Origin of the sequence: Citrobacter sp. S46_ASV_140, assembly GCF_018919545.1 — a bacterium.
GTDB classification, from domain to species: Bacteria; Pseudomonadota; Gammaproteobacteria; order Enterobacterales; family Enterobacteriaceae; genus Citrobacter; species Citrobacter braakii.
On record NZ_JAHLRC010000032.1, the window covers coordinates 1 to 41134 of the forward strand.

Below are 41134 nucleotides of genomic sequence, written 5' to 3' on the forward strand. Positions count from 1 at the left end.
CCAATAAATGGTCGGGCTGCGATAAACTGTGCGCACCTACACCCATCGCATTTTTATCAACGATAACAATATTAATATGTTCATTCTGTTTACGTTGTGCATGCTGAGCACAAATCCTTTCCAGAATACTAAGCCCCCGAGGCCCCATTCCTATAATAGCAACGGTTGTCTTTCTCATTCTTTGCTCCAACTTTGAGAGTATTTAACTTTGCTGTGTTGAACATAGCTAATCCCTGCTGCGATAAATAACGCACAAGCGCCAGATAATATTGAAATAGTCATCCCGTTTTTATTGTTCTGAAACGCACTCACGATTAATGGCCCGGCAATTTGCCCAATGCCATATGTTAACGTCACCAGACCCAGAAGATTAATTTTCTGTGGTGCAGAAATCTTTTTCGCGAGTGGCATAACGAGAGAACTGGTTCCCATGAAAGTTGCACCAAAGCCAATACAACTCAAGGTCAATAAAAGCGGGGAATGGATAAACGAGGCCATCACAACGCAGCTCGCCTGCACAATTAAGTTAACACTCAGGCAGGACAATATGCTCCACTTGCGTGCAGCCCATAACCAACCATAGCATCCTGGGATAACGGCAAGGCCAACAATAGACCAGATATGGTTGGCCAGAAATTCATTACCCACTCCCCGGGCCATTAAAGGGAGATAAGTAGCTACAATGATATAACCGAAGCCTGCCAGTCCATATAACAATGCTAAATTCCACCACTGGATGTTCGGCTCGGATGACGAAGCTTTTTTCTGAGGAGGTAGAACGTGTTTATTTGCAGGCAGCAAGATAATCAGCGCGATGAAGAGTACAGCTGAAATGATTGACGCGCCGATCCATAGTAGCTTTGCATTTAATGCATATGCGATACCGGCTATAACATATTCATTGCCTATAAAAATACCCACCCCGACGCCGGCAAACAAAGAAGCAATGACAAACGGATTATGGGTATGCTGTAGCATAAGCATCGACCCGAATATCATCATGCCTGCGCTGGCAACACCGGCGATAAATCGAATAACAATTACTATATCAGGGTGCGTGACTACTGCCATCGCAAAAATAAGCAGGCCGGTGACTAATGCAGCACAAATTAACATCGTTTTGATATTCTTCAGGCCACCAAAAATACCAAACGAGAACAGGAGGCTGCCAACCAGGTATCCGGCGTAATTCGCGCTTGCGATTAACGATAATTGCGAAAAATTAAAAATGCCTTCATGCAACATGACCGGCAGCATCGGAGTATATAAAAACCGACCAATTCCCATCCCCAGCGTTAAAACAATCATACCGAAGACAGCCGTGCTCAACTGGCGATGGCCAATAACATTGTGATCAAGATCCATTTTTCAGGCTCAATATGTCAATCAGATTTGATTGTTATGTTACATAAAGAAATGATAATAAAAAGTTAATAAAAATGACGAAAACCTTCACTTTGAGTGACAGACACGATGAACAGTACCTCATTAAATTTGTTTAAAACCGTCGCGGAAACCGGCTCTATCACCGCAGCAGCCCGTAATCTGCACTGCGTTTCTTCAAACGTCACGACGCGGCTCAAGCAACTGGAGTCCAGCCTGGATGTTTCGTTGTTTGTTCGCGAGAAGAATCGTCTTCACATCACCCCTGAAGGTGAACTGCTTCTGCGTTACGCTAACAAAATCCTCGCGCTTTTAGACGAAGCCGAGTTGTCTATGCAGGGAACGAAAGTGGCTGGCCCTCTGCGCATTGGCGCAATGGAAACCACTGCCGCCGTCCGACTTCCTGCTTTGCTGGCAAACTTCCACCGTGAAATGCCCTCCGTAGAATTAAACTTAAAAACGTCACCGACAGATGTGTTAGTTCGTCAGATCCAGAATAGTGAACTTGAAATTGCCTTCGTCGCTGACCACAAGGCGTTGCACGTAGACAATTCAAGGCTACAAACGCAGGTGCTGTGTCAGGAAACCCTGGTTCTGGTTACGGCCGCAGAGCATGGTGATGTCGTGACGGGAGCCGATCTGGAGGTGACAAGGCCGCTCGTCTTTGTGAAAGGATGTAATTATCGTTCCCGGCTTGGGCAATGGTTACGGCTACAAAATGTCGATTATGACGACCCGCTGGAGTTTGGTTCTTTTCAGGCAATACTTGGTTGCGTAAGTGCCGGAATGGGCATTGCATTATTGCCTGAGAGCGTCGTCAAACAGTATGAAACGAGCTTCCCCATACGGTGCCACTCTATTACTCCTCACATTGGTAATGTCAATACTATGATGATATGGCTTAAAAATCGTGAGGTTAGCCGGGTATTGAATTGCTTTGTTTCCTTTGTTTCATCCCACTGAGGTATTCCACAACCATATTGTGCCGTTAGGGCTTTTGGGCTGGTAAATACTCTATATGGATCTATTATCGATGCAGGCTTTCAGTTTCAGGATTGACTAATGCAATTTAATAGAGTTGCTGAAGATTTCTTTCCTGGGATTGGTCAAGAAATTTGACCACTGTTTTGTAGTAAGAACGGCATCTGCTCTCTGATTCGTTCGTTGCCAGTCTGCCATTGGCACAGGGCTGCTGTTGCAGCCCTGACAACCTTAGACTTCAATCGATTCAGAGATCTCTAACGCATCATCGACTTCAATGCCCAGATAACGGACTGTGCTTTCCAGTTTCCTATGGCCCAACAGAAGTTGGATCACCCGAAGATTCTTGGTTTTCTTGTAGATCAGGTAAGGTTTTGTTCTTCTCATGGAGTGTGTGCTGTAAAGCGAAGCTTCGAGACCAAGCTTTTCTACCCACCCATGAAAAATTCGGCTGTATTGCCGGGTTGATATGTGCCGGTTAGTTCCGATCCGAGACCGAAACAAGAAGTCTTTACTGTGCAAATTGCCAAGCTTTATCAATGCAGCAACAGCTTCTCTTGTCCCTTTGGTTATCTCAAATTGCACAGGGCTACCGGTTTTCTGTTGCAGCACCGTAGCTCTGCTTGAAACCGAGCTACCATATGCAACATCAGATACTTTGAGGTTCACCAGATCACAGCCTCGTAGCTTACTGTCTAAGGCCATGTTGAACAGAGCTAAATCACGCGTTTTACCTTCCAGTTCAAGCCGGATTCGGATCCCCCAGATATGAGATATCTGAAGTGGTCTTTTTTGGCCTATGATACGGTCTTTGTTCCACGGTGACATGTTCATACTCAAATCTCCTGCAATGTTGGAGATTTGAGTATGGTTGTCCCTTATGAGCGAGGAGTGGACGTTGCAGCTTCAAACTGGCGACCAATACAGATTAAAATCAACGAATTTCATACTGTAGTAATATTAATAATTCATAGCTTCGAAACAATACATTGTTAACAATTGTTAAAGTTTTTGATATAATTAAATACGAAGACAAGAAAATATTATATTTAATTAATTATTAGAGTAATCAAATGAAAATAGAAAGTATAAAAATAATGGATGTTGGTGGAATTTCAAATCTTGCATTGCAAAATTTAAACCAACAGATAAATATAATTTGTGGAGAGAATGGTGTTGGAAAAACAAATGTGCTTGACTCTATAGCATCTTGTTTTAGTGAATTTGACAAAAATATCATTAGCAAAAAAGCCGGAAGTGAAAATGGTTTCATTGAAATTAATATCACTCAGAATGTTGAACCTAAGACTTTCTCTTTCAATGTTGAAATAAAAAAATTCGAACCAAGTGTAAGCGATCAATACATTGCTAATAATTCATACGACCAAAACAAGAATAACCTTTTATATCTTAGAACCAATAGAGATATTAATTACAAAAAAGTTAGCTCAATAAAATCCGATCCTGAAGTTGAGCATCGTGCTCGTTATAGCACTTCAGGCATTGACAATGAGGATATCAAAGACTGGTTTTTGAACAGAATATTACATAGCAAGCATGAAAATCACTTATCAAATATTCAGTTAGAAAATCTCGAACTTTCAAAAAGATGCTTTAGTGTATTAAACTCAACTTACTCATTTAATCGCCTTGATACAAAAAATGAGATTTTTCTGATGACACCCACTGGAGAGATATATCTTGAATATCTGTCATCAGGTTTTAAGTCAACAATCTTTATTCTTTTAGGGTTGATTAAGGAAATTGATTATCGTTTTGAGAAAGATAAAATATCAGCTGAATGTTATGAAGGGATAATTTTAATTGATGAAATTGAACTTCATCTTCATCCAGAATGGCAAGGGAAAATCTGTGGTATTTTGAAAATTATCTTTCCTAAAGCTCAGTTTTTTATTACAACACATAGTCCTCATGTAGTTCAGACTGCTGCGTATGGTGAGGTTATCGCTCTTGAAAGAAGTGTTGATGGAGTCGTTAGTCAAAGATCTCTTCCAAGCTCAAAATATGGTTATCAAGGGTGGACTATTGAAGAGATACTTGAAGATATAATGGGTATGCCAGATTTAAGGACTATAAAATATAATCAGATTAAGAGAAGATTTGATATTGCACTTGATGAGGAAGATAAAAAAGAGGCGCTATCGGCTTTTCAAGAGCTGGACAAAATGCTACATCCTCAATATCCACTTCGTCCCGTTTTCAAAATGCAATTAGATAAAATCCGGGATGATGAAAATGATTAAGCTGAAACGCGCATTGAAGCCTGAATATCTAACTGATGATAAAGTAAAAGAATTAACTGAAGAGTTTAAAAAAGATAAATCAAAAGTTATTTGGAAAACAAAATCAATTGGGGATGCTCTATTAAAGAGCAGCTCGTATAAATGTGCATATTGTGAATGTGAATTGCAAAAAGAAGATTCTTATATGCAAGTTGAGCATTTCAAAGATAAAGACAAATACCCGGATGATGTAGTAAAATGGGAGAATTTGCTTCCATCTTGTGGTCGATGTAACCGTAAAAAATGGACTTTAGATGTCAGTTTACATCCAATTGTAAACCCTTATGATGATGATCCTAAACTCCATTTAAAGCAGCAAGCATTTAGACTATATGGTAAAGACCTTAAGGGGGAAAATACCATTGAAAAACTTTACCTTAATGATGATGAACGTGTTGTATATTCAAGGTTTGTAGCATCAAATGAAATAAGCAGGCAATTATCTGAGTTGGGAAAAATATCTTCTAATTTAGATCAATTAAGAAATGGCATGACTAAGTTATTACAAGCCTGCCAATCTAATCGCCCCTACTCAGCTTTTACTGCATACACTTTGCATTCAGATAAAGATTATGAAAAACTAAAGGATTTATTGCTCAAGAATAGCTTGTGGGATGCAGATCTTATTGAATTACATGATAATTCATATTATCTTCAATTAGATGCTAGATAATTGAAGATACAAGCTTGACTCCTAATACAATGCAAAACAGGAAGCTTTGCATTGTATTGGAATTACTTGTTGTTTTATATAAGTGTCTATGCGTCATATAAATAAACAGATGGAGTGTAGCATTATCTTAGAAAAATACTTCAACATTTTAACGTCCGCTTCTGGCACAAAGTGGACCCTGAGGAATGAGTTCTATCCTCGTGGTTCACTAAGTGCAGCAAGTTCTACTCGAATCCTGCTACCCATTTGTCCAACATATCAGCCCATTCCTGCATCATCACTGTACGCTCATCAAGATAAGTTGCATGGTTGTATGTGCGACGAACATTGTTGGTATCAGCGTGCGCAAGCTGAGCTTCGATAGCATCAGGTCGATAGCCCATCTCGTTTAAGCGGGTACTTCCTGTGGTTCTGGTTGCATGTGGGCTATAAGTACCGCTCCAGCCGAGGCTTTTAAGTAGTTGACGCAGCGAGTGTGATGTCATCGGGCCACGCGGGTTATCACGGCCCGGAAAGAGATGGTGTCGATGCCCGGTTAATCCCTGTAGTGTTCTGAGCATGTTGACAGCCTGGGAGGGAAGGGGAATAACGTGTTCTCTGCGAGCTTTCATTCGCGTTGACGGAATCGTCCACAGTGCGTTATCGAGATCGAATTCTGTCCATTCTGCCTCAGTTACTTCGGCTGGTCGCGCCAGCGTCCACCACATAAGCCACATGCAATAGTTAACTTGGTATGAGCCGCGACTGTTGTCAAAACAGCTTAATAGTTTCCCGATTTGCGGCGGATTCAATGCCTGTTTGTGCTGCGTTTTGTTTGCCGGAAGAGCTTTGCGCACGGGCCAGACAGGATCACTATCAGCTCTAAGTGTCGCTACTGCCAACTCGAAAACTGATGAAATGGTGCGGCGGGCTTCAGCGGCAACGGTCGGAGCGCCGCGCTTAGCCGTTTTCTGAAGAATTTTAAGAATGTGGTGCGGGGTGATTTCCCTGATAGGAAGTTTGCCGATGGCGGGGAAAACCACACGTTCAAGCATATCAAGTCGCCGCGTTTTGGTAATTTCGGCCCGGTCTTTCATCTGCAACCACTCTTTGGCGATCAGCTCAAAGGTGTTAGATGCGTCATTGACCTTGCGAATCTTATCTAACTGACGAGCCTGTGTCGGGCTAACTCCATCTGCGACTTGCTTACGCGCTTGCTCGCATTTCTCGCGAGCTTCGGCAAGTTTGACCGTCGGGTACTCACCCAGCGCAAACATGCTGGATTTACCGTTGAGTTTAAACCGATAGCGCCATGCCTTTTTGCCGTTGGGTTTTACTTCGAGGTAGAGACCATTGAAGTCATTGAGTCGATAGAGTTTTTCTTTCGGCTTAGCAGTGCGGCATTGCGTATCAGTGAGCATAGCGAGTCCTTGTCTATTTCTTAGACCGCTATTGCACTCACCTAAAATGAAGATGAAAACTGATTGTATTCATGTCTGTACTCATTTTTGACTGCGCTGTTATGAGATGAGTTGAGACATTATGAAAAGAAAAATCCACGCAAGTGCGTGGATTTTATAGGGTTTTTCGGTCTTCATGCGATTCACTGAGATCGCATGAGACAACAGAAGCGAATTAGACGTTGAACAGGAAGTTCATCACATCGCCATCTTTAACGATGTAATCTTTACCTTCTGCACGCATCTTACCGGCTTCTTTCGCGCCTTGTTCACCTTTATAGGTGATGAAATCTTCAAACGCGATGGTTTGTGCGCGGATAAAGCCTTTCTCGAAGTCAGTATGAATTTTACCCGCCGCCTGCGGAGCCGTTGCGCCAACAGGAATGGTCCATGCACGAACTTCTTTCACGCCAGCGGTGAAGTAGGTCTGCAGGTTCAGCAGTTCGTAACCAGCGCGGATTACGCGGTTCAGACCTGGCTCTTCCAGACCCATTTCAGCCATGAATTCTTCACGGTCAGCATCATCGAGTTCTGCGATGTCAGCTTCAACGGCAGCGCAAACTGCAACCACCACGGAGCCTTCAGCTGCGGCGATTTCACGCACTTTATCGAGGTATGGGTTGTTTTCAAAACCGTCTTCGTTGACGTTGGCGATATACATGGTTGGCTTCAGCGTCAGGAAGCTCAGGTATTTGATAGCCGCTTTGTCTTCATCAGTCAGCGTTTTCAACGCACGCAGCATGCCAGCGTTTTCCAGTTGTGGCAGGCATTTTTCCAGTGCAGCCAGTTCCGCTTTAGCGTCTTTATCGCCGCCTTTGGCCTTCTTCTGTACGCGATGGATAGCGCGCTCACAGGTATCCAGGTCAGACAGCGCCAGTTCGGTATTGATAACCTCAATGTCGTCAGCCGGATCCACTTTGTTATTAACGTGGATGATGTTGTCGTTTTCAAAGCAGCGAACCACGTGGCCGATAGCTTCGGTTTCACGGATGTTCGTCAGGAACTGGTTACCCAGACCTTCGCCTTTGGACGCGCCTTTTACCAGACCGGCAATATCGACGAATTCCATCGTTGTTGGCAGGATACGCTGCGGTTTGACGATTTCGGCCAACTGATCCAGACGCGGATCGGGCATCGGGACAACACCTGTGTTCGGCTCGATAGTACAGAACGGGAAGTTTGCCGCTTCAATACCCGCTTTTGTGAGCGCGTTGAACAGGGTGGATTTGCCTACGTTTGGCAAACCGACGATACCGCATTTGAATCCCATGTTTAAATCACCTTAATCTTTTGATATTCAACCTGTTATGGAAAACAGATTGTAGAAAAGTAAATAACTCTGCCTATTATACACAGCACGCGAGAAAAATGCCGCACATCGCTGCTTATTGCGCTTTAAAGGTGTGTAACCGGCTCGTTGCCTTGGTCAGACCATCTTTGAATAAAATCTCGGTACAACGTGCCGCTTCGTCAATTGCTTCATCAATTAACTTCTGTTCTGAAACAGGCGGTTTGCCTAAAACAAATCCGACAACTTTGTTTTTATCACCCGGATGACCAATTCCCACGCGTAAACGATGAAAGTTGGGGTTATTGCCCAACTTGCTGATGATGTCTTTCAGGCCATTATGTCCGCCATGACCGCCACCGAGCTTAAATTTTGCCACGCCAGGCGGCAGGTCTAATTCGTCGTGCGCGACCAAAATTTCATCGGGGTTGATACGATAAAAACTGGCCATCGCACCCACGGCCTTGCCGCTGAGATTCATAAATGTGGTCGGTACCAGCAAACGGACATCTTCCCCTTCGAGCGTTACTCTGGAGGTGTAGCCGAAGAATTTCGGCTCATCACGCAGGGGCGCGCGTAATCTCTCTGCCAGTAAATCGACATACCATGCGCCTGCGTTGTGTCGCGTTGCCGCATACTCTGCGCCGGGGTTCGCCAGGCCGACAATCAATTTAATCGTCACGTGTTTTGTCCTGAGTGTTTCCATAAACGACGTGTAGTTTACTGTCTGATGCTGCTCTTGACAAAAAACTGCGTTCTAATCGCCAAAAACTGAATAATTGCACAAATGGACTATTAGAAATTGAGTATGTTCAGTAGCTTATTTGTAAAGTTTTGTTGCGCGAGTGTTTGTAATTGTGATCGCTCCCGCACTTGCGAACGGCAGTGTTGTCTATACTTTACACATAAGGATTAGGGGTATTCCCTGTAGCAACCCAAAGTTCCGGAGGTGACACATGAAACGCAAAAACGCTTCGTTACTCGGTAACGTGCTCATGGCTTTAGGGTTGGTGGTGATGGTGGGGGGGGTTGGTTACTCTATTTTAAACCAATTGCCGCAATTTAATCTGCCACAGTTTTTCGCACATGGTGCCGTGCTCAGTATTTTTGTAGGTGGTGTTCTGTGGTTGGCGGGAGCCAGAGTGGGCGGGCACGAGCAAATCAGTGACCGTTACTGGTGGGTACGCCATTATGACAAACGCTGTCGTCGCGGTGATACCACTCATCGTCATAACTAAATCGTTTCCCGGCAGAGAGGGCTGCGGTTTGAATACAAAGTCCTGGTTGAAAAACCAGGACTCTGCTTGTTCATTATCCTTGCATAGAACGCACTTTTATATTTGCTACGGAATATAAGAAACGTTATTCGAATAACCGATAATGTAACGTTTTAACCGCGCTATCCGCGTCTTCAGCGGGCAACAGGAAACACAGGTTGTCATTTGACGCGCCGTGGCAAATCATTCGCACCGTATGCCCTTCAAGCCAGGCAAAAACGTCTTTGCAAACCCCCGCCGCCTGAGTCAGCCGATTCCCCACCAAAGTGACTAATGCCAGTCCGGTTTCCACTTCCACACGACAGTGGGAGGACAATGCGGTAAACAATGCGCTGGTCAGTATATGATCTTCACCTGAGGTAGCGTGAGTCGCGTCCAGCGCCAGCGCAATACTGTTTTCTGAGGTTGTAACCAAATCCACCGTGACCGCGTGGCGAGCTAAAATGGCGAAGGACTGCGCCAGGAAAGAACCGGACGGTTGTGTCTCCAGACTATGTAATCGCAACAGCGTCTGTTTACGGCGCACGGCAAGCGCACGATAGCGAGGTGGGTTGTCGGTGGTGTTATGCACCAGCGTACCACCGGCAGCCGTATCCTTACTTGAGCCAACAAAAACCGGAATGCTTTTGCGCATTGCCGGAAGCAGCGTAGCCGGGTGGAGGACCTTCGCACCGAAGGCGGCCATATCGCTGGCCTCGGAAAATGAGATGTGGTCAATCCGTTTGGCCCGCGGCGCAATGCGCGGATCGGTGGTGTAGATCCCTGCGACATCGGTCCAGATGTCCACGCGTGCGGCGTGAAGCGCCTCACCGAGAAGCGTCGCCGTGTAATCACTACCACCGCGTCCCAGCGTAGTGGTATGCCCTGCGGCATCCCGGCCGATAAACCCCTGGGTCACCATAATCGCTTGCTCAAGACGAGGGCGCAGGTGAGTCTCCACCAGGTGGTGCAGGGTACTGAGTTCGGGTTCGGCGCAGCCGAAACTCGAGTTGGTACGCATCACGCTGCGGGCGTCAAACCACCCGGCCTCGGCATGCCGTTCACGTAAGACTTCAGTAAACAGTAAAGAGGACATCAGCTCGCCGTGACTGACCAATTCATCGCTTAGCGCATCAGACGGTGAAACGGTCGCCGTTTGTGCAAGATGGCGGATGTTGTTGAGAAGATTATCGATTTCCGTGCTGATAACGGACGGCTGCTTCAGGCGGGAAATAATGTTGTATTGGATGGCGCGTAAGGTCTCAAGCTTATCTAATTGTTGATGCGTTTCCAGACCTTCAGAAAGCTCGACCAGTAAGTTTGTAACGCCTGCAGAAGCAGACAGTACGACTAAACGGACATCTTGATCAGCAAGGACAATGCTGGCGCTTCGGTTCATCGCATCAAAATCAGCGACGCTGGTGCCGCCAAATTTGGCAACGACGGATGGTGGATAAATGCGAGTCATAACAATCTCATATCAGGGCGCCATAAAAGTATGGCTAGAAAATTTTCATTCTCGGCATAAGGGGAAACGGTGTTCGCCTTACGAAATGTCCGCCCGCGAACATTTCTGCTGACAACCCAGGGAATACCTGTTGTCGAAAACGCGTGTCGCCTGTACGCGTTACCGGGTGCTGCGCATTAATTTTATTTACATAGCCTGCAAATAAGCGCGCCATACTAAGTGATTTATATTTAGGGATCGACTTTTTTATTCGATTTATCGACAAATAAGTGAAAAATCATGTCGTAACAAGAAAACGCGTACATTATTAATGGTAAAAACGTGTAAAAAAATAATAAAAACATGAAAATCACATGGTTTTTATAACATCGTATGCGTTGCAATTGGCTACGGTAATTGTTAATTAAATAGATATATTTCTTTAGGATTTCGTAATGAAGGGTGGCTGTTACACTTTGAATTATAAAGAAAAAACACCCGCTAAATGTGTTGAAAAATAAATGATTGAGTCTAGGGCTAAAACAACATATATTAGCCGCGCTTTTTTACAGGTAACCCTTATAACCATTTATTCAATCAGGCGTTAATCTACACCTGGTTGTAGGAGTGATATGATGACGGATAAAGTCCGTATTGATACTTTAAGTGCTAATTCATTACCACAGAGCAATGATACCTTTTTAGCAAGACAGGCTGAGTTTGAATCTAATGTCCGCAGCTATCCACGTAAACTGCCATTAGCAATTGCTAAAGCGCAGGGCGTCTGGATTACTGACGTAGAAAATAATCAATATCTTGATTGCCTGGCAGGTGCCGGAACCCTGGCGCTTGGTCATAATCATCCTGAAGTGCTGCAGAGCATTCAAAGTGTCATCACAAGCGGCTTACCGTTACATACGCTTGACCTTACCACACCGTTAAAAGATGAATTCTCATCGTATTTACTTTCTTTATTACCGGGCCAGGGCAAAGAGTATTGCCTGCAGTTCACCGGGCCGTCCGGTGCCGATGCCGTTGAAGCGGCGCTGAAGCTGGCGAAGAAAGTTACCGGCCGTTCCAGCATCATCAGCTTCTCCGGCGGCTACCACGGGATGACCCACGGCGCGCTGTCCGTGACCGGCAACCTGTCGCCGAAAGAAGCCGTCAGCAACATGATGGCGGAAGTGCAGTTTATGCCGTATCCGCATCAGTACCGTTGCCCGCTGGGTATCGGCGGCGACGCTGGCGTCAAAGCATTGACCTACTACTTCGAAAACCTGATCAACGACGTTGAGAGCGGCGTGCGTAAACCGGCTGCTGTGATCCTCGAAGCGGTGCAGGGCGAAGGCGGGGTAAACCCGGCTCCGATCGAGTGGCTGCAACGCATCCGTAAAGTAACGCAGGAGCACGGCATTCTGCTGATTATCGATGAAGTTCAGGCAGGCTTCGCGCGCACGGGTAAACTGTTCGCCTTCGAACACGCCGGTATTGAGCCGGATATCATCGTGATGTCCAAAGCGGTTGGCGGCGGTCTGCCACTGGCGGTACTGGGCATTAAAAAGCAGTTCGATGCGTGGGCCCCGGGCCACCACACTGGCACCTTCCGCGGCAACCAACTGGCGATGGCGACCGGTCTGACAACGCTGAAAATCCTCAAAGACGACAAGATTGCCGATAAAGTTGCTGCGCAGGGCGAGTGGCTGAAAGGCAAACTGACTGACCTGCAGAAACGTTACCCGGTTATCGGCCAGGTACGTGGTCTGGGCCTGATGATTGGTCTGGAAATCGTTAAGCCGAACGAAGCGCAGGATCACATGGGCTGCTACCCGGCCGATGGCGAGCTTTCCGCGCTGCTGCAGAAAAAATGTTTCGAAAACGGCCTGATTCTTGAGCGTGGCGGCCGTAACGGTTGCGTACTGCGTCTGCTGCCGTCTCTGTTGATCACCAACGCAGAGCTGGAGATTTTCCTCGATAAATTCGAAAATGCCCTGCTGGGCGCTGGCGTGAAGCCGGTTTAAACGGAGTTGGATCGAATGTCAGACGTAAATCCGATTCTGTCCGGCTCGGCACAAAGCATTGCTGCCTACCAGGACGCTATCGAGCAGAGTACGCAAGCGGTCGTTGAATGGTTGAAGCAACCTGAGATGTATCAGGGCAAAACCGTTGAGCAACTGCGCGAACGTATCAACCTGAATTTTACGTCTCAGGGCCTGGGCAACCAGGCCGCTATTGAGCGTGCGGTTGAATACTTTCTGAAAGACAGCTTGTTGGTTCACCATGCGCAGTGCGTGGCGCACCTGCACTGCCCGAGCCTGGTGATTAGCCAGGCGGCAGAAGTGCTGATCAACGCCACCAACCAGAGTATGGACTCCTGGGATCAGAGCCCGTCGGCGACCATCATTGAGATCAAACTGATCGAATGGTTGCGTGAGCAGGTGGGCTATGCGGCAGGCGACGCGGGCGTGTTCACCAGCGGCGGCACCCAGAGCAACCTGATGGGCCTGATGCTGGCGCGCGACGCCTTTTTTGCCCGCCAGGGGCATTCCATTCAGCAGAATGGTCTGACCGGCGACCTGAGCAAAATCAAAGTATTTTGCTCTGAAAGCGCGCACTTCTCTGTGCAGAAGAACATGGCGCTGATGGGGCTGGGTTACCGTTCCGTCACCCAGGTGAAGACCGATGCGTTCTCACGCATGGATCTGGCTGACCTGAAAGACAAGCTGGCCCAGGCGAAAGCCAACGGCGAACAGGTGATGGCGATTGTCGCCACTGCTGGTACTACCGATGCGGGCGCAATCGATCCGTTAGCGGACATTGCGGCGCTGGCGGCAGAACACCAGATCTGGATGCATGTGGATGCAGCATGGGGCGGGGCGTTACTGCTTTCTGAGCAGTATCGTCACTTCCTGAACGGCCTTGAACTGGCGGATTCCGTGACGCTGGACTTCCACAAACAGTTCTTCCAGACCATCAGCTGCGGCGCGTTCCTGCTGAAAGACGCGCGCCACTACGAGCTGATGCGTTACCAGGCGGCGTATCTGAACTCTGATTTCGATGAAGAGGCGGGCGTACCGAATCTGGTGTCGAAATCGCTGCAGACCACGCGCCGTTTTGACGCGCTGAAGCTGTGGATGGGGCTCGAAGCGCTGGGCAAAAAGCAGTATGCCGAAATCATTGATAACGGCGTAACGCTGGCGCGTGATGTGGCTGCGTTTGTGAAAACTCAGCCACACCTGGAACTGGTGATGGAGCCGCAGCTGGCAAGCGTGCTGTTCCGTTTCCGTCCGCACAGTGACGACATGGCGTTCGTTGGGCTGTTGAACCAGCGTATTGGCGACGTTCTGCTGGCTTCTGGTAGCGCCAACGTTGGCGTGACCGAAGCGGATGGCGTAACCTGCCTGAAGCTGACGCTGCTGAACCCCACGGTGTGTCTGGAGGATGTCAAAGTCCTGCTGGCAAGCGTGAAAGCGACAGCTGAGCAACTGTTGAACGCGTAAGCAATAAGCTGATTATAAAAATGGCTCCCACACACGGGAGCCATTTTTTTGCCTGTCATTTGTAGTCCGGCGGCGCTTCGCCTGGCTGGGCTACACGTCAGCTGATATCTGCCAGTGCGGCGTCTTTATTCGGGAAGAACGTCAGGCGTCCGGCAATCGGCTGAATGCCCGCGCGCGCCATGGTACGTAATGGCTGGAATTCCAGATTACTGATCCGCAGTTCACACCCTTCCGGGAGGCGTTTTACAAAACGCTGGAAAGCGTCCAGACCACCGGCATCCAGTACCGGGACCGCGTCCCACTTCAAGACCACAATACGTTTACCTGCAATACGCGATTCGAGATCGGTAAATAATCCCTCCGCAGCGGCAAAGAAAAGTGGGCCAATAACGCGCAGTACCAGCACATCGTCAGGTACGTCTACGTTGACCGGCGCCAGACGCGTCATGCGCGCGATACGACGCATAAACAGCAGGGAGGCGAGAACGATACCGACGCTGATGGCGATCACCATGTCGAATAGCACCGTCAGCGACATACACATAAGCATGACAATGATGTCGTCTTTTGGCGCATGACGCAGCAGATCCACCACTTTATGCGCTTCACTCATGTTCCATGCCACCATTAGCAGCAGGGCGGCCATGGCGGAAAGCGGTAACCAGGAAAGCAGCGGCGCAAGCACCAGCAGGGCGAGGATCACCAGAATCGCGTGGATGACCGCTGAAATTGGTGAGGTCGCCCCGGCGCGGACGTTTGCCGCAGAACGGGCAATTGCCGCCGTGGCGGTGATACCACCGAAGAACGGTGCCACGATGTTACCCAGGCCCTGGCCAATCAGCTCACTGTTGGCTTTATGCTTGGTGCCGGTCATCCCATCGAGCACGACGGCGCACAGTAGAGATTCAATCGCCCCGAGCATCGCCATGGAGAAGGCGGCCGGTAACAGCGCCTGTAACGAACTCCAGCTCAGGGTAAAGTTTGACTCCGGCATGTCCCAAGGTAATACCAGTTGCGGGAGCAACTGCGGGATACCGTTACCCTGCGAGCCATCAGCCAGAATGTAGTGGAACTGAGAACCGATGGTGGCGACATGGCCGCCGGTCAGGTTCACAATCCCCATTACCGCACAGCCTGCCAGCAGCGCAGGAAGGTGGCCCGGCAGTCGGATCCCCAGACGCGGCCAGAAAATCAGGATCCCCAGCGTCACCACGCCAATTGCGGCATCGCCAACGTTGAGGGTTGGCAGGGCCATAAACAGCGCGCCGACCTTTTGCAGGTAGTGCTCCGGGACATGGGCCATTTGCAGACCGAGAAAATCTTTAATCTGCATGGTACCGATGGTGATACCAATACCCGATGTAAAACCTAACGTAACGGATACCGGGATATATTCGATCAGGCGACCAAAACGGGCGAGGCCGAAAAGGATCAGGAATATCCCGGACATTAGCGTTGCGACCAGCAGGCCTGCCAGCCCAAACTGTTGCGACACCGGATACAGAATCACCACGAAGGCGGCAGTTGGTCCAGATACGCTAAAACGTGAACCCCCGGTAAGGGCGATAACAATCCCAGCCACGGCTGAGGTATACAAGCCGTACTGCGGCGCCACGCCACTGCCTATTGCCAGGGCCATCGCCAGCGGAATGGCAATGATCCCAACGGTTATCCCGGCGATCAGGTCGCGGGTAAAGCGAGAAGCGGTATATTTTTCTTTCCAACAAGCGTCGATGAGGGCGCGGAAAGGCATCACATGTGAGGAAAATAATCTGTTCACAATAATGTTTCATCCATGAGCGCATCATCTGTCAACTAAATGGCAGGTGAAGGAGGCATAAGTCATACAAATAGATGTTGCAGATAAAAAAACCCGCCGCAGCGGGTTTTTGAGCCGGGCTCGATTAATGCTCGAACATAGCAGAGATGGATTCTTCGTTGCTGATACGACGAATCGCTTCGGCCAGCATACCCGACAGGGTCAATGTACGCACGTTTGGCAGTGCTTTGATTTCGTCAGTCAGTGGAATAGTGTCACAGACAACGACTTCATCAATCACTGAATTGCGCAGGTTGTTTGCCGCATTACCTGAGAAGATCGGGTGGGTAGCGTAAGCAAATACGCGTTTTGCACCACGTTCTTTCAGTGCTTCTGCTGCTTTACACAGCGTACCGCCGGTATCGATCATATCATCAACCAGCACGCAGTCACGACCTGCAACGTCACCAATAATATGCATCACCTGAGAAACGTTCGCGCGCGGGCGTCGTTTGTCGATGATAGCCATGTCGGTATCGTTCAGCAGTTTAGCGATAGCGCGGGCACGCACGACGCCACCGATGTCCGGAGAAACCACAATCGGGTTGTCCAGATTCAGCTGCAGCATGTCTTCTAACAGGATCGGGCTACCGAATACGTTATCAACCGGTACGTCAAAGAAGCCCTGGATCTGTTCAGCATGCAGGTCAACGGTGAGGACGCGGTCAACGCCAACGCTGGACAGGAAATCAGCGACGACTTTAGCAGTAATCGGTACACGAGCGGAACGTACGCGACGATCCTGACGTGCATAGCCGAAGTAAGGAATAACGGCGGTGATACGGCCTGCGGAAGCACGGCGCAGCGCATCAACCATAACGACCAATTCCATCAGGTTGTCGTTAGTAGGGGCACAAGTGGACTGGATGATGAAAATATCACCACCGCGTACATTTTCATTAATTTGTACGCTGACTTCGCCGTCGCTAAAGCGACCTACAGCGGCGTCGCCGAGTGAAGTGTACAGGCGGTTGGCAATACGTTGTGCTAGTTCCGGGGTGGCGTTACCAGCAAAAAGCTTCATATCAGGCACGAGAAGAACCTCAGGCATGCGTCCATTGGTGGAAAGAATCTGCCGAAAACTGTGCGGGCCAGGCAGTATCCTCTCCATGCGGTGTATTAAAGAGCGCGATGCAACGTCTGGAACAGGGTGACGTTGTCACCGCAACTCAGCTTGCCCGGCTTACTCGTCATCTTTCACGTTTCATGTGTGCTGGCATATTTCGCCATCTTCCTGAAACCCGAATGATTTAGAGTAACGCTCTGTGCAATGGGGAGAGGTTGACACCTTTCGCCACAAAGCCTTTGAGCCATTCCGGGGCTTGCTCAAGCACCTGGCGAGCACGAGACTCAGTGTCAAATTCAGCAAAGACACAAGCCCCTGTACCAGTCAGGCGCGACGGCGCGTATTCTAACAGCCAGGAAAGCGCCGCATCAACCTCGCGAAAACGTTTTCTTGCGATAACCTCGCAATCATTGCTGAATTCACATTTTAGTAACGTTTTTATTGACCTTTTTGGCGTGTTGCGCGGGAGGTCGGGATCTTTAAAAATCACCGGCGTCGGAATACTGACTCCCGGGTGGGCGACCAGATACCATTTTTCCTCTGGCTCGACCGGCGTCAGAATTTCACCTACGCCTTCAGCAAAGGCCGCATGGCCGCGCACGAATACGGGAACGTCCGCCCCCAGCGTTAAGCCGAGTCCTGCCAGTTCATCAACCGAAAGTCCGCACTGCCAAAGGTGATTCAGCGCCACCAGGACGGTAGCCGCATTCGACGAACCTCCGCCAAGACCGCCGCCCATCGGCAGGCGTTTTTCGATACTGATGTCGGCGCCGCTCCCTTTGGGAAGGCGATCGCTTTCAGACGCCGCCTTCATCAGCAAGCGCGCCGCACGGACAATGAGATTGTCTTCATGTGCAACGCCTTCCACCGGCGTTAACAGGCGGATTTCGCCGTCGCCACGCAGCGCAATACCTAACGTGTCGCCATAATCAAGAAACTGGAATAGCGTTTGCAAAGTGTGATAACCGTCCGCACGCTGCCCGGTGATGTATAAAAACAGATTCAGTTTTGCCGGAGAGGGCCAGTGGGTCATCATTTCACAATCCAGTTATCCATTTTCAGCTTAATACGCTGATCGCCGTCGGACAGTTCCATGTTTGCCGGCATCGCGGGCTTAATTTTGCTGTCGTAGGCGCTATAGACCACTTTCCAGTTTTTACCGTCTTTGCTGTAGTTCACTTCACTCAGACGATACTGATCGTCGAGTTTGTAATCGCTGGCGTCTCCCGGCAGGCCAAGGATCCACTGGCGCAGGCTATTCAATGGAATAGGCATGCCGGTCAGTTTACCAATCATCTCTTCGGCGTCGTCAGCGGTGTAGTGCTTGCCTTTGTTATCGACAAGTTCGACGTTGCCCGGCTGGGCATTGAGTTCCAGTTCAGTGCTGCCCAGGGGATTGGTCAGCAGGAGACGGTAGCGATCCTGTCCGGTTTGTTGCCAGAAAAAGCGGGCATAGACTTTCTGTTGATCGGAAATATACGCAAACGCACCGCGCGTCTGATATTGGTTCAGGGCGCGTACTTCCTGCTGGTGCTGGCGCCACTGTGGAGAGTCAGGGCTTTTGCCGGGACCTTTTGGCGCGTTGAGCGTACAGGCGGTAAGAGCCAGGGCCGCCAACGGCAGCAGGCGAATCAGGCGAAAATCAGGCAGGGTCATAATGATGACAAATCCTTGAGATACGTTGCAGTTATAACTCTTAATGCTAGCGCCGCCATCATACATCGTCTACGTTCAAGTTATCTTAAATCGCTCAAATTTGTGCACTAAGCTATTACTCCAAAAGGGGGCAGTCTCTTTTATTGACCGCACGCATCCTGTATGATGCACCCAGTCTAACCTTATCAACGCTGGTACTATTCCCGCACACATGACCCTTTTAGCGCTTGGTATTAACCATAAAACGGCACCTGTATCGCTGCGAGAACGCGTAACGTTTTCGCCGGATACGCTCGATCAGGCGCTGGACAGCCTGCTTGCGCAGCCAATGGTGCAGGGCGGGGTGGTGCTGTCGACGTGTAACCGTACGGAACTGTATCTCAGCGTTGAAGAGCAGGATAACCTGCAAGAAGCGCTGGTTCGCTGGCTGTGCGATTACCATAATCTTAATGAAGAAGACTTGCGCAATAGCCTGTACTGGCACCAGGACAACGACGCCGTCAGTCATTTGATGCGTGTTGCCAGCGGTCTGGATTCGCTGGTGCTTGGTGAACCGCAGATTCTGGGGCAGGTGAAAAAAGCTTTTGCGGATTCGCAAAAAGGTCACCTGAACGCCAGTGCGCTGGAACGCATGTTCCAGAAATCATTCTCTGTCGCTAAACGTGTACGAACAGAAACAGACATCGGTGCCAGCGCCGTGTCCGTAGCTTTTGCCGCCTGTACGCTGGCGCGGCAAATATTTGAATCGCTCTCCACGGTGACCGTGCTGTTAGTGGGCGCAGGCGAAACCATTGAGCTGGTGGCGCGACACCTGCGTGAGCATCAAGTGAAGAAGATGATCATCGCCAACCGTACCCGCGAGCGGGCGCAAGTGCTGGCGGATGAAGTCGGCGCCGAAGTGATTTCGCTGAGTGATATCGACGCGCGTTTACAGGATGCCGATATTATTATCAGTTCTACCGCCAGCCCGCTGCCGATTATCGGCAAAGGAATGGTGGAGCGCGCGCTTAAAAATCGCCGTAATCAACCTATGCTGCTGGTGGATATCGCCGTACCGCGCGATGTCGAGCCGGAAGTGGGTAAGTTGTCCAACGCCTATCTTTACAGCGTTGACGACCTGCAAAGCATCATTTCGCATAACCTGGCCCAGCGCAAAGCGGCGGCCGTGGAAGCCGAAACCATTGTGGCGCAGGAAACCAGCGAATTTATGGCCTGGCTACGCGCTCAGGGCGCAAGTGAAACTATCCGCGAGTATCGCAGTCAGTCAGAACAGATCCGTGATGAACTGACTGCCAAAGCGTTGGCCGCTCTTCAACAGGGTGGTGATGCGCAAGCCATTATGCAGGATCTGGCCTGGAAACTGACCAACCGCTTGATCCATGCACCAACCAAATCACTTCAACAGGCCGCCCGTGACGGGGATAGTGAGCGCCTGAATATTCTGCGCGACAGCCTCGGGCTGGAGTAGCAGCACACCAATCTTATTTTTTACAGGGTGCATTTACGCCTATGAAGCCTTCTATCGTTGCCAAACTGGAAGCCCTGCATGAACGCCATGAAGAAGTTCAGGCGCTGCTCGGGGATGCGGGTACTATCGCAGACCAGGAACGCTTTCGTGCACTGTCGCGCGAATATGCGCAATTAAGCGATGTATCTCGCTGTTTTACGGACTGGCAACAGGTTCAGGAAGATATCGAGACGGCTCAGATGATGCTCGACGATCCTGAAATGCGTGAAATGGCGCAGGATGAACTGCGTGAAGCAAAAGATAAATGCGAGCAGCTGGAGCAACATCTGCAGGTTCTGCTGTTGCCTAAAGATCCTGATGACGAACGTAACGCCTTCCTCGAAGTGCGTGCGGGAACCGGTGGTGATGAGGCCGCGCTGTTTGCCGGCGATCTGTTCCGCATGTACAGCCGTTACGCTGAATCGCGTCGCTGGCGGGTAGAGATCATGAGCGCCAGCGAAGGCGAACATGGCGGGTTTAAAGAAGTCATTGCGAAAATTAGCGGTGAAGGCGTGTACGGTCGACTGAAATTTGAGTCCGGTGGGCATCGTGTGCAGCGCGTACCTGCGACGGAGTCACAGGGCCGTATTCACACTTCTGCCTGTACGGTCGCGGTCATGCCGGAACTGCCGGATGCCGAACTGCCGGACATCAACCCGGCCGATCTGCGTATTGATACCTTCCGCTCATCAGGCGCAGGGGGGCAGCACGTTAACACCACCGACTCCGCAATCCGTATTACCCACTTGCCGACCGGTATCGTAGTGGAATGCCAGGACGAACGTTCGCAGCATAAAAACAAAGCGAAAGCGATGTCGGTGCTGGGGGCGCGAATTCGTGCCGCCGAAGTGGCAAGACGTCAACAGGCAGAAGCCTCTGAGCGTCGCAATCTGTTGGGCAGTGGCGATCGCAGCGATCGCAACCGTACCTATAATTTCCCGCAGGGTCGCGTGACCGATCACCGCATTAACCTGACGCTCTACCGTCTGGATGAAGCGATGGAAGGCAAACTGGATATGCTCATTGAGCCAATTGTCCAGGAATACCAGGCCGACCAACTGGCGGCGTTGTCCGAGCAGGATTAATGGATTATCAGCACTGGCTGCGTGAAGCGATAAGCCAATTACAGGCAAGTGAAAGCCCGCGCCGTGACGCCGAGATTTTGCTCGAGTTTGTTACCGGTAAGGGACGCACCTTTATTTTGGCTTTCGGTGAAACGGTATTAACCGAGGCGCAGCGTCAACAGCTCGACACATTACTGGAGCGCCGTCAGCGGGGTGAGCCGGTGGCGCATTTAACCGGCGTGCGGGAGTTCTGGTCGTTGCCGCTGTTTGTGTCTCCGGCTACGCTTATCCCTCGTCCGGATACTGAGTGTCTGGTGGAACAGGCGCTGGCTCGCTTGCCGGCCTCAGCGTGCCGCATTCTCGATTTGGGAACCGGCACGGGCGCCATTGCGCTGGCACTGGCAACCGAGCGTCCGGATTGCGCAGTAACGGCGGTTGACCGCATGCCGGATGCTGTTGCGCTGGCCACTCGCAACAAACAGCATCTGGGCATCGACAATGTTTGCGTGCTGCAAAGCAACTGGTTCAGCGCTTTGCAGGGACAGCAGTTTGATATGATTGTCAGCAATCCGCCGTATATCGACGAACAGGATCCGCATCTGGCGCAAGGCGATGTACGCTTTGAACCTCTGTCGGCACTGGTGGCGGGCGATCGGGGACTGGCGGATATCGTGCATATTATTGACCAGTCTCAGCGCGTGTTAACGCCTGGCGGCTATCTGTTGCTGGAACATGGCTGGCAGCAGGGGCAGGCCGTCCGGGACGTCTTTACTCGTGCGGGTTACCAGGCGGTTGAAACCTGCCGTGATTATGGCGGCAACGAGCGAATTACGCTTGGACGCATCCCATCATGAGTACCTTCAGTGTGTTACTCAACATTCATCTCATCAGTATTGCGCTTTCCGTTGGCTTGCTGACGCTGCGTTTTTGGTGGCGTTACACCGACTCGCGTCTTGCCTGCGCACGCTGGACGCGAATTGTGCCACCGGTTGTGGATACCGTTTTATTACTCAGCGGCGTGGCGCTAATGGTTAAAGCGCACATCCTGCCATTCACTGAGCACGGGACATGGCTGACTGAAAAGCTGTTTGGGGTTATCATTTACATCGTTTTGGGTTTTATTGCGCTCGATTATCGTCGGGCGCGCAGTCAGCAGGCGCGATTAGTCGCATTTCCGCTGGCGCTGGTGGTGCTGTACATCATCATTAAACTCGCCACCACAAAAATACCGTTACTGGGGTAAGCATGAGGTCGTTAGCTGATTTCGAATTTAATAAAGCGCCATTGTGTGATGGGATGATCCTGGCGTCGGAGTCTATCCGTCTGGATTTTCCAACACAATCTGTCTACGACGAACTGGAACGTCTGGTCAGTCTGGCGCAAGAAGAAATTAGCCAGCTCCTGTCTCAGGATGAGCAACTGGAAAAACTGCTGGCACTTTTTTACGGCGAATGGGGATTTACGGATACCCACGGCGTCTATCGTCTTTCTGATGCACTCTGGCTTGACCAGGTACTGAAAAATCGGCAGGGCAGCGCCGTGTCTCTGGGGGCGATCTTATTGTGGATTGCCAACAGACTGGAACTGCCGCTGGTACCGGTGATTTTCCCGACGCAACTGATCCTTCGTATTGAGTCGCTCGATGGTGAAATGTGGCTAATCAATCCATTCAATGGCGAAACGTTAAATGAGCACACGCTGGAAGTGTGGTTGAAGGGGAACATCAGCCCGGTCGCGGAGCTGTTTAACGAAGACCTGGATGAGGCGGATAACGCGGAAGTGATCCGCAAACTGCTCGACACGCTGAAATCATCACTGATGGAAGAGCGGCAAATGGAGCTGGCGCTGCGTGCCAGTGAAGCACTATTGCAGTTTAATCCTGAAGATCCGTATGAAATTCGCGATCGTGGTTTAATATACGCGCAACTCGAGTGCGAACATGTTGCGCTGACAGATTTAAGTTATTTCGTTGAACAGTGTCCGGAAGACCCGATCAGCGAAATGATTCGTGCGCAAATTAATACTATTTCGCACAAACAAATTGTATTGCATTGATTAATCACACTTTACCTACCGTTTAAGGCGATCCTATGAAACAAAAAGTGGTTAGCATTGGCGACATCAACGTGGCAAATGACCTGCCGTTCGTGCTGTTTGGCGGAATGAACGTGCTGGAATCCCGCGATCTGGCGATGCGCATTTGTGAGCACTACGTAACCGTTACTCAAAAGCTGGGTATCCCTTACGTGTTTAAAGCCTCCTTTGATAAAGCCAACCGTTCTTCCATCCACTCTTACCGTGGACCGGGCCTTGAAGAAGGGATGAAAATCTTCCAGGAACTGAAACAGACTTTTGGCGTAAAAGTGATCACCGACGTTCACGAAGCCAGCCAGGCACAGCCTGTTGCTGATGTGGTGGATGTGATTCAGCTTCCGGCATTCCTCGCTCGTCAGACCGATCTGGTGGAAGCGATGGCGAAAACCGGTGCCGTTATCAACGTGAAGAAACCGCAGTTCATCAGCCCGGCTCAGATGGGCAACATCGTGGATAAATTCCATGAAGGTGGCAACGATAAGGTTATTCTGTGCGACCGTGGTGCGAACTTTGGTTATGACAACCTGGTTGTGGACATGCTGGGCTTCAGCGTGATGAAGAAAGTCTCCGGCAACTCACCGGTGATTTTCGACGTTACCCATGCGCTGCAGTGCCGCGATCCGTTTGGCGCAGCAAGCGGTGGTCGTCGGGCGCAGGTTACCGAACTGGCGCGTGCCGGTATGGCGGTTGGTCTGGCAGGTCTGTTTATTGAAGCGCATCCGGATCCAGCCAATGCGAAATGCGATGGCCCATCCGCGCTGCCGCTGGCGAAGCTGGAACAGTTCCTGACGCAGATTAAAGCGATTGATGACCTGGTGAAAAGCTTCGACGAGCTGGATACCGAGAACTAAGAGAGTGTGACAGGCCGGAATTTCCCTCCGGCCTGCTATTTGAAAAGGGTATAAAGGTCGCCGTCAGGCACCAGACGCGCCATCGATTGTGTTATATCGGCAGAAAAGAAAACGGCCCTCAAGAGGACCGTGCGGTACGTCTAAAATAATAATCAGGCAAATATTGTCATCAGATAGGCGATAAACAGTGCCAGATGCGCTGCACCGTTAAGCACATTGGTGCGTCCGGTGGAGAAAGAGATCTGACACAGAACCAGTGATGAAACCATCACAATCATCTCTGGCGCCCCCAGCGCAAACATCAAATCATTCCCGGTTGCCCATGCAATCAGCGTCACCACCGGTACGGTCAGCGAAATTGTGGCTAACACCGAACCGAAGAATAAATTCATTGCCCGCTGTACCTGATTGCTCAGAACCGCTTTCAGTGCGCCCAGTCCTTCAGGCGAGAGGATCAGTAACGCGACCAGGAAACCCGTAAATGCGACTGGCGCATTCAGTTCAGTCAGCAAGGTCTCAAGCGGGCTGGCGTTCATCTTGGTCACGGCGATAACAGCGATCAGATGAATGATAAGCCAGGCGGCGTGCCACAGATTGCTGTGCGCAGACGGCTTACCGTGATGCGGGTCATCGTCGTCACCCTCGTCTTCATGCTCGTAAATGAACAGACTTTGGTGCGTTTTAGTTTGAATCAGCAAAAATACGCCGTACATCGCCGCAGAAATTAACGCCACCAACAGCGCCTGCGCGGTAGTGAAATTTGCCCCCGGCAACGCCATCGGGAATACCAGTACAATAATGGCCAGTGGGAACAGGGCGATTAAATACTGCTTAATACCAAATAGGTTCATATACTGAGTGGCAAATTTACGGCCACCTAACAGTAATGAAAAACCGACCAGACCCCCGGTTACGATCATAATGATTGAATACAGCGTATCGCGCATGAGCGTAGGTGCGGCATCGCCGGTTGCCATTAATGCGGAGATTAAGCTGACTTCAAGAATAACAACGGACAAACTGAGGATCAGCGACCCGTAGGGTTCGCCAAGTCGATGCGCTAATACGTCCGCATGACGGACAACGCTGAATGCGCTGCTTAATATACCAATAAGGGCCAGCGCATTAATACCGATGACCACTGGTAGTGACTGACTGCTCCCCCAGAAGAACAGTACTACCAGCGCCAAAATCGGGAAGACGAGAGAGGTCTCCTTGTGGCGGGTTTTTACCGCCTCATGTGCTTGTGTCATTGCATTAATTCTCCATCTCTGCAGGTATTTATAATTATAAAAAGTATTAAAGAATGTAAAAAATAACAGAAAACGTGGTTTTGTAGGTGACATTTTACGAAATTTTACTACATCACCTGTTTTCCCTCTCAAAACGGCCAAAAACTAATTTCTTGTTTATAGACTGTTTAATTAACAGAAGGTTAGGTAAAGAAAATTTTTAAAAATGTCCATTATTGGCGTCTCGCCGCATTGTTAACCACACTTAAGGTTTAGCCTAAAAAGAGGAGTTCACAATGCCTTATAAATCTAAAAGCGATCTGCCTGACAGCGTGCGGCACGTTCTGCCAGCCCATGCTCAGGACATTTATAAAGAAGCTTTCAACAGCGCCTGGGAACAGTATAAAGACAAATCTGACCGACGTGACGATGCCACCCGAGAAGAGACGGCACATAAGGTGGCGTGGGCCGCGGTTAAAAATGATTACCAAAAAGGTGATGATGGTAAATGGCATAAAAAGACGTAACAGTATCAATTATAATGCCTTTATAAACTCGCTTGCATCAGGCGTTAGCGAATCGTGCTACGCCGCGCGGTTACTGGCTTGCAAGCGAGCGGTGAATTGCCTATTGTCCAGCTATTGGTTTCAAAATGAGCAGTAAAAAAGCCCGGAAGGCGTCAAAAAAGTTGTCGCAGGGAAGCAGCAGTGGCGGAGGTGTAAGGTGTTAACGCGTGATTTTTTATTGAATGCCGACTGTAAGACGGCATTTGGTGCTATTGAAGAATCACTACTCTGGTCAGCGGAACAACGTGCAGCCTCACTGGCCGCCACGCTCGCTTGTCGACCAGATGATGGACCGGTGTGGATCTTCGGTTATGGATCGTTGATGTGGAACCCGGCCTTAGAGTTTGAAGAGTCCTGTACCGGCACATTAGTCGGCTGGCACCGTGCATTTTGTCTGCGCCTGACGGCGGGGCGAGGAACGGCGTGTCAGCCGGGACGCATGCTGGCCCTGAAAGAGGGCGGACGTACCACCGGTGTGGCCTACCGCTTGCCGGACGCGACGCTGGAACAAGAGCTTTCTCTGTTGTGGAAGCGAGAAATGATCACCGGATGCTATCTGCCGACCTGGTGCCAGCTGGCGCTTGATGACGGCCGTACGGTGAACGCGCTGGTGTTTATTATGGATCCGCGCCATCCGTTGTTTGAGTCAGACACGCGCGCGCAGGTGATCGCGCCGCTTATTGCCGCGGCCAGCGGACCTTTAGGCACTAATGCCCAGTATCTGTTCTCGCTGGAACAAGAGCTGGTCAAGCTAGGGATGCAGGATGATTGTCTTAATGATCTGGTGATCACGGTCAAACGATTGTTGGGAGAGAACCTGCCGGAAGGCGTTATGCGGCCAGGGTTTGCCTGAACCCGGCGTGGAATTGTATGCCCGAAAGCAAGGCGCTTTTCGGGCATGTCACGCTTAGGCTGCAATATAACTTATTGAATGCTCAAGCGACTGACTGTGGCTGTCGATCAGCACGTTCCAGACGCCGGTATAGGGCACGGTCAACCATGCGTTATCACGATCCTGCACGCTTAAGATGTCGGACTGCGTGTCTTTGACGTGATTTTTTTCGCTCATCAGGTGGATGTGACAGCGCTCGGAACAGCGCACAACCACCGTATCGCCACCAAATAACTTTAAACTTGCCTTCACTAATGCCATTTTTCACCCCGTTCTTGAAAACAACGTACTTTCTCTCGAAAGTGCTGCGTGATGTTGTTCACATTTCACTCATTGCATAACACCAAAGGGGGAGCAACAGGATGCTGATTTTGATCAAAAAATGGCATAACGATTAAACAAAAGTGACAAAACACCTAAAAAGGGTTGAACGGGCGTGCTAACGTTCAACGAAACCGCGCCCATCAAATATTAAATCCGGAAATTATCGACACTTTCAGTGCGCTTGCCTGAAAACGGTATATCAGAAGGTCAACACTTTATCTGCAGCCAGCGTCCATTGAGCCAGTTCTACCAGCGTGCCGACGGCCACCCCATCAATTAACGGCAGCGCCGTGATCCCACGACCATCGGTGCAGGTTTTGCACAGTTTTACCGGAACATTTTGCGCTGTCAGGATCTCCAGCATTTGCTGAATATTGTAGCCCTCCGCGGGTTTCTGACCACGTAATCCTGCGGTTACGGCATCAGACATTAAAAACAGACGCAGGTCGAGACCGGCTTCCTGTTCGCGCAGGGCGATAGCCAGACGCAGGCTGTTAAATAACGATTCGCTTCCATAAGCCGCTCCGTTCGCGACGATCACTATCTTTTGCATTTTTACTCCTGTTACTGCATGTAAGCGTTAATAACCGACACGTATGTTACACCTATTTCTCAATGCCAGGATAATGCCGAAAAAAGGGGGAGGGGCTGAAAATCAACGCTGAACACGTTATGGTTTAAGATAAGTATGCCACTGTGGCTAATTGATGTAAGAAACCACTAACGATTTGAGCCGTATTATCTGTTCTTCTCTTGCTATATTCGCACTCTTGCCGCTGGCAGGCGGTACTGCTAACGCGCAGTCGTCCTTTGTGCACCAGGCTGAAAACCCTTTCGATAACAATAGTGATGGCTTGCCCGATCTTGGCATGGCCCCGGAGTCGCGGGCAGGCGAAAAGCATTTTGCCGAAATGGTCAAAGCGTTTGGTGAAGCCAGCATGACTGATAACGGGCTTGATACCGGTGAACAGGCGAAGCAGTTCGCGTTTGGCCAGGTGCGAGATACGGTCAGCGAACAGGTGAATCAGCAACTGGAATCCTGGCTTTCTCCCTGGGGAAACGCCAGCATCGGGTTGCAGGTGGATAACGAAGGCAGTTTTACCGGGAGTCGGGGAAGCTGGTTTGTGCCGTGGCAGGACAATCAACGTTATCTTACCTGGAGCCAGCTAGGAGTGACGCAACAGGACGACGGCTTAGTCAGTAATGCGGGGATTGGGCAACGTTGGGTACGCGACGGTTGGTTACTGGGTTACAACACCTTTTATGACAACTTACTGGATGAAAATCTGCCCCGCGGAGGCCTCGGCGCAGAGGCGTGGGGCGAATATTTGCGCTTATCCGCTAACTATTATCAACCGTTGTCTTCCTGGCAGGATCGTTTTGCAACCCAGCAACAACGGATGGCCCGCGGCTACGATCTGACCGCGCAAATGCGGATGCCGTTCTATCAACACCTCAATACCAGCGTCAGCGTGGAACAGTATTTTGGCGACCGGGTGGATCTATTTCATTCGGGAACCGGGTATCACAATCCGGTGGCGGTGAACCTCGGGCTGAGCTATACACCGGTGCCGCTAATCACGGTGACAGCGCAGCATAAGCAGGGGGAAAGCGGCATTAGCCAGAATAACCTCGGCTTAACCCTTAGTTACCGTTTTGGCGTGCCGTTAAAAAAACAGTTGATGGTCAGTGAGGTGGCGAACAGCCGTTCACTGCGCGGCAGTCGTTATGATGATCCGCAGCGTAACAATTTGCCGACGCTGGAGTATCGTCAGCGTAAAACGCTGTCGGTATTTTTGGCCACGCCGCCCTGGGATCTCAAACCGGGAGAGACGGTGGCGCTGAAGCTGCAGGTGCGTAGTTTGCATGGGATCCGCCACCTGACGTGGCAGGGCGATACTCAGGCGTTGAGCTTAACGGCTGGCAGCAATAACCGAAGCGCGCAGGGCTGGACGATTATTATGCCGAAGTGGGACAGCAGAGAAGGTGCGACGAACCGCTGGCGGTTGTCTGTGGTGGTAGAAGATGAGCAGGGCCAGCGTGTCTCTTCCAATGAGATCACGCTATCACTGACCGAACCGTTTACTACCGTTTCGGAAAATGATCCTCGTTAACAATGACGCATGCGCGCGTTATCAGAAAATACGTTCCTGGTGCACCCATACCGCGGCTTCAACACGTGATTTGAGCTTCATTTTCTTCAGCATATGCTTCACGTGAACTTTTACCGTGCTTTCGGTGATGTCCAGGCGGCGGGCGATCATCTTGTTAGGCAGGCCCTGGGCGATGAGCTTAAGAATATCGCGTTCGCGCGGCGTCAGTTGGGTAACATCACGGTCGGACGTTGCGCGATTGGCGCGTAGGCTGGCGGCCAGAACCGGCGTTAAGGCTTCGCTCAGCACCATTTCACCGGCAGCCGCTTGCTGCAATGCTTTCAGCAAATCTTCCGGCTCCATATCTTTCAGCAGATAACCGTCGGCACCGCGCTTCAGTGCAGTAACCACGTCTTCTTCATGATTGGATACGCTAAACACAACGATACGGCCTGACAGTGATTTCTCACGCAGCTTATCGAGTGTTTCCAGACCGTTCATGCCGGGCATGTTGAGATCAAGAAGGATCAGATCGGGATCAAGGGATTCTGCCAGCTCGATACCCTGCTCACCATTGCTGGCTTCGCCGACAACGGTGATATCGGGCGCCATGCTGACAAGCTGTTTTACACCGGTTCGCAGCATCGGATGATCGTCGATCAACAGGATGGTTGCCGGTTCCAGATTACTCATGGGTATCTCCTTGGACTTCTGTGAAGTTTGTTTCGGGAATAAAAGTGACAGCAACTTCAGTACCGCCTGTCTCGCGACGGCGTACACGGCAATCGCCGCGCAAGCTTTGCGCACGGTCGCGCATGATTATCATGCCGTAGTGGTTACTGCGTTCGGCGTTTTCCGGTACGCCGCAGCCGTTATCTTGCACTGTAAGTTTGACCTGCTTACCATTTTGCACCACCGTCACGACTACTTCATCGGCCTGAGAGTGTTTGAGGGCGTTGCTCAGGGCTTCGCGCGCAATTTGTAGCAGGTGAATCGCCTGATGCGAAGGGACCAGACGCGGTGGCAACTGATAATCCAGCTTAACCGTAAAACCAAAACGCGCGCTGTATTCCTGACAGCTGGCTTCCAGCGCCGGTCTTAATCCAGGTTCCGTCAGCTGTAAACGGAATGTCGTTAACAGCTCGCGCAGTTGCGCCCAGGAGGCGTTCAACTCGTTACGAATCTGACTGAGCAGCTCGCGGCAGTTATCTGAAAGCGCATCGCCCTGCATCTGCAAACAGCTCACCTGCATCTTCATACAGGAGAGCGATTGTGCAATAGAATCATGAAGTTCGCGCGCAATGGTGGCACGCTCTTCCATCACGATCAACTGCTGCTGACGCTCCTGATGCCTGTCGAGTGCAAGCGTTGCGGTCAGTTGCTCAACCAGGGTATCAACCAGTTGCTGCTGATCGTGGCTGAGATGGCGTCCGTACGGCAAAGTCGCGAGCAGGATACCATACTGGGTATGGGCGTCGGTTAGCCGCCATTTCAGTGTGATACCGCCGTCAATGGCGGGTAGCGTACCGCGCGGACACAAATGGCAGCCTTTCTCATCACAGCTGACATTGGACTGGCAGGTAAATTCCTGATGATTATCTTCATCTTCCAGGTCATAGACCCGCAGTTCAATATCATGCAGCAGGGTCAAATTTTGCAGACCGTTCAGTACCGGAGAGAGGCGTTCGCACAACGGCACCTGAGAGTGCAGACGGCGGTTGGCTTGCCACAGGAAAGAGAGGATCTGATTTTTGTGCTCCAGACCCGCCGTTTTCTCCTGTACCCGCTGTTCCAGCACCGCGTAACTTTCGGCCAGTTCTTCCGACATATTATTCAGCGCCGAGCCCAGCGCTGCCATCTCATTACGCCCACTGATATGTGCGCGTTGGGTAAAATCACGTTGACTGACGGCTCGCGCCATCGCCAGCAGTTGTTTCCACGGCTGTAACAGGCGCACGCGCAGCCAGATAATGGTGAAGACCAGCAGCAACGCCATAAATACGGCCATCAGGCGATGCAGCAGAACGACGCGTTCAATGCGTAATTCGGTGGTATGGTCAAAGGCGGTGACCAGCTTATCCAGTCCGCCCACAAAGCGCCTGACATCCTGCGCTACCGCATCAGGCGTTTGCGCATGCGCAAGCCCCGGTGCCAGTTTGGTGTGCCAGTAATCCTGTAAGGCTTTTAATTGCGCCTGTTGTCCGTCACGCTGCGCGGCACGCGTCAATTCCGGGCTAAACGCCGTTTGCTCCATTTCATCCAGTAGTGGTTGATCGTTGGCGTCCAGCGGTATGGCTGCCAGCAGGCGATAGCTTTGCATGCGTAGCGATCCCGCTTTGTTGATTGCATGCGCGCTACCCTGAACGCCCTGAACCAGCCAGCCAGAGACTGCCATACCCGCCACGCCGATGGCAGTAGACAATAAAACAATCAGCGCCACCTGGTTGACCAGCGTAAGCGGGGAAAGACAACGTTTAAACATGGTGACTTGTTCCTTCGGGTTTTCGTAAAACCGAAAACCTTATTGAATGACGATTCTGCTGCAGGCAGTGGCGTTATTCTCGGCGATACACTGGAGTATACCCATACCTCAAACGGGCTACCCCTTAATTGCCGCCAGAGGGAGAGATCCTAAACGAGGGGGAGTAGGGGACGACAGAAGCGTGAAAAACCACATCTTTTTTACCGAAGTTATGTACTCATTTAGGATGATGATAAATTTCAGGCATCAATAATGACACCTTTTCCTTTGATTTATATCAACTTACCTCCAGCTGTAAACCCTAATGTGGCAGGCATCGAAACAAGTATCAGAGGTGTCTATGAGTCACTCATCTGCCCCGGAAAGGGCATCTGGAGCTGTAATTACCGAATGGCGGCCGGAAGATCCCGCCTTCTGGCAGCAGCGTGGTCATCGAATCGCTAGCCGTAACCTGTGGATTTCCGTCCCTTGCTTGCTGCTGGCGTTTTGCGTGTGGATGTTATTTAGCGCCGTGGCGGTGAACTTACCGAAAGTCGGATTTGATTTCACCACTGAACAACTGTTCATGCTGACGGCATTACCTTCGGTGTCCGGTGCGCTGCTGCGTGTACCGTACTCCTTTATGGTCCCCCTGTTTGGTGGACGTCGCTGGACGGCGTTCAGCACCGGTATCCTGATCATTCCTTGCGTATGGTTAGGTTTTGCGGTGCAGGATACCTCCACACCATTTAGTACCTTTATCATTATCTCGCTGTTGTGCGGTTTTGCCGGTGCGAACTTTGCCTCCAGTATGGCAAACATCAGCTTCTTCTTTCCAAAACAGAAGCAGGGCGGCGCGCTGGGTCTGAACGGTGGTCTGGGTAACATGGGCGTCAGCGTGATGCAGTTGGTCGCTCCGCTGGTGGTTTCACTGTCAATCTTTGCCGCATTTGGCAGTCAGGGTGTTGAACAACCGGATGGTACGCAGCTGTATCTGGCAAACGCTGCATGGATTTGGGTCCCGTTCCTGGCTGTTTTAACGCTGGCCGCATGGTTTGGTATGAATGAACTGGCAACCTCAAAAGCTTCGCTGAAAGAGCAATTGCCGGTGCTGAAACGCGGGCACCTGTGGATTATGAGCCTGCTGTATCTGGCAACCTTCGGTTCATTTATCGGTTTCTCTGCCGGTTTCGCGATGCTGTCAAAAACGCAGTTTCCTGAGGTACAGATCCTGCATTACGCCTTCTTTGGACCGTTGATTGGCGCTCTGGCTCGTTCAGCAGGCGGCGCAATCTCTGACCGACTGGGGGGGACCCGCGTAACGCTGGTGAACTTCGTGCTGATGGCTATTTTCAGTGCCTTACTGTTCCTGACGCTGCCATCAAACGGTGTCGGTGGCAACTTTATCGCCTTCTTTGCGGTGTTCCTGGCGCTGTTCCTGACGGCTGGTCTGGGGAGTGGTTCAACCTTCCAGATGATCTCTGTTATCTTTCGCAAGCTGACGATGGACAGAGTGAAAGCTGAAGGCGGTTCAGAAGAGAAAGCGATGCGCGAAGCAGCGACCGACACCGCGGCAGCGCTGGGCTTTATTTCAGCTATTGGTGCGATCGGCGGCTTCTTTATCCCGAAAGCATTCGGTACGTCCCTGGCATTAACTGGCTCCCCGATCGATGCGATGAAAGTATTCCTGATCTTCTATGTCGCCTGTGTGGTTATCACCTGGGCGGTGTACGGACGTCATTCTAAAAAATAAAAAAGTAGTAACTGTTGATTATCCATTGCGCGGTGTTAGACCGCGCTTTTTTTTGCCCGCTATTAGTTACAACATACTTTTATATTGTGACGCGACAACAGCCTGTTAGAACGGTGCTCGCAATATGCTAAACAGGGGGGATACCCCTTAATACCCACTTATAAAGAATTTAACATTTGTATGATGAGTGGGTTTAAAAAACTCAATAAAATTCAATATGTTGATTGATTTGTCGATATCCCACTAAGGGGGTATGTGAAAATCGACCCTTAATTTTCATCCCTGCCTGCCTTGATCGTTATCAATTCTCACGCCCTTTCAGAGCGTTACCTTCGCTCTCAATCAAGCAATGTCGATTTATCAGAGAGCCGTCAGGCTCCTACAGGAGAAAACCGATGAGTAAATTCCTGGACCGGTTTCGCTACTTCAAGCAGAAGGGCGAAACCTTTGCCGATGGGCACGGCCAGCTTCTCAATACCAACAGGGACTGGGAGGATGGATACCGCCAGCGTTGGCAGCATGACAAAATCGTGCGTTCAACCCACGGTGTAAACTGCACCGGCTCATGCAGCTGGAAAATCTATGTGAAAAATGGTCTGGTGACCTGGGAAACCCAGCAAACTGACTACCCACGCACTCGTCCAGATATGCCCAACCACGAGCCTCGCGGCTGCCCGCGTGGTGCAAGCTATTCATGGTATCTCTACAGCGCTAACCGTCTGAAATACCCGCTGATGCGCAAACGTCTGATGAAGATGTGGCGTGAAGCAAAAAGATTGCACAGCGATCCGGTAGATGCATGGGCATCCATTATTGAAGACGCCGATAAAGCAAAAAGCTTCAAACAAGCGCGTGGTCGTGGTGGATTCGTTCGTTCTTCCTGGCAGGAAGTGAATGAGCTGATTGCCGCATCTAACGTTTACACCATCAAAACCTATGGTCCTGACCGCGTCGCAGGCTTCTCGCCAATCCCGGCGATGTCGATGGTTTCTTATGCGTCCGGCGCACGTTATATGTCGCTGATTGGCGGGACCTGCCTGAGCTTCTATGACTGGTACTGTGACCTGCCGCCAGCCTCCCCGCAGACCTGGGGCGAGCAGACCGACGTACCGGAATCTGCCGACTGGTATAACTCCAGCTACATTCTGGCATGGGGCTCTAACGTACCGCAGACCCGTACCCCGGATGCGCACTTCTTTACTGAAGTTCGTTACAAAGGCACCAAAACAGTAGCAATTACCCCGGACTACGCAGAAATCGCCAAACTGTGCGACCTGTGGCTGGCTCCGAAGCAGGGAACCGATGCGGCGATGGCAATGGCGATGGGTCATGTCATGCTGCGCGAGTTCCACCTCGATAACCCGAGCCAATATTTCACCGACTACGTACGTCGTTATACCGACATGCCAATGCTGGTGATGCTCGAAGAGCGCGACGGCTACTATGCTGCTGGTCGTATGCTGCGTGCTGCGGATCTGGTTGACTCTCTGGGCCAGGAAAATAACCCGGAATGGAAAACTGTCGCTATCAACAGCAACGGCGAAATGGTTGCGCCAAACGGTTCAATTGGTTTCCGTTGGGGCGAAAAAGGCAAATGGAACCTTGAGCAGCGCGACGGCACGTCCGGTGATGAAACCGAACTGCAGCTCAGCCTGCTGGGTAGCCAGGATGATATCGCTGAAGTGGGATTCCCGTACTTTGGTGGCGAAGGCACCGAGCACTTCAGTAAAGTCGAACTGGAAAACATTCTGCTGCATAAATTGCCCGTTAAACGCCTGCAACTGGCCGATGGCTCTACGGCGCTGGTGACCACCGTTTACGATCTGACTATGGCCAACTACGGCCTGGAACGTGGTCTGAACGATGAAAACTGCGCGACCAGCTACGATGACGTGAAAGCGTACACGCCAGCTTGGGCAGAAAAAATTACAGGCGTATCACGTTCTCAGATTGTGCGCATCGCCCGTGAATTTGCGGATAACGCAGATAAAACGCACGGTCGTTCGATGATTATCGTCGGCGCCGGTTTGAACCACTGGTACCACCTCGATATGAACTATCGTGGCCTGATCAATATGCTGGTGTTCTGTGGCTGTATCGGCCAGAGCGGCGGCGGCTGGGCCCACTACGTAGGGCAGGAAAAACTGCGTCCGCAAACCGGCTGGCAGCCGCTGGCGTTTGCTCTTGACTGGCAGCGTCCGCCTCGTCATATGAACAGTACCTCCTACTTCTATAACCACTCCAGCCAATGGCGCTATGAGACGGTGACTGCGCAGGAACTGCTATCCCCAATGGCAGACAAATCCCGCTATAGCGGTCATTTGATTGACTTTAACGTTCGCGCTGAACGTATGGGCTGGTTACCGTCTGCGCCGCAGTTAGGGACTAACCCGCTGTATATCGCGAAAGAAGCGCAGAAAGCAGGTATGACGCCGGTGGACTACACCGTTAAATCCCTGAAAGAAGGTTCTATTCGCTTTGCGGCAGAGCAGCCGGAAAACGGTAAAAACCATCCGCGTAACCTGTTTATCTGGCGTTCAAACCTGCTCGGTTCTTCCGGTAAAGGGCACGAGTACATGCTCAAGTATCTGCTGGGTACTGAACATGGTATTCAGGGCAAAGATCTCGGCCAGCAGAGCGGCGTGAAGCCAGAAGAAGTGGAATGGCAGGATAACGGACTGGACGGCAAACTGGATCTGGTCGTTACGCTGGACTTCCGCCTGTCGAGTACCTGTCTGTATTCCGATATCGTGCTGCCGACTGCTACCTGGTATGAAAAAGACGACATGAATACCTCGGATATGCATCCGTTTATTCATCCTCTGTCTGCGGCCGTTGACCCGGCCTGGGAATCGAAGAGCGACTGGGAAATCTATAAAGCCATCGCCAAGAAATTCTCTGAAGTTTGTGTGGGCCACCTCGGTAAAGAAACCGACGTCGTTACGCTGCCGATTCAGCACGACTCCGCCGCTGAACTGGCGCAGCCGCTGGACGTGAAGGACTGGAAAAAAGGGGAATGCGACCTGATTCCAGGTGTTACGGCACCGCACATCATGACCGTAGAGCGTGATTATCCGGCAACGTACGAGCGTTTCACCTCCATCGGTCCGTTGATGGAAAAAATCGGTAACGGCGGTAAAGGGATTGCCTGGAACACCCAGAGCGAAATGGATCTGCTGCGTAAGCTCAACTACACCAAGGCTGACGGTCCGGCGAAAGGGCAACCGATGCTGGATACCGCAATTGATGCTGCTGAGATGATCCTGACGCTGGCTCCGGAAACTAACGGTCAGGTTGCCGTTAAAGCCTGGGCGGCGCTGAGTGAATTTACCGGTCGTGACCATACGCATCTGGCGCTGAATAAAGAAGACGAAAAAATTCGTTTCCGCGACATCCAGGCGCAGCCGCGCAAAATTATCTCCAGTCCGACCTGGTCAGGTCTGGAAGATGAACATGTGTCTTATAACGCCGGTTATACCAACGTTCATGAGCTGATCCCATGGCGTACGCTGTCTGGTCGCCAGCAGTTGTATCAGGACCACCAGTGGATGCGTGACTTCGGTGAGAGCCTGCTGGTGTATCGTCCGCCAATCGACACCCGTTCGGTGAAAGCGGTGATCGGCGAGAAATCTAACGGTAACCCGGAAAAAGCGCTCAACTTCCTGACGCCGCACCAGAAATGGGGTATCCACTCCACCTACAGCGACAACCTGCTGATGCTGACGCTGTCTCGCGGTGGTCCGATTGTGTGGATGAGCGAAGTTGATGCGAAGGATCTGGGTATCGAAGATAACGACTGGATCGAAGTCTTCAACAGCAACGGTGCGCTGACGGCGCGTGCAGTTGTCAGCCAGCGTGTGCCGGCTGGGATGACCATGATGTACCACGCGCAGGAACGTATCGTTAACCTGCCGGGTTCTGAAATCACCCAGCAGCGCGGCGGGATCCACAACTCGGTAACCCGTATTACGCCGAAACCAACTCACATGATCGGTGGTTATGCGCAACTGGCATACGGCTTTAACTACTACGGTACCGTCGGTTCAAACCGCGATGAGTTCGTAGTTGTACGTAAGATGAAGAACATTAACTGGTTGGATGGCGAAGGCAATGACCAGGTACAGGAGAGCGTAAAATGAAAATTCGTTCACAAGTCGGCATGGTGCTGAATCTCGATAAGTGCATCGGCTGCCACACCTGTTCAGTGACCTGCAAAAACGTCTGGACCAGCCGTGAAGGTATGGAGTACGCCTGGTTCAATAACGTCGAAAGTAAGCCTGGCGTTGGCTTCCCGAACGACTGGGAAAACCAGGAAAAATGGAAGGGCGGTTGGATCCGTAAAATCAATGGCAAGCTGCAGCCGCGCATGGGTAACAAAGCACTGCTGCTGGGTAAAATCTTTGCTAACCCGCATCTGCCGGGCATGGATGATTACTATGAGCCGTTTGATTTTGACTACCAAACGTTGCACAACGCCCCAGCAGACAGTAAGGCGCAGCCGATTGCCCGTCCGCGTTCGCTGATCACCGGTCAGCGGATGGATAAAATCACCAGCGGTCCGAACTGGGAAGAAATTTTGGGGGGCGAGTTCGAAAAACGCGCCAAAGACCAGAACTTCGAAAACATGCAGAAGGCGATGTACGGTCAGTTCGAAAATACCTTCATGATGTATCTGCCGCGTTTGTGTGAGCATTGCCTTAACCCGGCGTGCGTGGCGACCTGCCCAAGCGGCGCTATCTACAAGCGTGAAGAAGATGGCATCGTGCTGATCGACCAGGACAAATGCCGCGGCTGGCGTATGTGTATCACTGGCTGCCCGTATAAGAAGATCTACTTCAACTGGAAGAGCGGGAAATCTGAGAAGTGCATTTTCTGCTACCCGCGTATCGAAGCCGGTCAGCCGACCGTTTGCTCCGAAACCTGCGTAGGCCGTATTCGTTACCTCGGCGTACTGCTGTATGACGCAGATGCGATCGAAAGTGCGGCAAGCACGGAGCACGAGAAAGATCTGTACCAGCGTCAACTGGACGTGTTTCTCGATCCGAACGATCAGGCTGTTATTGAACAAGCGCTGAAAGATGGTATTCCGCTGAGCGTCATTGATGCCGCACAGCAGTCGCCGGTTTACAAAATGGCGATGGACTGGAAGCTGGCGCTGCCGCTGCATCCGGAATACCGCACGCTACCGATGGTCTGGTATGTGCCGCCTTTGTCACCGATCCAGTCTGCCGCCGATGCGGGTGAGCTGGGCAGCAACGGTATTCTGCCGGACGTTGACAGTCTGCGTATCCCGGTTCAGTACCTGGCGAACCTGCTGACCGCAGGCGACACTCAGCCGGTACTGTTGGCGCTGAAACGTATGCTGGCGATGCGTCACTACAAACGTGCGGAAACCGTTGACGGTAAAGTTGATACCCGTGCGCTGGAAGAGGTGGGCTTAAGCGAAGCGCAGGCACAGGAAATGTATCGTTATCTGGCGATTGCTAACTACGAAGATCGTTTCGTGGTACCGAGCAGCCATCGTGAACTGGCGCGTGACGCGTTCCCGGAGAAAAGCGGTTGTGGCTTTACCTTCGGTGACGGTTGCCACGGTTCTGATACTAAATTCAATCTGTTCAACAGCCGCCGCATCGACGCTGTCGATGTGACCAGTAAAACGGAGCCGCACCAATGATTGAACTTGTCATTGTTTCGCGTCTGCTCGAGTACCCGGATGCTGCCTTGTGGCAGCATCAGCAGGAACTTTTCGATGCACTCGCGTCATCTGAGAACCTGGATAAAGAGGATGCCCAGACTCTGGGCATTTTCCTGCGCGATCTCACCGCGCAGGACATGCTGGATGTGCAGGCAAGCTATAGCGAACTGTTTGACCGTGGCCGCGCCACCTCGTTGCTGCTGTTTGAACATGTACACGGCGAGTCCCGCGATCGTGGTCAGGCTATGGTTGACCTGATGGCGCAGTATGAACAGCACGGTCTGCAGCTCGACAGCCGCGAACTTCCCGATCATCTGCCGCTGTATCTGGAATACCTTGCGCAGTTGCCGAAAAGCGAAGCATTAGGGGGGTTACAGGATATCGCGCCGATTCTGGCGCTGCTCAGCGCTCGCTTGCAACAGCGTGAAAGCCGTTATGCGGTGCTGTTCGATCTGCTGTTAAAACTGGCGAATACCGTTATCGACAGCGATAAAGTGGCTGAAAAAATTGCAGATGAAGCGCGTGACGATACCCCACAAGCGCTGGATGCGGTCTGGGAAGAAGAGCAGGTGAAATTCTTCGCCGATCAGGGGTGTGGTGAGTCGGAAATTTCCGCTCACCAGCGTCGTTTTGCCGGGGCCGTTGCGCCGCAGTATCTGAATATCACCACCGGAGGACAGCAATAATGCACTTCCTGAATACGTTCTTCTTTGACATCTATCCGTACATCGCGGGTTCTGTCTTTCTGATTGGCAGTTGGCTGCGTTATGACTATGGGCAGTATACCTGGCGCGCGGCTTCCAGTCAGATGCTGGATCGCAAAGGGATGAACCTGGCGTCAAACCTGTTCCACATCGGGATCCTGGGGATTTTTGCCGGGCACTTCCTTGGCATGCTGACACCACACTGGATGTATGAAGCGTGGCTGCCGCTTGAAGTGAAACAAAAGATGGCGATGTTCGCGGGTGGTGCCAGTGGTGTGATGTGTTTGATTGGTGGCGTCCTGCTGCTGAAACGCCGCCTGTTCAGCCCACGTGTGCGGGCGACCACTACCGGAGCGGACATTCTGATCCTCTCCCTGCTGGTGATCCAGTGTGCGCTGGGCCTGCTGACCATTCCGTTCTCCGCCCAGCATATGGACGGCAGCGAGATGATGAAGCTGGTGAACTGGGCGCAGACAGTGGTGACCTTCCAGGGAGGTGCGTCTCAATATCTGGATGGCGTTGCGTTCATTTTCCGTATGCACCTGGTGCTGGGTATGACGCTGTTCCTGTTGTTCCCGTTCTCGCGTCTGGTGCACATCTGGAGCGTTCCGGTCGAATATCTGACGCGCAAATACCAGATTGTTCGTGCGCGTCATTAATCGGTTATCTGTGTAAGACAAAACCCTGCTCCGGCGGGGTTTTTTTACGACTAATTGCCGGATAAGCATTGTGCATCAGGCAAATTGCCGACCCGAATTGAGGCTTGATCGAGGGTCGGGTATGGGGCATTACAGATGGATTGGATGCTGGTGCTTTATGAGGTGATGGTGGTGGGGGAAGGATTACTCAGCGCGGTGCGCTTCGCCCTTCGGGTCGTTGCCTGCGGCAACGCTTTCTCGCCAACGCTTTCTCGCTAACGCTCGAATCGAACCTGAGTCGAAGCTTCTCATCCTTCCCGTCTGGGCAGAATATGAAGCATAACAGATGGATTTGATACAGGTGCTTTATGAGGTGATGGTGGTGGGGGAAGGATTACTCAGCGCGGTGCGCTTCGCCCTTCGGGTCGTTGCCTGCGGCAACGCTTTCTCGC

Annotated in this window: 36 protein-coding genes and 2 other RNA genes; 20 read left to right on the forward strand and 18 right to left on the reverse strand. The window is 51.1% G+C overall.

Annotated elements, in window-relative coordinates; genetic code table 11:
- Both KQJ19_RS10805 and KQJ19_RS10810 read right to left on the reverse strand, forming a co-directional pair.
- On the reverse strand, positions 1-178 hold a 178-nt coding region (locus tag KQJ19_RS10805; RefSeq protein ID WP_216403655.1), incomplete at its 3' end, for an FAD/NAD(P)-binding protein.
- On the reverse strand, positions 175-1365 hold the full coding sequence (locus KQJ19_RS10810; RefSeq protein ID WP_141875238.1) for an MFS transporter: 1191 nt from the start codon (positions 1363-1365) through the stop codon (positions 175-177). The genes KQJ19_RS10805 and KQJ19_RS10810, both read right to left, overlap by 4 nt.
- A 108-nt stretch (positions 1366-1473) precedes the next feature.
- Between KQJ19_RS10810 and KQJ19_RS10815 the strand changes: the two genes are divergently transcribed.
- Positions 1474-2346, forward strand: coding sequence for a LysR family transcriptional regulator (locus KQJ19_RS10815; RefSeq protein WP_047498027.1), 873 nt, complete (start codon positions 1474-1476; stop codon positions 2344-2346).
- Between the two features lie 249 nt (positions 2347-2595).
- Here the strand turns inward: KQJ19_RS10815 and KQJ19_RS10820 are convergent, their stop codons facing one another.
- Positions 2596-3198 carry a site-specific integrase gene (locus tag KQJ19_RS10820; protein WP_079497767.1) on the reverse strand — a complete coding sequence of 201 codons (603 nt, stop codon included), beginning with the start codon at positions 3196-3198 and terminating at the stop codon, positions 2596-2598.
- 239 nt (positions 3199-3437) lie between these two features.
- Here KQJ19_RS10820 and KQJ19_RS10825 point away from each other — a divergent pair, with 239 nt between their 5' ends.
- Positions 3438-4628, forward strand: a complete 1191-nt coding sequence (locus tag KQJ19_RS10825; RefSeq protein WP_216403650.1) for an AAA family ATPase — start codon at positions 3438-3440, stop codon at positions 4626-4628.
- Positions 4621-5340: an HNH endonuclease gene (locus KQJ19_RS10830; RefSeq protein WP_253296343.1), complete on the forward strand. Its 720-nt coding sequence runs from the start codon at positions 4621-4623 to the stop codon at positions 5338-5340. Before KQJ19_RS10825 ends, KQJ19_RS10830 begins: the two co-directional genes overlap by 8 nt.
- Before the next feature lie 224 nt (positions 5341-5564).
- Here the strand turns inward: KQJ19_RS10830 and KQJ19_RS10835 are convergent, their stop codons facing one another.
- From KQJ19_RS10835 to pth, 3 genes are all read right to left on the reverse strand, one after another.
- Complete coding sequence (locus KQJ19_RS10835) at positions 5565-6740, reverse strand: integrase arm-type DNA-binding domain-containing protein (RefSeq protein ID WP_216403652.1); 1176 nt, start codon at positions 6738-6740, stop codon at positions 5565-5567.
- Positions 6741-6954: 214 nt separating this feature from the next.
- Positions 6955-8049, reverse strand: a complete 1095-nt coding sequence (gene ychF / locus KQJ19_RS10840) for a redox-regulated ATPase YchF (RefSeq protein ID WP_016153303.1) — start codon at positions 8047-8049, stop codon at positions 6955-6957.
- A 115-nt stretch (positions 8050-8164) separates the two neighbouring features.
- Complete coding sequence (gene pth, locus KQJ19_RS10845) at positions 8165-8749, reverse strand: aminoacyl-tRNA hydrolase (RefSeq protein WP_016153302.1); 585 nt, start codon at positions 8747-8749, stop codon at positions 8165-8167.
- Between the two features lie 274 nt (positions 8750-9023).
- On the opposite strand from pth, the gene ychH reads away from it, so the two are divergent.
- Entirely contained in the window at positions 9024-9305 is a 282-nt protein-coding gene (gene ychH / locus KQJ19_RS10850) for a stress-induced protein YchH (protein ID WP_016153301.1), read from the forward strand.
- 124 nt (positions 9306-9429) lie between these two features.
- On the opposite strand, the gene lysC is transcribed toward ychH, so the two are convergent.
- Complete coding sequence (gene lysC, locus KQJ19_RS10855; RefSeq protein WP_016156744.1) at positions 9430-10791, reverse strand: lysine-sensitive aspartokinase 3; 1362 nt, start codon at positions 10789-10791, stop codon at positions 9430-9432.
- A gap of 611 nt (positions 10792-11402) precedes the next feature.
- Between lysC and KQJ19_RS10860 the strand changes: the two genes are divergently transcribed.
- Both KQJ19_RS10860 and KQJ19_RS10865 read left to right on the forward strand, forming a co-directional pair.
- Positions 11403-12788 carry a diaminobutyrate--2-oxoglutarate transaminase gene (locus KQJ19_RS10860; RefSeq protein WP_019076946.1) on the forward strand — a complete coding sequence of 462 codons (1386 nt, stop codon included), beginning with the start codon at positions 11403-11405 and terminating at the stop codon, positions 12786-12788.
- Positions 12789-12803: 15 nt separating this feature from the next.
- Complete coding sequence (locus tag KQJ19_RS10865) at positions 12804-14267, forward strand: aspartate aminotransferase family protein (RefSeq protein WP_047498053.1); 1464 nt, start codon at positions 12804-12806, stop codon at positions 14265-14267.
- Between the two features lie 97 nt (positions 14268-14364).
- Here KQJ19_RS10865 and dauA read toward each other — a convergent pair whose 3' ends face one another.
- The 4 genes from dauA to lolB form a co-directional block, all read right to left on the reverse strand.
- The gene (dauA, locus tag KQJ19_RS10870; protein WP_029139565.1) at positions 14365-16047 is read right to left on the reverse strand and encodes a C4-dicarboxylic acid transporter DauA; all 1683 of its coding nucleotides are present in this window, start codon (positions 16045-16047) and stop codon (positions 14365-14367) included.
- A 124-nt stretch (positions 16048-16171) separates the two neighbouring features.
- On the reverse strand, positions 16172-17119 hold the full coding sequence (gene prs, locus KQJ19_RS10875; protein WP_001518537.1) for a ribose-phosphate diphosphokinase: 948 nt from the start codon (positions 17117-17119) through the stop codon (positions 16172-16174).
- 217 nt (positions 17120-17336) lie between these two features.
- A complete protein-coding gene (gene ispE, locus KQJ19_RS10880) occupies positions 17337-18188 on the reverse strand; it encodes a 4-(cytidine 5'-diphospho)-2-C-methyl-D-erythritol kinase (RefSeq protein WP_047498056.1) in 852 nt (283 codons plus the stop codon).
- Positions 18185-18808 carry a lipoprotein insertase outer membrane protein LolB gene (gene lolB, locus KQJ19_RS10885; RefSeq protein WP_047358971.1) on the reverse strand — a complete coding sequence of 208 codons (624 nt, stop codon included), beginning with the start codon at positions 18806-18808 and terminating at the stop codon, positions 18185-18187. The genes ispE and lolB overlap by 4 nt, the downstream gene beginning before the upstream one ends.
- A gap of 211 nt (positions 18809-19019) precedes the next feature.
- On the opposite strand from lolB, the gene hemA reads away from it, so the two are divergent.
- Genes hemA through kdsA form a run of 6 tightly spaced genes read left to right on the forward strand, consistent with a single transcriptional unit; the run spans position 19020 to position 24324 of the window.
- Positions 19020-20276 (forward strand): glutamyl-tRNA reductase, encoded by a 1257-nt coding sequence (gene hemA / locus KQJ19_RS10890; protein WP_016153294.1) that lies wholly within the window; start codon positions 19020-19022, stop codon positions 20274-20276.
- A gap of 41 nt (positions 20277-20317) precedes the next feature.
- Positions 20318-21400, forward strand: coding sequence for a peptide chain release factor 1 (prfA, locus tag KQJ19_RS10895; RefSeq protein WP_016153293.1), 1083 nt, complete (start codon positions 20318-20320; stop codon positions 21398-21400).
- Entirely contained in the window at positions 21400-22233 is an 834-nt protein-coding gene (gene prmC, locus KQJ19_RS10900) for a peptide chain release factor N(5)-glutamine methyltransferase (RefSeq protein WP_016156740.1), read from the forward strand. Before prfA ends, prmC begins: the two co-directional genes overlap by 1 nt.
- Positions 22230-22622 (forward strand): invasion regulator SirB2, encoded by a 393-nt coding sequence (sirB2, locus tag KQJ19_RS10905; RefSeq protein WP_016153291.1) that lies wholly within the window; start codon positions 22230-22232, stop codon positions 22620-22622. Before prmC ends, sirB2 begins: the two co-directional genes overlap by 4 nt.
- 2 nt (positions 22623-22624) lie before the next feature.
- The gene (sirB1, locus tag KQJ19_RS10910) at positions 22625-23434 is read left to right on the forward strand and encodes an invasion regulator SirB1 (RefSeq protein ID WP_181627348.1); all 810 of its coding nucleotides are present in this window, start codon (positions 22625-22627) and stop codon (positions 23432-23434) included.
- Between the two features lie 35 nt (positions 23435-23469).
- Positions 23470-24324, forward strand: coding sequence for a 3-deoxy-8-phosphooctulonate synthase (gene kdsA / locus KQJ19_RS10915; RefSeq protein WP_016156739.1), 855 nt, complete (start codon positions 23470-23472; stop codon positions 24322-24324).
- A 152-nt stretch (positions 24325-24476) separates the two neighbouring features.
- On the opposite strand, the gene chaA is transcribed toward kdsA, so the two are convergent.
- The gene (chaA, locus tag KQJ19_RS10920) at positions 24477-25577 is read right to left on the reverse strand and encodes a sodium-potassium/proton antiporter ChaA (protein ID WP_016153289.1); all 1101 of its coding nucleotides are present in this window, start codon (positions 25575-25577) and stop codon (positions 24477-24479) included.
- Between the two features lie 275 nt (positions 25578-25852).
- Here chaA and chaB point away from each other — a divergent pair, with 275 nt between their 5' ends.
- Together chaB and KQJ19_RS10930 are read left to right on the forward strand one after the other, a co-directional pair.
- Positions 25853-26083 (forward strand): putative cation transport regulator ChaB, encoded by a 231-nt coding sequence (gene chaB, locus KQJ19_RS10925; RefSeq protein ID WP_103766368.1) that lies wholly within the window; start codon positions 25853-25855, stop codon positions 26081-26083.
- Positions 26084-26279: 196 nt separating this feature from the next.
- Positions 26280-26975 (forward strand): gamma-glutamylcyclotransferase, encoded by a 696-nt coding sequence (locus KQJ19_RS10930; protein ID WP_095715907.1) that lies wholly within the window; start codon positions 26280-26282, stop codon positions 26973-26975.
- A 54-nt stretch (positions 26976-27029) separates the two neighbouring features.
- On the opposite strand, the gene KQJ19_RS10935 is transcribed toward KQJ19_RS10930, so the two are convergent.
- Entirely contained in the window at positions 27030-27275 is a 246-nt protein-coding gene (locus KQJ19_RS10935; protein WP_003833405.1) for a DUF1883 domain-containing protein, read from the reverse strand.
- A 262-nt stretch (positions 27276-27537) separates the two neighbouring features.
- Positions 27538-27891 carry a DsrE/DsrF/TusD sulfur relay family protein gene (locus KQJ19_RS10940; RefSeq protein ID WP_016156736.1) on the reverse strand — a complete coding sequence of 118 codons (354 nt, stop codon included), beginning with the start codon at positions 27889-27891 and terminating at the stop codon, positions 27538-27540.
- 175 nt (positions 27892-28066) lie between these two features.
- On the opposite strand from KQJ19_RS10940, the gene KQJ19_RS10945 reads away from it, so the two are divergent.
- Positions 28067-29452 carry a YchO/YchP family invasin gene (locus KQJ19_RS10945; protein ID WP_072161095.1) on the forward strand — a complete coding sequence of 462 codons (1386 nt, stop codon included), beginning with the start codon at positions 28067-28069 and terminating at the stop codon, positions 29450-29452.
- Positions 29453-29473: 21 nt separating this feature from the next.
- Here KQJ19_RS10945 and narL read toward each other — a convergent pair whose 3' ends face one another.
- Together narL and narX are read right to left on the reverse strand one after the other, a co-directional pair.
- Complete coding sequence (narL, locus tag KQJ19_RS10950) at positions 29474-30124, reverse strand: two-component system response regulator NarL (protein ID WP_003020756.1); 651 nt, start codon at positions 30122-30124, stop codon at positions 29474-29476.
- Entirely contained in the window at positions 30117-31913 is a 1797-nt protein-coding gene (narX, locus tag KQJ19_RS10955) for a nitrate/nitrite two-component system sensor histidine kinase NarX (protein WP_016156734.1), read from the reverse strand. Before narX ends, narL begins: the two co-directional genes overlap by 8 nt.
- 340 nt (positions 31914-32253) lie before the next feature.
- Here narX and KQJ19_RS10960 point away from each other — a divergent pair, with 340 nt between their 5' ends.
- From KQJ19_RS10960 to narI, 5 genes are all read left to right on the forward strand, one after another.
- Positions 32254-33645 carry a NarK family nitrate/nitrite MFS transporter gene (locus tag KQJ19_RS10960; protein ID WP_216403653.1) on the forward strand — a complete coding sequence of 464 codons (1392 nt, stop codon included), beginning with the start codon at positions 32254-32256 and terminating at the stop codon, positions 33643-33645.
- Positions 33646-34040: 395 nt separating this feature from the next.
- On the forward strand, positions 34041-37784 hold the full coding sequence (locus KQJ19_RS10965; protein ID WP_047358964.1) for a nitrate reductase subunit alpha: 3744 nt from the start codon (positions 34041-34043) through the stop codon (positions 37782-37784).
- Positions 37781-39319: a nitrate reductase subunit beta gene (gene narH / locus KQJ19_RS10970; RefSeq protein ID WP_216403654.1), complete on the forward strand. Its 1539-nt coding sequence runs from the start codon at positions 37781-37783 to the stop codon at positions 39317-39319. Before KQJ19_RS10965 ends, narH begins: the two co-directional genes overlap by 4 nt.
- Positions 39316-40026: a nitrate reductase molybdenum cofactor assembly chaperone gene (narJ, locus tag KQJ19_RS10975; protein ID WP_016153282.1), complete on the forward strand. Its 711-nt coding sequence runs from the start codon at positions 39316-39318 to the stop codon at positions 40024-40026. The genes narH and narJ overlap by 4 nt, the downstream gene beginning before the upstream one ends.
- Positions 40026-40703 carry a respiratory nitrate reductase subunit gamma gene (gene narI, locus KQJ19_RS10980; protein WP_016153281.1) on the forward strand — a complete coding sequence of 226 codons (678 nt, stop codon included), beginning with the start codon at positions 40026-40028 and terminating at the stop codon, positions 40701-40703. Before narJ ends, narI begins: the two co-directional genes overlap by 1 nt.
- Before the next feature lie 166 nt (positions 40704-40869).
- Here narI and KQJ19_RS10985 read toward each other — a convergent pair.
- Both KQJ19_RS10985 and KQJ19_RS10990 read right to left on the reverse strand, forming a co-directional pair.
- A non-coding RNA gene (locus KQJ19_RS10985) (RtT sRNA) lies at positions 40870-41015 on the reverse strand.
- A 44-nt stretch (positions 41016-41059) separates the two neighbouring features.
- A non-coding RNA gene (locus tag KQJ19_RS10990) (RtT sRNA) lies at positions 41060-41134 on the reverse strand; the annotation flags it as partial.

Bases quoted from the DNA above. Each gene is read 5' to 3' on its own strand.
- KQJ19_RS10810 (WP_141875238.1), bottom strand. From the start codon at position 1,365: ATGGATCTTGATCACAATGTTATTGGCCATCGCCAGTTGAGCACGGCT.
- KQJ19_RS10815 (WP_047498027.1), top strand. From the start codon at position 1,474: ATGAACAGTACCTCATTAAATTTGTTTAAAACCGTCGCGGAAACCGGC.
- KQJ19_RS10820 (WP_079497767.1), bottom strand. From the start codon at position 3,198: ATGAACATGTCACCGTGGAACAAAGACCGTATCATAGGCCAAAAAAGA.
- KQJ19_RS10825 (WP_216403650.1), top strand. From the start codon at position 3,438: ATGAAAATAGAAAGTATAAAAATAATGGATGTTGGTGGAATTTCAAAT.
- KQJ19_RS10830 (WP_253296343.1), top strand. From the start codon at position 4,621: ATGATTAAGCTGAAACGCGCATTGAAGCCTGAATATCTAACTGATGAT.
- KQJ19_RS10835 (WP_216403652.1), bottom strand. From the start codon at position 6,740: ATGCTCACTGATACGCAATGCCGCACTGCTAAGCCGAAAGAAAAACTC.
- ychF (WP_016153303.1), bottom strand. From the start codon at position 8,049: ATGGGATTCAAATGCGGTATCGTCGGTTTGCCAAACGTAGGCAAATCC.
- ychH (WP_016153301.1), top strand. From the start codon at position 9,024: ATGAAACGCAAAAACGCTTCGTTACTCGGTAACGTGCTCATGGCTTTA.
- lysC (WP_016156744.1), bottom strand. From the start codon at position 10,791: ATGACTCGCATTTATCCACCATCCGTCGTTGCCAAATTTGGCGGCACC.
- KQJ19_RS10860 (WP_019076946.1), top strand. From the start codon at position 11,403: ATGATGACGGATAAAGTCCGTATTGATACTTTAAGTGCTAATTCATTA.
- KQJ19_RS10865 (WP_047498053.1), top strand. From the start codon at position 12,804: ATGTCAGACGTAAATCCGATTCTGTCCGGCTCGGCACAAAGCATTGCT.
- ispE (WP_047498056.1), bottom strand. From the start codon at position 18,188: ATGATGACCCACTGGCCCTCTCCGGCAAAACTGAATCTGTTTTTATAC.
- lolB (WP_047358971.1), bottom strand. From the start codon at position 18,808: ATGACCCTGCCTGATTTTCGCCTGATTCGCCTGCTGCCGTTGGCGGCC.
- hemA (WP_016153294.1), top strand. From the start codon at position 19,020: ATGACCCTTTTAGCGCTTGGTATTAACCATAAAACGGCACCTGTATCG.
- prfA (WP_016153293.1), top strand. From the start codon at position 20,318: ATGAAGCCTTCTATCGTTGCCAAACTGGAAGCCCTGCATGAACGCCAT.
- prmC (WP_016156740.1), top strand. From the start codon at position 21,400: ATGGATTATCAGCACTGGCTGCGTGAAGCGATAAGCCAATTACAGGCA.
- sirB2 (WP_016153291.1), top strand. From the start codon at position 22,230: ATGAGTACCTTCAGTGTGTTACTCAACATTCATCTCATCAGTATTGCG.
- sirB1 (WP_181627348.1), top strand. From the start codon at position 22,625: ATGAGGTCGTTAGCTGATTTCGAATTTAATAAAGCGCCATTGTGTGAT.
- kdsA (WP_016156739.1), top strand. From the start codon at position 23,470: ATGAAACAAAAAGTGGTTAGCATTGGCGACATCAACGTGGCAAATGAC.
- chaA (WP_016153289.1), bottom strand. From the start codon at position 25,577: ATGACACAAGCACATGAGGCGGTAAAAACCCGCCACAAGGAGACCTCT.
- chaB (WP_103766368.1), top strand. From the start codon at position 25,853: ATGCCTTATAAATCTAAAAGCGATCTGCCTGACAGCGTGCGGCACGTT.
- KQJ19_RS10935 (WP_003833405.1), bottom strand. From the start codon at position 27,275: ATGGCATTAGTGAAGGCAAGTTTAAAGTTATTTGGTGGCGATACGGTG.
- KQJ19_RS10940 (WP_016156736.1), bottom strand. From the start codon at position 27,891: ATGCAAAAGATAGTGATCGTCGCGAACGGAGCGGCTTATGGAAGCGAA.
- narL (WP_003020756.1), bottom strand. From the start codon at position 30,124: ATGAGTAATCTGGAACCGGCAACCATCCTGTTGATCGACGATCATCCG.
- narX (WP_016156734.1), bottom strand. From the start codon at position 31,913: ATGTTTAAACGTTGTCTTTCCCCGCTTACGCTGGTCAACCAGGTGGCG.
- KQJ19_RS10960 (WP_216403653.1), top strand. From the start codon at position 32,254: ATGAGTCACTCATCTGCCCCGGAAAGGGCATCTGGAGCTGTAATTACC.
- KQJ19_RS10965 (WP_047358964.1), top strand. From the start codon at position 34,041: ATGAGTAAATTCCTGGACCGGTTTCGCTACTTCAAGCAGAAGGGCGAA.
- narH (WP_216403654.1), top strand. From the start codon at position 37,781: ATGAAAATTCGTTCACAAGTCGGCATGGTGCTGAATCTCGATAAGTGC.
- narJ (WP_016153282.1), top strand. From the start codon at position 39,316: ATGATTGAACTTGTCATTGTTTCGCGTCTGCTCGAGTACCCGGATGCT.
- narI (WP_016153281.1), top strand. From the start codon at position 40,026: ATGCACTTCCTGAATACGTTCTTCTTTGACATCTATCCGTACATCGCG.